Source organism: Streptomyces sp. NPDC002403, assembly GCF_053593015.1.
In genome coordinates, this window is sequence record NZ_JBSFBQ010000017.1 from 113,496 (window position 1) to 165,182 (window position 51,687).

Annotated in this window: 48 protein-coding genes and 7 pseudogenes (1 of these 55 cut by a window edge); 28 read left to right on the plus strand and 27 right to left on the minus strand. The window is 68.5% G+C overall.

All coding sequences use genetic code 11. The features are described from left to right. The 8 genes from ACWCPY_RS20540 to exaC all read left to right on the plus strand — a co-directional run. Nucleotides 1-162 carry the end of a DEAD/DEAH box helicase gene (locus ACWCPY_RS20540; RefSeq protein ID WP_451266886.1) on the plus strand. Its footprint begins 2,733 nt before the window's first position, so only the last 162 of its 2,895 coding nucleotides appear in the window; its start codon lies off the left edge, out of view; its stop codon occupies nucleotides 160-162. Beyond that, a complete protein-coding gene (locus ACWCPY_RS20545) occupies nucleotides 159-1,520 on the plus strand; it encodes an SWIM zinc finger family protein (RefSeq protein WP_451266888.1) in 1,362 nt (453 codons plus the stop codon). Before ACWCPY_RS20540 ends, ACWCPY_RS20545 begins: the two co-directional genes overlap by 4 nt. 177 nt (nucleotides 1,521-1,697) lie before the next feature. Continuing rightward, complete coding sequence (locus ACWCPY_RS20550) at nucleotides 1,698-3,038, plus strand: esterase-like activity of phytase family protein (RefSeq protein ID WP_451266890.1); 1,341 nt, start codon at nucleotides 1,698-1,700, stop codon at nucleotides 3,036-3,038. Nucleotides 3,039-3,256: 218 nt separating this feature from the next. Continuing rightward, nucleotides 3,257-4,744 (plus strand): APC family permease, encoded by a 1,488-nt coding sequence (locus tag ACWCPY_RS20555; protein ID WP_451266892.1) that lies wholly within the window; start codon nucleotides 3,257-3,259, stop codon nucleotides 4,742-4,744. Beyond that, nucleotides 4,741-5,757 carry an acetamidase/formamidase family protein gene (locus ACWCPY_RS20560; protein WP_451266894.1) on the plus strand — a complete coding sequence of 339 codons (1,017 nt, stop codon included), beginning with the start codon at nucleotides 4,741-4,743 and terminating at the stop codon, nucleotides 5,755-5,757. The genes ACWCPY_RS20555 and ACWCPY_RS20560 overlap by 4 nt, the downstream gene beginning before the upstream one ends. A gap of 41 nt (nucleotides 5,758-5,798) precedes the next feature. Continuing rightward, a complete protein-coding gene (locus tag ACWCPY_RS20565) occupies nucleotides 5,799-6,392 on the plus strand; it encodes an N-acetylmuramoyl-L-alanine amidase (RefSeq protein WP_451266896.1) in 594 nt (197 codons plus the stop codon). A 107-nt stretch (nucleotides 6,393-6,499) separates the two neighbouring features. Then, the gene (locus ACWCPY_RS20570) at nucleotides 6,500-7,750 is read left to right on the plus strand and encodes a GAF domain-containing protein (protein ID WP_451266898.1); all 1,251 of its coding nucleotides are present in this window, start codon (nucleotides 6,500-6,502) and stop codon (nucleotides 7,748-7,750) included. Nucleotides 7,751-7,850: 100 nt separating this feature from the next. Next, entirely contained in the window at nucleotides 7,851-9,374 is a 1,524-nt protein-coding gene (gene exaC, locus ACWCPY_RS20575) for an acetaldehyde dehydrogenase ExaC (RefSeq protein WP_451266900.1), read from the plus strand. 161 nt (nucleotides 9,375-9,535) lie between these two features. Here exaC and ACWCPY_RS20580 read toward each other — a convergent pair whose 3' ends face one another. Next, nucleotides 9,536-9,832 carry a hypothetical protein gene (locus ACWCPY_RS20580; RefSeq protein WP_451266902.1) on the minus strand — a complete coding sequence of 99 codons (297 nt, stop codon included), beginning with the start codon at nucleotides 9,830-9,832 and terminating at the stop codon, nucleotides 9,536-9,538. Between the two features lie 137 nt (nucleotides 9,833-9,969). On the opposite strand from ACWCPY_RS20580, the gene ACWCPY_RS20585 reads away from it, so the two are divergent. Further along, nucleotides 9,970-10,119 carry a hypothetical protein gene (locus ACWCPY_RS20585; protein WP_451266904.1) on the plus strand — a complete coding sequence of 50 codons (150 nt, stop codon included), beginning with the start codon at nucleotides 9,970-9,972 and terminating at the stop codon, nucleotides 10,117-10,119. A 58-nt stretch (nucleotides 10,120-10,177) separates the two neighbouring features. Here ACWCPY_RS20585 and ACWCPY_RS20590 read toward each other — a convergent pair whose 3' ends face one another. Further along, nucleotides 10,178-11,188, minus strand: a complete 1,011-nt coding sequence (locus tag ACWCPY_RS20590) for an aldo/keto reductase (RefSeq protein ID WP_384594475.1) — start codon at nucleotides 11,186-11,188, stop codon at nucleotides 10,178-10,180. Between the two features lie 426 nt (nucleotides 11,189-11,614). Between ACWCPY_RS20590 and ACWCPY_RS20595 the strand changes: the two genes are divergently transcribed. Further along, nucleotides 11,615-12,385 carry a transposase gene (locus ACWCPY_RS20595; protein ID WP_451266906.1) on the plus strand — a complete coding sequence of 257 codons (771 nt, stop codon included), beginning with the start codon at nucleotides 11,615-11,617 and terminating at the stop codon, nucleotides 12,383-12,385. Nucleotides 12,386-12,434: 49 nt separating this feature from the next. Here the strand turns inward: ACWCPY_RS20595 and ACWCPY_RS20600 are convergent, their stop codons facing one another. Next, a complete protein-coding gene (locus ACWCPY_RS20600; RefSeq protein ID WP_451266908.1) occupies nucleotides 12,435-13,130 on the minus strand; it encodes an ALF repeat-containing protein in 696 nt (231 codons plus the stop codon). A 934-nt stretch (nucleotides 13,131-14,064) separates the two neighbouring features. Here ACWCPY_RS20600 and ACWCPY_RS20605 point away from each other — a divergent pair. Genes ACWCPY_RS20605 through ACWCPY_RS20615 form a run of 3 tightly spaced genes read left to right on the plus strand, consistent with a single transcriptional unit; the run spans nucleotide 14,065 to nucleotide 16,185 of the window. Beyond that, nucleotides 14,065-14,625 (plus strand): hypothetical protein, encoded by a 561-nt coding sequence (locus tag ACWCPY_RS20605; RefSeq protein ID WP_451266910.1) that lies wholly within the window; start codon nucleotides 14,065-14,067, stop codon nucleotides 14,623-14,625. A gap of 11 nt (nucleotides 14,626-14,636) precedes the next feature. Continuing rightward, nucleotides 14,637-15,251 carry a cell wall protein gene (locus tag ACWCPY_RS20610; RefSeq protein ID WP_451266912.1) on the plus strand — a complete coding sequence of 205 codons (615 nt, stop codon included), beginning with the start codon at nucleotides 14,637-14,639 and terminating at the stop codon, nucleotides 15,249-15,251. A gap of 31 nt (nucleotides 15,252-15,282) precedes the next feature. Beyond that, nucleotides 15,283-16,185, plus strand: a complete 903-nt coding sequence (locus ACWCPY_RS20615; protein WP_451266914.1) for a MauE/DoxX family redox-associated membrane protein — start codon at nucleotides 15,283-15,285, stop codon at nucleotides 16,183-16,185. Nucleotides 16,186-16,643: 458 nt separating this feature from the next. On the opposite strand, the gene ACWCPY_RS20620 is transcribed toward ACWCPY_RS20615, so the two are convergent. Then, a complete protein-coding gene (locus tag ACWCPY_RS20620) occupies nucleotides 16,644-18,551 on the minus strand; it encodes a CASTOR/POLLUX-related putative ion channel (RefSeq protein WP_451266916.1) in 1,908 nt (635 codons plus the stop codon). A 608-nt stretch (nucleotides 18,552-19,159) separates the two neighbouring features. Between ACWCPY_RS20620 and ACWCPY_RS20625 the strand changes: the two genes are divergently transcribed. Then, nucleotides 19,160-19,771: a hypothetical protein gene (locus ACWCPY_RS20625; RefSeq protein WP_451266979.1), complete on the plus strand. Its 612-nt coding sequence runs from the start codon at nucleotides 19,160-19,162 to the stop codon at nucleotides 19,769-19,771. Between the two features lie 944 nt (nucleotides 19,772-20,715). Here ACWCPY_RS20625 and ACWCPY_RS20630 read toward each other — a convergent pair. The 4 genes from ACWCPY_RS20630 to abc-f all read right to left on the minus strand — a co-directional run bounded on the left by ACWCPY_RS20630 (nucleotide 20,716) and on the right by abc-f (nucleotide 26,465). Further along, entirely contained in the window at nucleotides 20,716-21,741 is a 1,026-nt protein-coding gene (locus tag ACWCPY_RS20630) for a cytochrome P450 (RefSeq protein WP_451266918.1), read from the minus strand. An 806-nt stretch (nucleotides 21,742-22,547) separates the two neighbouring features. After that, nucleotides 22,548-22,994 (minus strand): LytR C-terminal domain-containing protein, encoded by a 447-nt coding sequence (locus ACWCPY_RS20635; protein WP_451266920.1) that lies wholly within the window; start codon nucleotides 22,992-22,994, stop codon nucleotides 22,548-22,550. A 241-nt stretch (nucleotides 22,995-23,235) separates the two neighbouring features. After that, complete coding sequence (locus tag ACWCPY_RS20640) at nucleotides 23,236-23,847, minus strand: hypothetical protein (protein WP_451266922.1); 612 nt, start codon at nucleotides 23,845-23,847, stop codon at nucleotides 23,236-23,238. Nucleotides 23,848-24,818: 971 nt separating this feature from the next. After that, nucleotides 24,819-26,465, minus strand: a complete 1,647-nt coding sequence (gene abc-f / locus ACWCPY_RS20645; RefSeq protein WP_451266924.1) for a ribosomal protection-like ABC-F family protein — start codon at nucleotides 26,463-26,465, stop codon at nucleotides 24,819-24,821. 296 nt (nucleotides 26,466-26,761) lie between these two features. Between abc-f and ACWCPY_RS20650 the strand changes: the two genes are divergently transcribed. The 4 genes from ACWCPY_RS20650 (at nucleotide 26,762) to ACWCPY_RS20665 (ending at nucleotide 29,535) form a co-directional block, all read left to right on the plus strand. Further along, on the plus strand, nucleotides 26,762-27,085 hold the full coding sequence (locus tag ACWCPY_RS20650; RefSeq protein ID WP_451266926.1) for a hypothetical protein: 324 nt from the start codon (nucleotides 26,762-26,764) through the stop codon (nucleotides 27,083-27,085). Nucleotides 27,086-27,387: 302 nt separating this feature from the next. After that, nucleotides 27,388-27,846 (plus strand): MarR family winged helix-turn-helix transcriptional regulator, encoded by a 459-nt coding sequence (locus ACWCPY_RS20655; RefSeq protein WP_451266928.1) that lies wholly within the window; start codon nucleotides 27,388-27,390, stop codon nucleotides 27,844-27,846. After that, a complete protein-coding gene (locus ACWCPY_RS20660; protein ID WP_451266930.1) occupies nucleotides 27,843-28,712 on the plus strand; it encodes an ABC transporter ATP-binding protein in 870 nt (289 codons plus the stop codon). Before ACWCPY_RS20655 ends, ACWCPY_RS20660 begins: the two co-directional genes overlap by 4 nt. Continuing rightward, a complete protein-coding gene (locus tag ACWCPY_RS20665) occupies nucleotides 28,672-29,535 on the plus strand; it encodes an ABC transporter permease (RefSeq protein WP_451266932.1) in 864 nt (287 codons plus the stop codon). The genes ACWCPY_RS20660 and ACWCPY_RS20665 overlap by 41 nt, the downstream gene beginning before the upstream one ends. Nucleotides 29,536-29,610: 75 nt before the next feature. On the opposite strand, the pseudogene ACWCPY_RS20670 reads toward ACWCPY_RS20665, so the two are convergent. From ACWCPY_RS20670 to ACWCPY_RS20680, 3 genes and pseudogenes are all read right to left on the minus strand, one after another. Next, nucleotides 29,611-30,093, minus strand: a pseudogene (locus ACWCPY_RS20670) (DinB family protein); the annotation flags it as partial. Next, a pseudogene (locus tag ACWCPY_RS20675) lies at nucleotides 30,094-31,409 on the minus strand (ISL3 family transposase). It abuts the pseudogene before it with no gap. A 292-nt stretch (nucleotides 31,410-31,701) separates the two neighbouring features. Then, a complete protein-coding gene (locus tag ACWCPY_RS20680) occupies nucleotides 31,702-32,574 on the minus strand; it encodes an aldo/keto reductase family oxidoreductase (RefSeq protein WP_451266934.1) in 873 nt (290 codons plus the stop codon). A 142-nt stretch (nucleotides 32,575-32,716) separates the two neighbouring features. Between ACWCPY_RS20680 and ACWCPY_RS20685 the strand changes: the two genes are divergently transcribed. Next, entirely contained in the window at nucleotides 32,717-33,154 is a 438-nt protein-coding gene (locus tag ACWCPY_RS20685; RefSeq protein WP_451266977.1) for a winged helix-turn-helix transcriptional regulator, read from the plus strand. Between the two features lie 62 nt (nucleotides 33,155-33,216). On the opposite strand, the pseudogene ACWCPY_RS20690 reads toward ACWCPY_RS20685, so the two are convergent. Then, nucleotides 33,217-33,333: pseudogene (locus tag ACWCPY_RS20690) on the minus strand (type I restriction endonuclease subunit M); the annotation flags it as partial. A gap of 5 nt (nucleotides 33,334-33,338) precedes the next feature. Here ACWCPY_RS20690 and ACWCPY_RS20695 point away from each other — a divergent pair. Beyond that, the gene (locus tag ACWCPY_RS20695) at nucleotides 33,339-33,467 is read left to right on the plus strand and encodes a hypothetical protein (protein ID WP_257548903.1); all 129 of its coding nucleotides are present in this window, start codon (nucleotides 33,339-33,341) and stop codon (nucleotides 33,465-33,467) included. A gap of 232 nt (nucleotides 33,468-33,699) precedes the next feature. Here the strand turns inward: ACWCPY_RS20695 and ACWCPY_RS20700 are convergent, their stop codons facing one another. After that, entirely contained in the window at nucleotides 33,700-35,037 is a 1,338-nt protein-coding gene (locus tag ACWCPY_RS20700; RefSeq protein ID WP_451266936.1) for an aminotransferase-like domain-containing protein, read from the minus strand. Nucleotides 35,038-35,125: 88 nt separating this feature from the next. Between ACWCPY_RS20700 and ACWCPY_RS20705 the strand changes: the two genes are divergently transcribed. From ACWCPY_RS20705 to ACWCPY_RS20715, 3 genes and pseudogenes are all read left to right on the plus strand, one after another. Next, nucleotides 35,126-35,749, plus strand: a complete 624-nt coding sequence (locus ACWCPY_RS20705) for a DJ-1/PfpI family protein (RefSeq protein ID WP_451266938.1) — start codon at nucleotides 35,126-35,128, stop codon at nucleotides 35,747-35,749. A 105-nt stretch (nucleotides 35,750-35,854) separates the two neighbouring features. Continuing rightward, nucleotides 35,855-36,373 (plus strand): cyanase, encoded by a 519-nt coding sequence (gene cynS / locus ACWCPY_RS20710; RefSeq protein ID WP_451266940.1) that lies wholly within the window; start codon nucleotides 35,855-35,857, stop codon nucleotides 36,371-36,373. Between the two features lie 112 nt (nucleotides 36,374-36,485). Continuing rightward, nucleotides 36,486-36,821: pseudogene (locus tag ACWCPY_RS20715) on the plus strand (helix-turn-helix domain-containing protein); the annotation flags it as partial. Between the two features lie 246 nt (nucleotides 36,822-37,067). Here ACWCPY_RS20715 and ACWCPY_RS20720 read toward each other — a convergent pair. Together ACWCPY_RS20720 and ACWCPY_RS20725 are read right to left on the minus strand one after the other, a co-directional pair. Next, entirely contained in the window at nucleotides 37,068-37,427 is a 360-nt protein-coding gene (locus ACWCPY_RS20720) for an ArsR/SmtB family transcription factor (RefSeq protein ID WP_451266942.1), read from the minus strand. Beyond that, nucleotides 37,424-37,870, minus strand: a complete 447-nt coding sequence (locus tag ACWCPY_RS20725; RefSeq protein WP_451266943.1) for an SRPBCC domain-containing protein — start codon at nucleotides 37,868-37,870, stop codon at nucleotides 37,424-37,426. Before ACWCPY_RS20725 ends, ACWCPY_RS20720 begins: the two co-directional genes overlap by 4 nt. 222 nt (nucleotides 37,871-38,092) lie before the next feature. Here ACWCPY_RS20725 and ACWCPY_RS20730 point away from each other — a divergent pair, with 222 nt between their 5' ends. Then, the gene (locus ACWCPY_RS20730; protein ID WP_451266945.1) at nucleotides 38,093-38,491 is read left to right on the plus strand and encodes a hypothetical protein; all 399 of its coding nucleotides are present in this window, start codon (nucleotides 38,093-38,095) and stop codon (nucleotides 38,489-38,491) included. Between the two features lie 17 nt (nucleotides 38,492-38,508). On the opposite strand, the pseudogene ACWCPY_RS20735 reads toward ACWCPY_RS20730, so the two are convergent. The 3 genes and pseudogenes from ACWCPY_RS20735 to ACWCPY_RS20745 all read right to left on the minus strand — a co-directional run. Beyond that, nucleotides 38,509-39,419 (minus strand): annotated as a pseudogene (locus ACWCPY_RS20735) (IS630 family transposase); the annotation flags it as partial. Between the two features lie 247 nt (nucleotides 39,420-39,666). After that, nucleotides 39,667-39,846 (minus strand): annotated as a pseudogene (locus ACWCPY_RS20740) (IS701 family transposase); the annotation flags it as partial. Between the two features lie 136 nt (nucleotides 39,847-39,982). After that, a complete protein-coding gene (locus ACWCPY_RS20745) occupies nucleotides 39,983-40,540 on the minus strand; it encodes a GNAT family N-acetyltransferase (RefSeq protein WP_451266947.1) in 558 nt (185 codons plus the stop codon). 413 nt (nucleotides 40,541-40,953) lie between these two features. Here ACWCPY_RS20745 and ACWCPY_RS20750 point away from each other — a divergent pair, with 413 nt between their 5' ends. Then, complete coding sequence (locus ACWCPY_RS20750) at nucleotides 40,954-41,469, plus strand: GNAT family N-acetyltransferase (RefSeq protein ID WP_451266949.1); 516 nt, start codon at nucleotides 40,954-40,956, stop codon at nucleotides 41,467-41,469. Nucleotides 41,470-41,534: 65 nt separating this feature from the next. Here the strand turns inward: ACWCPY_RS20750 and ACWCPY_RS20755 are convergent, their stop codons facing one another. The 6 genes from ACWCPY_RS20755 to rpmF all read right to left on the minus strand — a co-directional run bounded on the left by ACWCPY_RS20755 (nucleotide 41,535) and on the right by rpmF (nucleotide 47,189). Then, nucleotides 41,535-41,897, minus strand: a complete 363-nt coding sequence (locus ACWCPY_RS20755; RefSeq protein ID WP_451266951.1) for a hypothetical protein — start codon at nucleotides 41,895-41,897, stop codon at nucleotides 41,535-41,537. 218 nt (nucleotides 41,898-42,115) lie between these two features. Next, nucleotides 42,116-42,568 carry a DUF5707 domain-containing protein gene (locus ACWCPY_RS20760; protein ID WP_451266953.1) on the minus strand — a complete coding sequence of 151 codons (453 nt, stop codon included), beginning with the start codon at nucleotides 42,566-42,568 and terminating at the stop codon, nucleotides 42,116-42,118. 107 nt (nucleotides 42,569-42,675) lie between these two features. Then, nucleotides 42,676-44,079: an alpha/beta hydrolase gene (locus tag ACWCPY_RS20765; protein WP_451266955.1), complete on the minus strand. Its 1,404-nt coding sequence runs from the start codon at nucleotides 44,077-44,079 to the stop codon at nucleotides 42,676-42,678. Between the two features lie 50 nt (nucleotides 44,080-44,129). Further along, a complete protein-coding gene (locus tag ACWCPY_RS20770) occupies nucleotides 44,130-45,737 on the minus strand; it encodes an ABC-F family ATP-binding cassette domain-containing protein (RefSeq protein WP_451266957.1) in 1,608 nt (535 codons plus the stop codon). A 28-nt stretch (nucleotides 45,738-45,765) separates the two neighbouring features. After that, nucleotides 45,766-46,848 carry a radical SAM protein gene (locus ACWCPY_RS20775; RefSeq protein ID WP_451266959.1) on the minus strand — a complete coding sequence of 361 codons (1,083 nt, stop codon included), beginning with the start codon at nucleotides 46,846-46,848 and terminating at the stop codon, nucleotides 45,766-45,768. A 29-nt stretch (nucleotides 46,849-46,877) separates the two neighbouring features. Further along, a complete protein-coding gene (gene rpmF / locus ACWCPY_RS20780; RefSeq protein ID WP_451266961.1) occupies nucleotides 46,878-47,189 on the minus strand; it encodes a 50S ribosomal protein L32 in 312 nt (103 codons plus the stop codon). A gap of 433 nt (nucleotides 47,190-47,622) precedes the next feature. Between rpmF and ACWCPY_RS20785 the strand changes: the two genes are divergently transcribed. Beyond that, nucleotides 47,623-47,874 carry a hypothetical protein gene (locus ACWCPY_RS20785; RefSeq protein ID WP_451266981.1) on the plus strand — a complete coding sequence of 84 codons (252 nt, stop codon included), beginning with the start codon at nucleotides 47,623-47,625 and terminating at the stop codon, nucleotides 47,872-47,874. Nucleotides 47,875-47,913: 39 nt separating this feature from the next. Then, complete coding sequence (locus tag ACWCPY_RS20790; protein ID WP_451266963.1) at nucleotides 47,914-48,744, plus strand: DUF2785 domain-containing protein; 831 nt, start codon at nucleotides 47,914-47,916, stop codon at nucleotides 48,742-48,744. 95 nt (nucleotides 48,745-48,839) lie between these two features. On the opposite strand, the gene ACWCPY_RS20795 is transcribed toward ACWCPY_RS20790, so the two are convergent. The 3 genes from ACWCPY_RS20795 to ACWCPY_RS20805 all read right to left on the minus strand — a co-directional run bounded on the left by ACWCPY_RS20795 (nucleotide 48,840) and on the right by ACWCPY_RS20805 (nucleotide 51,269). After that, nucleotides 48,840-49,415 carry a hypothetical protein gene (locus ACWCPY_RS20795; RefSeq protein ID WP_451266965.1) on the minus strand — a complete coding sequence of 192 codons (576 nt, stop codon included), beginning with the start codon at nucleotides 49,413-49,415 and terminating at the stop codon, nucleotides 48,840-48,842. 63 nt (nucleotides 49,416-49,478) lie between these two features. After that, the gene (locus ACWCPY_RS20800; RefSeq protein ID WP_451266967.1) at nucleotides 49,479-50,372 is read right to left on the minus strand and encodes an oxygenase MpaB family protein; all 894 of its coding nucleotides are present in this window, start codon (nucleotides 50,370-50,372) and stop codon (nucleotides 49,479-49,481) included. A gap of 24 nt (nucleotides 50,373-50,396) precedes the next feature. Beyond that, entirely contained in the window at nucleotides 50,397-51,269 is an 873-nt protein-coding gene (locus ACWCPY_RS20805) for a 4-hydroxybenzoate octaprenyltransferase (RefSeq protein ID WP_451266969.1), read from the minus strand. A 170-nt stretch (nucleotides 51,270-51,439) separates the two neighbouring features. On the opposite strand from ACWCPY_RS20805, the pseudogene ACWCPY_RS20810 reads away from it, so the two are divergent. After that, a pseudogene (locus tag ACWCPY_RS20810) lies at nucleotides 51,440-51,687 on the plus strand (ISAzo13 family transposase); the annotation flags it as partial.

Genomic DNA, 51,687 nt, shown 5'->3' on the forward strand with positions numbered 1-51,687 from the left:
CGGCTGATCGCCGAGGGCACCATCGAGGACCGGATCGCCGGCATGCTGGCCCGCAAGCAGGGCCTGGCGGACGCGGTGCTCGGCTCCGGCGAGACGGCGCTGACCGAACTGACCGATGCGGAACTGGCCGATCTGGTGGAGCTGCGAGGGGGCGCACGATGAGCGACGGACACGACGGGGACCGCTACGACGGCGGCGACTACGAGAGCGACGACAGGGACACCCCTGTTCCGGGGCAGGAACGTACCTTCGCCGCGCTGCCGCCCGCACACGGCCGCGGCTTCGCCGAGTCCTGGTGGGGCCGGGCCTGGCTCAAGGCCCTGGAGGACACCGCGCTGGACGGCCAACAGCTCAAGAAGGGACGCAGGTTCGCCCGCGAGGGCCGGGTCGGAGCGGTCTCCGTCCGGCCGGGCCGGATCACCGCGGTGGTCCGGGACGGGGACTCGTCCACGTACCGCAGCGATGTGCTGCTCCAGGAGCTGAGCGAGGCGGACTGGGAGCGGCTTCTCGGCATGGCCGTGGAACGGGCCGGGCACATCGCGGCGCTGCTGGACCGGGAGATGCCCCCGCACCTGGTGGAGGACGCGGCGGCGGCAGGGGTGGAACTGCTGCCCGGGATCGGTGACCTGGACCCGGAGTGCACCTGCGACGCGTGGGACCACTGCCCGCACACCGCCGCGCTGTGCTACCAGGTGGCGCGGCTGCTGGACCAGGATCCGTTCGTGCTGCTGCTGATGCGGGGGCGCGGTGAGCGGCGGCTCCTGGACGAACTCCAGGTCCGCATCGCGGCCCGCGCCGAGGGACACGGTGCCTGCGGCCCGGCCGGACCCGCCGGTGGGTCCGCCGCCGCGGCGGCGAGCGCCGGCGACGGGGGTGTCCGGGCGGACGAGGCGTTCGCGGCCTGGGACATCCTGCCTCCGTTGCCCGCTCCTCCGCCGCTGCCGGCGGAGCCCGGCGCGGCGCCGTCGCTGGACACGGAGACCGAGCCGCAGGACGGCGTCGATCCGGCGGCGCTGGAGATGCTGGCGACGGACGGTGCGGCGCGCGCCCACCGGATGCTGGCCGAGGCGCTCTCCCCCGGCCATGAACAGCAGCCGCTGCCGACCGTGCTGACGCCGCAGCAGGATGCCGTGCGGCTGGTCGCGGAGGCCCGGCCCGAACCCTGGATCGCGAAGCGGCTGATCACCGCTTCGGGACGGCGGCGGGCCGAGCTCGATGTGGCGGTGCGGGCATGGCGGTACGGCGGGGTGGCCGCGCTCGCGGTGCTCGACGAGGAGTGGACACCCGGTCCGGAGGCGCTGGCCAGGGCGCGGGCCCGGCTCGCCGAGGCGTGGGAGGAGGGCGAGCGGCCCCGGCTGCGGTCGTCGGCCAACCGCTGGACCGATGTGGACGGTGGCGTACAGCTCCGGTACGGGCGGGACGGGCGCTGGTGGCCGTACCGCAGGGAGGGCGGGCGCTGGGTCCCGGCAGGTCCGGCGGACGACGATCCGGCGGCCGCCCTGGGCGGGCCGGAGGGCTGAGGGCTTGTCCGTACGGCCTGCGGGCGATCGACGACCGGCGGGGCGGGGGGCGGCTCGCGCCTCCGCCCCCCGCCCGTCGTCGCGTTCTGTCCGTGCGTTCAACTGGATGTCACCCTGCGTTGAGGGCGGGGACGGAGCCTGACGGCCGTCCGAAGTGTTCGTGCCCCAGGAGGTCCCATGTCCGCGCGTGTCGTCCGTCGTTCCCTTGCCGTCGGGCTGCCGCTCGCCCTGCTCGGCACGGTGTGTGTGGCCGGTACGGCGACCGGCGCACCGGACCGGCACGAGCGCACGGCCCGGGTCACCGGGACGGCCGTGCTGGGTGACATCCCGCTGGCGGGCTTCAGCAACGGGCTGCTGCCGGGTTCGGTCGCGGACGACCGCGGGGTGCGGCTCGGCGGCATCGGCAGCGACATCTACCCCGCGGGCCGCCGAGGCGAGTTCTGGACCGTCACCGACCGCGGCCCCAACGGACAGATCAAGATCGACGGGAAGAAGCGGCGCACCTTCCCCGTCCCCGGCTTCGACCCGGCGATCGTCAAGGTGCGGGTCAGCGGGAAACACATCCGGGTGCTGAAGGCCATTGCGATCACCACCCGGTCCGGCGCCGCGGTCACCGGTCTGCCGAACCAGCGGGACCGCGACGAGGCCCCGTACACCTATGACGCGAGGACACCGCTGGGGTACGACCCGAACGGTCTGGACACCGAGGGCATCGTCCGCGCCGCCGACGGCAGCTTCTGGCTGGTCGACGAGTACGGCCCCTCCCTGGTGCATGTCTCCGCCCGCGGCCGGGTGCTGACCCGGTACGTGCCGCAGGGCCTCGGGCTGACGGGCGCCGACTATCCGGTGGTGGAGGCGCTGCCCGGAGTGCTGCTGCACCGCAAGATCAACCGCGGCTTCGAGGGCCTGGCCCTGCTTCCGGGCGGCGATCTGGTGCTTGCCGTGCAGAGCCCGCTCTCGCTGCCCGACCAGGACGCGGGAGAGTCCTCGCGCAATGTGCGGCTGCTGCGCTTCTCGACGAACAAGCGCGCGGTGACCGCGGAGTACGCCTACCGGTTCGACTCGGTGGACGTCGTGGACCCGGGCGAGGACGACACCTCCGAACTGAAGATCTCCTCGGTCGTCGCGATCGGCCGGAACGATCTGCTGGTCGAGGAGCGCACCGACCGGGCGGCCAGGCTGCACCGGGTGACGCTCCCGCACGGCTCCGGCATCCTGGGCTCCGCCTGGGACAGCCCGGCGACGTCTCCCTCGTACGAGGAACTCACCGATCCCTCGGCCTCGGGCGTGCCGGTGCTCCGCAAGAGTCTGGTCGTCGACCTGGGCAAGGTCGCGGGAGTGCCAGGGAAGATCGAAGGAGTGGCGGTGACGGGCCGGGACACGCTTGCGCTGATCAACGACAACGACTTCGGGATGACCGACGGTGCCGAGGCGTTCGACGCGGACGGCCGCCTGGTCGACAGCGGCATCGAGACCTCGGTGACCCAGCTGAAGCTGCCGCGCCCGCTGCGCGGCTGATCCACGGGCGCCGTCCCGCGGCCCGGTCCTCGGCGGCGAGTATCCGCCGAGGACCGGGCCCGGCCGTACGTACCGGCGTACTCCCGTCTCCATGCGGTCGAATTCGGTCCCCGCCGTCTTCCGCCACCCGCGCGGCGCCCGTACGGTAGGGCGCGCGAGACGCTCGGCCGCACACCGGACAACACCTTCCGGTCATCGGACACACAGGGAGCCGCGGGATGTCGGGGGATTCCAGCAGCGGACTGTTACGCGATGCCATCGGGCTGCGCGAGGTCCTCTTCCAGAGCATCACTGCGATGGCTCCCGCCGCGGCCATCGCCGCCTCGATTCCGGCCGGAGCGGCGTTCGCAGGCGGCAGTCTGCCGCTGTCCGTGGTGGTGGCCCTGGTCGCCTGTCTGTTCACCGCGTCGTGCGTCGCCGAGCTGGCCCGCCGGCTGCCGGCCGCCGGTTCCGTCGCCACCTACTCCGCACAGGGGCTGCATCCGGCCATCGGGTTCCTCGTCGGCTGGGGCTATGTCTTCGTCGAAGCGCTGGTACCCGCGCTGCTGCTGCTCCAGCTCGGTTTCACGACGGCGGGCACACTGCACCAGGAGTGGTCGTCCTACCCGGCGGACCTGTGGTGGCCGTGGTCGCTGCTGGGTGCGGCGGTCATCGCACTCGCCGGGTATTTCGGCGTACGGGCCTCCGCCCGGTTCGGCACCGTGCTCGGCATCTTCGAGGTCCTCGTCTTCGTCGTCTTCGCCGTGCTCCTCATCGGGCAGGCCGGCGGGGACAACACCCTTTCGGTGTTCGCCACTTCGCACACCGCCGACGGATACGACGGCATCAGCGGGATCTTCGCCGGCTCGGTCTACACCGTGCTCGCCTTCGCGGGCTTCGAGGCCGCGGCACCGCTCGCGGAGGAGACGAAGAACCCGCGGCGCACCATGCGGCGTGCGGTGCTCGGCGCGGCGCTCTCCATCGGCCTGGTGTACGTCCTGACCACCTATGCGATGTCGGTGTACTTCGGGCCCGACAGGTTCGCCGGATTCGGCGGCTCGGGGGCCGCTTCGTGGGAGGGCGTGGCCCGCGCCTCGTTCGGACTGTTCTGGGTGCTGCTCTTCCTCGCCGTGGTCAACTCGGCCGTGGCCAACGCCAACGCGTGTGCCAATGTGTCGACCCGTACGGCGTTCGCCCTCGGCCGCATCGGGGTCTTCCCCCGGGCGTTCGCGAGGCTGCACCCGAGGCGCCGCTCCCCCGTCACGGGTGTCGCCGCGCAGTTCGTGATCGCGGTCGGCGCGTCGCTCGGGCTGGGGTTCGCCTATGACCCGGTGACCGCGTTCGTGCTGCTGGCCACCGTGATCGTCACGGTGATCATCGGTGTGTACATCATCGTGAACCTGTCCTGCGCCGGCTACTTCCTGCGCAGGCGCCGCGACGCCTTCAACCCCGTGCTCCATCTCCTGTTCCCGGTGCTGGGCATCGTGGCGTTCGTCCCCGCGCTGCTGACGGCCGCCGGAATCCCGGCCTTCGACTTCGTCTCCGAGCTCAGTGCTCCCGTCTCGTACGCCGGTCCGGTCGTCGGTGTCTGGATGCTGATCGGGATCGTTGTGCTGGTGATGCTGGTGCGCAGACACCCGGAGCGGGTGGCGCAGACCGGACGGATCCATCTTGACGACAGCCCGGCGCCGGCCGGGAAGACAGAGACAGGAGCAGTGCAGCCATGAACGACCCCCGCATCCTGACCGTCCGTCCCAAGGAGGGCGAGTACGCCTGGACCTTCGGCGGGGCGGCCCCGATCGCCCGGATCGAGCCGGGGACGTTCCTCGACGTGTACACGGAGGACTGCTTCGCCGGGCGGGTCCGCTCCGAGAAGGACCTGGTATCGGAGGTCTGCGAGTTCCCCTTTCTCAACCCGCAGACCGGTCCCTTCCATGTGGTGGGTGCGGAGCCCGGCGACACCGTCGCGGTGCACTTCGTGTCCATCGAGCCGGCCAGGGACTGGGCCGCCTCGACGACCGTGCCGCTCTTCGGGGCGCTCACCTCCACCCACGCCACAGCATCGCTGCAGGCTCCGCTGCCCGAGGTGGTGTGGATGTGGCAGCTCGACCGGGCCCGCCGCACCTGTCTGTTCAGCGCCCGGGACAGCGACATCCAGGTGGAGCTGCCGATGGATCCGATGCACGGCACGGTCGGGGTGGCGCCGGCGAATCTGGAGGTACGGTCCGCGCTGGTGCCCGACGCGCACGGCGGGAACATGGACACGCCCGAGATGCGGGTGGGTGTCACCTGCTACCTGGGCGTCAATGTCGAGGGTGCGCTGCTGAGCCTGGGGGACGGCCATGCCCGCCAGGGCGAGGGCGAGACCTGCGGGGTCGCCGTGGAGTGCGCGATGAACACGGTGGTGCTCGTGGAGCTGCTGAAGGGTGTCCGCACTCCGTGGCCGCGCATCGAGTCCGACACCCATCTGATGTCGACCGGCTCGGCACGTCCGCTCGAAGACGCCTTCCGGATCTCCCAGTTGGACCTGGTGCAGTGGCTGGCGCGCGACTACGGCCTGTCCGAACTGGACGCCTATCAGCTGGTCAGCCAGGCCGGTGAGGCTCCGCTGGCCAATGTGTGCGACACCAACTACACCTGCGTGGCGAAGATCCGCAAGGGGTGGCTGCCCTCGGGCGACCCCCATCGCGGGCTCCACCGCCATCTGCGGGAGACTGCCACACTGCTGTCCAGCACCTGACCCGTACAGACCTCAACCCCTCTCCCCCCACAGGAGTGTTCATGCACCGCAGAAGGATTCTCCAGGGTGCCGCCGCGACGGCGGCCGCCGCACTGATCCCGGCCTCCGCCCGTGCCGTGGCCGCCACGACCGCGGGCGACACGGACTATCCGCTCGCCCACTGGACGCCCGCCTCCACCTCCAACTACACGGCTTCGAGCCGCCCTTCGGCCTATCCGGTCCAGTACGTGATCATCCATGTCACCCAGGAGACGTATCCGAACACGATCGGGATCTTCCAGAATCCGGCGAAGCAGGTCTCGGCGCACTATGTGGTGCGCTCGGCGGACGGCTATGTCGCCCAGTGCGTCCGGGAGCAGAACATCGCCTGGCACGCGGGCAACTGGGACTACAACACGCGCAGCATCGGCATCGAGCACGAGGGGTGGGTGGACCAGCCCTCGTACTTCACCAATGCCATGTACGAGAAGTCGGCGCTGCTGACCGCTTCGGTCTGCGACCGCTACAACATCCCGAAGGACCGCTCGCACATCCTGGCCCATGCCCAGGTGCCCGGGACCGACCACACCGATCCCGGCCCGCAGTGGGACTGGGTGCGATACATCCGCCTCGTCAATCTGTACTCGGCGGCCTGACACGCCTTCGCCGCCCCGGGGCGATCTGCCCTGTGCGCCGCGGTTGTCGCAGCGGCCGGCTGCGACGACCATGGGGTGTTCACGACACCCCTGGACGGGAGGGTGAGTTGAAGGACCCCTGGGTGGCGCTGGCAGCCGATACGGACCCCGGTGAGCGGATCGGCCAACTGCGTCACGCACACGAGGTGTTCACCACGGCGGGACGGCTGGAGCGGCCGGTCCGGCCGGTCGTCGGCGAGTCGTGGCGGCGCTCGGCGCGGGCCAGGGTCAGCCCGGACGGTGCGGCTCTGGTCGAGCTGGGCCCTGACGATCTCGGACCGTACCGGGAGGGGCACCCCCTGGCCCCCGCCATGCCGGTGATCCGTGAGCTGATGGGCGCCTACGCGACGGACGGGGAGCATCTGCTCGCGGTGTGCGACGCGCACGGCAGACTGCTGTGGGTCGAGGGCCCCGCGGTGACGCTGCGGGCCGCCGGCCGGATGAACTTCGTGGAGGGCGCCCGCTGGGCCGAGTCGGCGGCCGGGACGAACGCGCCGGGGACGGCCATCGCCGTGGACCGCCCCGTGCAGGTCTTCGCGGCCGAGCACTTCCTGCGGCCGGTCCAGCAGTGGACCTGCGCGGCCGCGCCGCTGCACGACCCGCACACGGGACGGGTTCTGGGCGCCGTGGACATCACCGGTGGGGACAGGCTCGCGCACCCTCACAGCCTGGCGTTCGTGCAGGCGGTGGCCCGCGCCGCCGAGACGCAGCTCGCGCTGCTCGCCCCCGCGCCGGCCGTCGGGACCGTACGGCTCAGCGCGCTCGGCCGGGACGAGGCGCTGCTGGTGGCAAGGGACCGCAGGATCCGGCTCAGCAGGCGGCACAGCGAGATCCTGGCGACGCTGGCCCGCCATCCCGAGGGACTCGGCGGCGAGGAACTCCTCGTCGAACTGTACGAGGACGAGTCGGTGACCCCGGTGACCCTGCGGGCGGAACTCTCCAGGCTGCGGCGGCTGCTCGGCCCGGAGCTCCTGCTCTCCCGCCCCTACCGCCTCGCCGCCCCGGTCGACGCGGACTTCGACACGGTGGCGCGCAGACTGGCGTCGGGCGCCGTCGCAGCAGCACTGGGGGCCTACTCGGGGCCGCTGCTGCCGGCCTCGCAGGCGCCGTCCGTCATCCGTCTGCGGCGCCGGCTGGAGGAGCAGTTGCGCGCGGCACTCATCGCGCGCGGTGACCCGGGGCTGCTGGCCGACTGGGCGTACAGCCCCTGGGGCGAGGAAGACCTCCGGGTCTGGCGGGCACTCGCCGCGGCCGTTCCCGCCGGGCAGCGCCCGGCCCTCCTCGCCAGGGCCCGGGCCCTCGACGCCGAGCAGGGATAGCCCCTCTTTTCCTTGCAACGGGGTTGCAACGTATCGCTGCCTACACTCGCGCCGAGGGCCGTCCAACGGCGGGCGGCACCGGATCCGGGAGGCCACAGAGATGACCCGTTACGCCGCGCCGGGTGCCGAGGGCGCCATCGTTTCGTACGAGTCCCGTTACGACCACTGGATCGGCGGCGCGTACGTGCCACCCGTCCGTGGTCAGTACTTCGAGAACCCCAGCCCCGTCAATGGCCGCCCCTTCACCGAGATCGCCCGCGGTACGTCCGAGGACGTCGAACTCGCCCTGGACGCGGCGCATGCCGCGGCGCCCGGCTGGGGAGCCACGTCGGCAGGTGACCGTGCGGGTCTCCTCAACAGGATCGCCGACCGGATGGAGGCCCATCTGGAGGAGCTCGCGGTCGCCGAGAGCTGGGACAACGGCAAGCCGGTGCGGGAGACCCTGGCTGCTGATATTCCGCTGGCCATCGACCATTTCCGTTACTTCGCCGGTGCGTTGCGCGCCCAGGAGGGCTCGCTCAGCGAGATCGACGACGACACGGTCGCGTACCACTTCCATGAGCCGCTCGGCGTCGTCGCGCAGATCATCCCGTGGAACTTCCCGATCCTGATGGCGACGTGGAAGCTGGCCCCGGCGCTCGCGGCCGGCAACGCGGTGGTCCTCAAGCCGGCCGAGCAGACCCCGGCCTCCATCCATGTATGGCTGAAACTGGTGGCCGACCTGCTGCCGCCGGGCGTCGTCAACATCGTGAACGGATTCGGAGCGGAGGCCGGCAAGCCTCTCGCCTCCAGTCCGCGCGTCGCGAAGATCGCCTTCACCGGCGAGACGACGACGGGGCGGCTGATCATGCAGTACGCATCCGAGAACATCAAGCCGGTGACGCTGGAACTCGGCGGCAAGTCGCCCAACATCTTCTTCGACGACGTGTGGAACGCGGACGACGACTTCCGCGACAAGGCGCTCGAAGGTTTCACCATGTTCGCCCTCAACCAGGGCGAGGTCTGCACCTGCCCGTCGCGCGCGCTGATCCAGCGCGGGCTGTACGGCGAGTTCCTGGAAGCGGGCATCGCCCGCACCGAACTGATCGTGCCCGGACACCCGCTGGACACGGACACGATGGTCGGCGCACAGGCCTCCAACGACCAGCTTCAGAAGATCCTCTCGTACCTGGACATCGGCCAGCAGGAAGGCGCGAAGATTCTCACGGGCGGTCAGCGGATCGAGTGCGACGGAGAACTGGCCGGCGGCTACTACGTCCAGCCCACCGTCTTCGAGGGCGACAACCGGATGCGGGTCTTCCAGGAGGAGATCTTCGGCCCGGTCGTGGCGGTCACGTCCTTCTCCGACTTCGACGACGCGATCAGGACCGCCAACGACACCCTGTACGGCCTCGGGGCCGGGGTGTGGACGCGCGACATCAACACCGCCTACCGGGCCGGCCGCGCCATCCAGGCGGGCCGGGTCTGGACGAACTGCTACCACGCGTACCCGGCACACGCGGCCTTCGGCGGGTACAAACAGTCCGGGATCGGCCGCGAGAACCACAAGATGATGCTGGAGCACTACCAGCAGACGAAGAACCTCCTGGTGTCGTACTCGCCGAAGAAGCTGGGCTTCTTCTAGGCGCACGAGGAAAGGCGCCTGACCTGCGCTTTCACCCGTCAGGCGCCTTTCACTCAGCCCGCTCTCGACGAGCCCTACTTGCGTGCTGACCCCCATTTTCTCCCACTGCTGTACCCCTCCCGACCAGTGCTTCCGGACCAGTCACGGACCAAACCCCCGGTTCAACCCTCGGGTGCGTCACCTTGGCTGACGCGCTGCCACTCGTTCATGGACTGCTCGATGAGGCGGTTCGCCTGCTCTCGAAGGCCGTCGAGGAACTTGGCGTAGTGGCGAAAGAGATCCTCGATGCTCTGGCCGGCGCGGCGGGCACATTCGGCCGGGTCCACTCCGGAGTAGAGCCAGAACGAGATCCCGGCGTGCCGGAGGATTGCCCGAATCAGCGAAGCCGAACAGGAGGGATGGCTCGGTGAGATCGAGGGGCTGCAAGTCAGCCTGGCCAGCGCAGAGGAGAAGATCACCCAGCTTGACGCAGAGCAGGTCCGTCAACACCAAGTGATCGATCTCGGCATGCCCAGCTTCAGCCAGATCGCGACACGGATCGGTACGGCAGGAGGGCCATCAAGTTTAACCAACTGGCCAAACTCAGGAGCAATCGGTGGACGTCAGCTACTTCGATGCCCACGGGCACGCTCCGCTGCGCGTGGCCCTGCTGCCGGCCGCGGTGGAGCATCCTGCTTACCGCACTGGCGGGCAGCGCGCGGATCACGCAGTTGCGCGCGACCGCCCGCAAGCACTGCCGGGCTGACCACAGGGCGGTGAAGGCCGGAGCCACGGACTCGTCGAAGGCCCGGCGGTAGCCCGGACTACCGGGAGCCCGCCACAGGCTGCCGCTTGTAGAAGGACTCCTCCAGGTAGGCGGCCTCGTGCGGCTGGTAGGGCTCCTCCAAGTAGGCGGCCTCGTCTTCGTCGAGTTCGACGTCCACCGCGGCGACCGCGTCGGCCAGCTGGGCCGGCTTGGTGACCCCGACGATGGGCGAGGTCACCGCCGGGTTGCGCATGACCCAGGCCAGGGCGACCTGGGCCGGGGACAGACCCCGCTTGCCCGCGATCTCGTGGACACGCTCGGCCACCGACTGGTCCTCGTCGCGGTAGAGGATCTTGCCGCCCGGGTCGGTCTCGGCACGCGCCGTGGCGGTGTCCCGGGCCCGCGTCAACCTGCCCCGCGCCAGCGGGCTCCACGGGATCACGCCGATGCCCTGGTCGGCGCAGAGCGGGATCATCTCCCGCTCTGCTTCCCGGTGGATGAGGTTGTAGTGGTCCTGCATCGACACGAACCGGGTCCAGCCGTTCAGGTCAGCCAGGTACAGGGCCTTGGCGAACTGCCAGGCGTACATGGAAGAGGCTCCGATGTAGCGGACCTTCCCGGACTTGACCGCGTCGTGCAGCGCTTCGAGGGTTTCCTCGATCGGAGTGTCGTAGTCCCAGCGGTGGATCTGGTACAGGTCGATGTAGTCGGTCCCCAGTCGCTTCAGGGAGGCATCGAGCTCGGCGAAGATCGCCTTGCGGGACAGCCCGGCGCCGTTCGGGCCGGGGCGCATCCGCATCCAGACCTTGGTAGAGAGAACAACCTCCTCGCGCCGGGTGAAGTCCTTGACCGCCTGGCCGACAATCTCCTCGCTGCTTCCGGCGCTGTACCCATTGGCCGTGTCGAGGAAGTTGACGCCGCCCTCGAGGGCCTGCTTGATGATGTCCCGGCTGGCGTCCGCACCCAGCGACCAGGGCTCGCCGCCCCGGTCCGGCTCTCCGAAGCTCATACAGCCGAGGGTGATGGCGGAGACTTCCAGTCCGGTCGTTCCGAGTTTGATGTATCGCATGCTTCCGAACCTAGGAGTTGGAGTGCGCTCTAACGCAAATACGTCTTGGTCCAGAATTCGGAGGCGTGTGGCATGTGCGCCTTGTTTGATTTCGACCTTTTCAACCAGACTTACCAGAGAACCCAGTGGTAGCGAGTAACAAACCGGGCGGCGGTATCGCGGCGCTCGCAACGGCGCCCCTACCCGCGGCATCTCTTAATACTCCAGCAGGATTTCGCTGTCTGAGCTGGTCTTTGGCCGGGTGGCGGGAGTGTAGCGGGACTTCGGTCGTGCGGGGGCGGTCTCACGGCGACCGCCCCTCGATCGTGCGACAACGCCGCAGGTAGTGACAGCGGCGGGCGACGGCTTGGCGTCGGCGGCGCCAGTTCGACCAGCTCAGCGCGTGGTGTAGCTCGGCATAGGGTCGGCCTGAGTGATGATCATGATGTGGCGAGTGTGATCACGGCATCGGAGCCGTCCTGGATAACCCCGTTCGCGGGGCTGAGCCCGCGCTGCTTCGGCAAACTTCTGACCACGCTGCGGCGCGATGGAGCTGATGTGGTCCACCGAGGCCGGCCGTGGAGTCTGCCGTTGGAGGACCGGGTGTTGCTGGTCACAGCCTATTGGCGTACCAACCTGACGTTGCGGCAGCTCGCTCCGCTGTTCGGCGTCTCGAAGTCCACGGCTCACCGAGTCATCAACAACCTCGGCCCCCTTCTTGCGCTCCAGCCCCGCAAGCGGTTCGCCAAGGACACCGTGCTCATCGTGGACGGCACCCTGGTCCCCACCCGAGACCACACCATCGCCGAGCGTTCGAAGAACTACCGGTACTCCACCAACCACCAGGTTGCAATCGATGCCGACACCCGCCTGGTCGTCGTGGTCGGCCGGCCGCTCGCCGGGAACCGCAACGACTGCAAGGCATGGGAGGAATCCGGTGCCAAGGCCGCCGTCGGCAGGACCACCACGATTGCCGACGGCGGCTACCCGGGCACCGGTCTTGTCATCCTGCACCGCCGACAGCGCGGCCAGAGCGACCTCCCGGACTGGAAGGAAGACCACAACAAGTCCCACAAGCAGGTCCGAGCCCGTGTCGAGCACGTCTTCGCACGCATGAAGACCTGGAAGATCCTCCGCGACTGCCGCCTCAGAGGTGAAGGCGTCCACCACGCCATGCTCGGCATTGCCCGCATGCACAACCTCGCCGTCGCGGGATAGGTCGCAGGTAGCATGGTGGCCCGCTATGCCCTAGGCGATTCCAAGATCTTTACGGGACACCCCTTACGAGCTCGTGCACGGTTAGCGGTGGGACGTCGAGCTCTGGATCGTTGATCATGGATGTGTGGTGGGGAACGTGACGCGCACAGCGATCATCAGCGACCGGAGGATCACGGGCTTGTCGGCCGCCGTGATCGCGGAACTCGTCACTGAGGTGGGGCCGTTGTGGTGCTTTGTCCGCCTTCTTCGCTGATTCGCGGGCGTATGCGGCGGAGAAGGCAGCGTTGGCTGCGGAGTCTTCGGCAGCTTCGGCGTCCGCGTCGGCCCGGTTGGCGGCGGCCCGTGCGGCGGAAGCGGCGGCGGCGCTACTTTCGGCGCCGTCGGCGGAAGCATCGGCGTCGCCCGCGTGCCCTTCGGCCTGCCGGGCCGATTCATCTGCTTGATCGGAAGCTTCTGCCGCCTCCTTCGTGGTGATTATGGCCTTGGCGGCGGCCTCGGCTGCGCGCCAGGCGTCCTCGTACGCCTTGGCGGCGATCATCGACCCTTCGGCCAGGAGACCTTGGAGGTGTCGCTGATGGGTGGTGGCGAGGTCGTCCTTGCGCTGGGCCATGTACCGGCCGACCGTGACGAACTCGTGGATGAGCTCGGCGGGGCCGGCCAGCGCGATGGTGGCGGCTGCCTTGAGTTCGGGTCCCCCTTCGGTTGCCAGCCGCGCGGCGAGGACCCGTTCGTCCTGGAGCCGCATGCCATACTGGTCGGCTTGCCCGAACGCGGCGAGCGCCTTGGGGGTTCCCGTTTGAGGGCGGCCTCTGCGGCCTCACTGACGTAGGTGCCACCCACGGTGGCCAGATGGGCCTCCACCAGCCACTTCGCGTGCTCGCGCTGGGTGTGTAGGGCGTCGGCGGTCACCACGGTGTTGGCCAGGTCGAACGGGGCCAGCAGGGCGGTGAGCGCTGAGATTTCGTTGGTTTTGTCCGGCACCCGCAGCTGGCTGACGACGCGGCCGGCAGTCGTGACGGCGGACAGCAGGTGGGCGGCGGGCGCGGTATCGGTGCGCGAGCCGCGGGCGCTCTTGCCGTCCACCACGACCGCCTGCGTGCCGACCGGGTCGTGGCCGAGCGTCGGCGAGCCCGCCGGGGCAGACCTGGACCAGCACCCGGCGCAGCGTGGAGGGCGAGGCCGGCCGGCGCACGCCGAGCGGCCCGCGTGCAGGAAACCCCAGGCGGGTGAGGGTGTCCTGGGGTGCGTTGCGGGCCCATTGCCCGATGGCCAGGTAAGAACGGGCGGCGGTCAGCAGGACCGAGACCAGGGGGTGCCGCCGGCCGCGCCGGTGACGCGGATCGGATATCGCACTCAACCGGGCCGCCGTGGCCGACAGTTCACGCTGCTGACGCGAGGGCGACCTGGTCAAACAGGCGGTGGCAGACTGGCGGCACATCAGAGCTCCGGTGGTCGGGTGACTTGATAGGCCCCTTGATCACCGGAGCTTCGTTGCATGCGCCGCCGCCATGGCGAAGGTTCGTCACATCCCTGTGACCTGCTGGTTCTCGGAGCCGCCAGGACTATGAATCAGCCCTGGGAGCTGAGCGTCGGCGCGCCGTCGGGAGGGCTTGGCGCCATCGATCGACGCGGAGCCAGGCGCTCGACTCATACGGAACGCGGCCGTCTATACAACCTGCGTGTCTACGCGCATCATTGAGTTGCTTCGCTCGGACAACCATCCTCGGCCGGAACGCGGTCGTCTCCCTTTGACGTGTTGTGGCGGCGACCAAGCCAAAGATTGTCATGTGCTCGTCAAATCAGAGAAAGGCAACACGATGGCTTGCGGATCAACCAGCCTGTGGGCCGGTGAAACCAGCTGGTTCTGCTGCGGCAATGCCTGGGGCCCGTGCTCCAGCGCCGGCGGCGGCGCCTGCGGTAACTGCCAGTCCGGCGCGTACCACGGCGCGTGGCCCAACGCCTCACAGGCATGTTGGAACATCACCCGGCCCGACCTCTGTGGCGAGAACATACCCAGACGGGGCTGCGGTGCGGTCATGAACGTCAAGCACCAGTGCTCAGGCGCGACGGTGTGCATCACCATCACCGACTGCGGCCCGCGCACCAAGGACTGGTGCGGCGAAGCGACTTGCTGCAACGGCACCTGCCGCACTAACCGTGTCCTCGACCTCACCCCGGCAGCATTCTCGGCGATCGGCAACCTGAGTTCGGGCAAGCTGCCGGTCTACATCTACGAGTGAGGAGCGCCGACATGACCGTACGACACGACCGGGCCGACGGGATGCGCAGGCGGCGCTTCCTCACCGACGCCGCGCTGGGTGGGGCGACCATCATCGGCGCGACCGCGCTCGGCGGACTTGACGCCGAGGCCGCCTTCGCCGCGGAACCCTCGCTCGACCCCGCGATAGCAAGGTCCACTTTCGTGGAGGGCCGGATCACGGGCATCACCGGCAGCATTCTGGAGGTGGCCGGGTCCAACGGCGGCCATTCCCGGGTTCAGATGACCAACGTCACCAGCGTGTGGAAAGTCCGCGCCACCACGGCCGAAGCGATCGAGGTCGGCGACGGGCTCTACGCGCGCGGCGTCACGATGCCCGACGGCACCGTGGCCGCCGACGCGGTGTGGGTGAACATCGTCAATCTGGACACGCAGATCCGCGGCATCGCGAAGAACCGGCTGCACCTCGCCCACGGCCGGCACGAACTGGTCGGTCACGTCGCCCCGGACGCCAGCGCCTCCTACGCCGGCCGCGCACTGACGTCCGACCTGTCCCGGCTGCGCATCGGACAGAGCGCCCAAGTGCTCGGCGCCTGGCGGCCGTCCGACAACTCCGTGGATGTCGTCCGCATCTCCGTCGGGCACTGATGCGGGCCCGAGGACACAGGGAGAGGAAGAGATGCTGTCACTGACAACGGGCCTGGCCCCGCTGGTCCTCGCGGGCCTGCTCGGGTGGACCGGAGCGGTCAAGATGTTCAGCCGAGGCACCGCACAGCAGGCGCCGAAGACGGCACTGGCTCGCATTCTGCGCAGCAGCGAGCGGGCTACGACAGTGTTGCGCGCGACCGGCGCGGGTGAACTCCTCATCGCCGCGGGTCTGCTGATGACGCCGGCGAACCCGGTGCCGGGGGCCGCCGCAGCGGTCCTCGGGGCGGGCTTCCTCGCCTACCTCGGCTATGGCCGGACCATGGCGCCGGAGTCCTCCTGCGGCTGTTCGGCAAGTGACGACACCCCCATCACCTGGCGGGCGTTCGCACGGGCGGCGGTCGTGGTCATCGGCGGGGTCACGGTGGCGGTGACACAGGGCACCTGGTGGTCGGCGATCTCCGAGCGGCCTGCCGGCGCCCTGGTCTTCCTGGCCGGGGCGGCGGCGGTTCTGGTCGCCCTCTCGGCCGACCTCGACCGGTGGTGGCTGCTGCCGCTGCGCCGGACGAGGCTGCGTGTCTTCGGCCACCCGCTCCTGGGAACCGTCGGCAGGGACCGGGTGCCGGTCGCGGCGAGTGTCGAACTCCTGGAGAACTCCCTCGCCTGGCAGGCCGCCGCACCAGTGGTCCGGTCCGCCTTGCTCGACCACTGGGAGGAGGACGGCTGGCGCATTCTCCAGTACTCGGGTGTGTACGCGGACCGGGAGAACGCGCGCCCGGTCGCCGTGGTGTTCGCACTCGACGCCACGGCCGGGCGGGACACCGGTGACGACCCGATCGTCCGTGTCAGTTATGTCGACATGGACAGCGGGGAGGCGGTGGCCATGGACGAACTTCACGCGGTGCCATCGCGGAGGGCCCTGCCGATGGCGGGCTGACGCCACGTACGGTTGCCCCGGCCCGGTTCGGTCGTCCGGTCACCTCACGGCGGCACGGAGGTGCCCTGACCTGCTGATCCCGATCGCCGAGCACCACAGTGCCCGCGAGATCGCGGTCGGCGGCAGGTCCGGGCACGAGCAGGCAGGCACCTGGACCGGACCTGTGCCGGCGGCGGAGGAGGGGAAGCGACCGCCCCTCCCGTCCCGTCCTCCGCACGTGTGCGGTGGGTGGCGTCCTTCGACCACGTGCGGGGAACCGGCGAAGGCGGTGTGGTCGCGGTTCGGGGTTTCGCATGCCGAAACGCACACCCCGCTCGACCGGCATGGCTAGGTCGCCCTGCGGGGTTCGGACCTCCTCGGCCGTGACCCGGCCGAGGAGGTCGACGCGCTCCCGCGGTGACGCACAGAATGCTGTCACCGCGGCGCCCTGAGGAACCACCACCACTGGGCCACCACGACTACCGGCCGCGCCCGTCGTCGCCCACGGGAGCAGCCTCCCCTTCGGCGAAGACGACGACCGCGTCCTTCGAGCCGAACACGAGCGGGGCCGATTTGGACGGGTTGAGGAAGATGCCGTAGTTGGGGGGCTCCTCACCGCGCCTGGCGAGCCGATAGCCGATGGCGGTCTCCCCCCGTCGCCGTGCGGCCTCGATCACCGTGGCGAAATTGGCCTCGGCACCAGGGACCACATAGTCGGATGCCGGCTTGATGTAGATCTCCGAGCCTTCCGGGTTGAACAGATCGGTGAACACGGCGTGCAGGTGGCGGTTCTCGGTGAGCTGGGTGAGCAGCAGGCTGATCACCTTGGTGCTCACGATGAAGTCGTCGGCCTTGGTGACCTGGGCGACCTCACGGTTGCCGTCGTCGTTCATCTCCGTGACGATCGAATACGGGTCACCGAGCGACTCCTCGATGTCCCGCAGGTGGAGCAGGGTCACCAGGGTCCGGTCGTCTGCGGGGCCGGAGGCGATGGTGTCGTCCGAGAGCACGACGATGTGCTGGTAGCCGCCCAAGTCCAGGGCCTCCAGCGAGGACCTCCGCGTCGGCTCGCAGGCCTTGAACCCCACCGTGAGATTGGCGAGCGTGTCGCTCAGGGCGGCCTCCGGCCGTCGTGGCGCGGCGATGTCCAGCGTCGAACCGGGTTGAACGAAGCTGTCCAGCAGCCTGACCAGCTTCGCCGTACGGGAGTTCTCGCCGATCAGGATGGTCCGGTCGAGCGTCGGTGATTGCGCCGGAGCCGATGTGATGGCCGACTCGACGATCGCAGGGCGGGCCTCGCACAGCCGGATGAGCAGATCGTCTTCGGCTACGACGAGTATCTGGTCTCCGGGGCCGATGACGGTGTCCATCGGCGGATTGACCAGTACGTCTCCCATGTCGGCGCCCAGCCCGACCGGGACGCCGAGGTCGAAGGCGTTCAAGGCGTGCCCGTACGTCGAACCCACCAGGGCGGGCTCCTCGTGGAAGTAGAACTCGTTGCCGACGAAACTCAGCAGTTCGTTGAAGACGGTCGAAAGGCCCGTCTGCCGGTGCGCCTGCGCGATGAGGCGGACCGCGATGTCCTCGGCGTCAATCACCAGGGCGCTCCTGCCGGCGGCCAGTCGGGCCGCCGCCAGGTTCTCCGAGTCGTGGACGGCGGCGACGATTTGTGGGCGGCTCCCGGCCCACTGGCGGCTGTGCAGCAGGAGGAGGGCCTTGATGACGTCGACGTCACGGTCATCGCCCACAGGTGGCAGCACCATGATCGACTTCGCCGTGTCCGGGCTGACCAGTTCCAGGTCCGCCCGCACGAGAGGGTTTCCGGAGCGGCAGATGACGCGTGTGCTGCCGGTGTCGGGGATGCGGGCCCGGATCGCGTCCTCCATGGAAACCTTGTCCCGGTCCGCGAGGATCACCACGCACGAGCGGCGCTCGCTCTGATTCGCTTCGACGAGCTCGGAGATCACGGTGAAGACCTGGTCCGACCAGCCCAGAACGATGGTGTGCCCGCGCTCTATGAGCTGCGACTGGCCCTTGCGCAGCTCCTGGAGCTTCTGGTTCAGACCAGTGGTCAGGACACCGATGAGCGCGCTGACGATGAAGATGCCGCCGAGCGTCACCGCCAGCATCAGGCCGAGAAACACCGGACCGCCGGTGTCCCCGCCCATGGTTCCGGCGTCGAGGGTCCGCAGGAGGCTCATCCACGCGACACCCAGCCAGCCGCCGTTGGCCTCCGCGTCCGTATCCGTGAACAGGACGACCAAGGTCGAGGCCAGCGCGATGAGCGCGACCGAGGAGAGCGCCAACCAACTGATCAGGGCCGGCGTTCCCCGGTCCATGGTGCCGTCGAACCAATACCGGAACCGGGTCCGCAACCTGTCTCTCATCCCCTGCCCTCCCCTTCTCCCACGGCCTCCGGGCAGGCCGTGAAATCCGTCGTCACGGCCATGACGAAGCACAGTTGATCATTCTCCCAGTCCGATCGGGGATCCCACTCAAGGGGCCGCGCACAAGGGCCGGTTCAGGCCATGCAACCTGACCAACGGCGAGGGACGCCCGAGGCGTAGCGGTCTACCCCGACAAGCGCGCCGCTACCGGTTCCGGCGGGAAGTTCATGCACGCCACCGGGATGAGAACGCCGACACCACGCCCGGAGTCTCAGCTCATCAGTCTTGCTGCGGAACCGTGGAGTCCCGTGAGGTCGTAGGCGACGAGCAGGGGCACGGCCCGCTCCACTGCCCCGGCGGTTGCAGCAGTCCCCCTCAGCCGTGGCTCTGGGAGGGGCGCGATGCGAGGACGCTCCTCGGCCACCACCCCGATCACTCCGATGCGGCCGGTCCCGCCTCTGGTTGCAGTCCCCACGGCGAGCGCCACGGTCTGCGGCATGCCGGGGTGCGGGTGCATCTGTCGGGCCGGCCGTGTCGAAGTCGCCGTCGCCGTCGGCGCCGGTGATGACGGGGGCAGAGGTGGAATCTCGGGCATCATCAGCGCGATCGTGATCGGCATCGTCGTCGGCACGCTGGATCGGCTCGCGCCGCCCGGTCGTCAGCGCATCCCGCACAAGGATCGGCTCAGCGACGACGCGCGCCGCTACGCCCACGCCCTGGACGAGCTCTACGGCCGCGGGCGCGGCGAAGGCGCCCAGGACCTGGACGGCGACGCAGCAGGTCAAGGCGGCGGTCAGGACCCGTCCTTCCCCACCGCGCGGGAGTGGGCGCAGGAGCTGGAGGCCCTCTTCGGCACCGACGTACCCGAGGAGGTCCTCGCGGAGGCCGCCGACGCGGGTTGCACCGATGTGCTCGCACAACTCGATCCGGCGTCGGCACGCCCGTCCGTGGAGGTGCTCGGCTCGGTGCTGTCCCTGGCCGGAGGCATGCCCGAGGCTCAACTCGCCCGGCTGCATCCGCTGGTGAAGCGGCTCGTCGACGAGCTGAAGACCCGCGGCTGGCCCGAGACCCGCGCCTCGCAGGAGAACCTGGTCAGCGCGGCCCGCACGGTCCGGGGTGAACTGCCCGCCTCCTCACTTGCCGATCCCGGTGGGGTCGGGGCGTCACAAGCGTCCCGGCCCCACCAGCCGCCACGTCATGGCATGACCGGTTGCCGGTGAACGTGTCCTGGTCCGCGGTCTCGTCCCCGTGCGCCAGGGCATGACCGGACGCCGCATCTGCCGCGTGGCCGTGCGCATGTCCTCTCCCTGCGCTAGAGGATGACCGGCACCAGCGGGCGCACGAGGCCGGTTTCGACATGTCCCACCCCTGCGCCAGGGGATGACCGCCGGAGCAGGGCAAACCGATCGCGAAACTGATGTTCCACCCTCCGCCGAGGGAGGACCGGACGTCGAGCAGCTGCTGGTCGTACGGCTCGACGTCTCGCCCCTGCGCCAAGGGATGGCCGGGTACGTACGACGGCAAGGACAAGAACCACGAGACGGCTCAGCAGGGCGAACGCCCCTCTCAGCTGCCAGACAGTTGACCACGGCCTCCCCGGCAGCCCCCACGAGGTGCATGATCGGCCGCCTCCTAGCCGTAGAGACAGCATCGGTCACGCCGGGCGGCGCTCTGCCGATGCATGGCGAAGAGCAGCGGAAGCGCACTCACAGCCGTAGTGCGCCGACGCCGCCTCCTCGACTGTGCTTCTTTGCCAGTCCCCGTACCGGGGCGTCAGAAGCGGGTCCGCCAAAACAATCGGGTCATCCGGGACCCCTGTGCGGGACCTGCCTCCTGGCTGGCACGCCCACCGCCTCATCAGTACCAAGACCCGGACCATACGCGGACCAAAACTCCGCCCGTCGCAGATCCAGCCTCCGTTTTCCCTGGTCACCGCGCCATGCAAGATGTACCACCAGCAGACGAAGAACCTCCTGGTGTCGTACTCGCCGAAGAAGCTGGGCTTCTTCCAGACACAGAGAAAGGGGCACCTGACCAGGCAAGATGCCCGTCAGGCGCCCTCCTCGGCGCATGACTGAGTGGTAAGTCTGGTATCCCAGCTCTGACCAGCAGTTCCGGGGCATTTCCGGGCCAAGGTCCGGCTGAGACCGTGTCCTACATGGCCTTAGCCGCGCAAGGTGGCACGCAGGCGCAGGCCGGCAGTTGCGAGACCTTCGAAGGTGGTGACCTGATAGCTGGGTTCCGGTCCGGGCGGCTCACTCAACTGGTAGCGGCGGGCGGTCTGTGCAGTCAGGAGCGTCAGCATCGTCATGGCCAGAGCGGCTCCCTCGCAGCCATGCGGCCCGGTGCCGAAGGAGAGGAAGGCCCCGGGTTTCGCCGGCGACCCCGGATCATCGAGCCAGCGCTCGGGCCGGAACTGGTCCGGCTCTGAGTGTTCCCGAGCGTCCCGGTGGGCAGTGTAGGGGCAGACGAGAACGGTGGACCCGGCATCGATGGTGTACTCGGCGAGCTGAGTCCGTCGCGTGGCGCGCCGGGTCAGTAGCCAGCTCGGGGGGTACAGGCGGAGCACCTCGCGCACCAGTGCCTGGGTGTACTGCAGGCTGTCGAGGTGGGTGCTGGTCGTCGCGGCCGGGTCCACGGGCAGCAAGGCGGCTTCGGCCGCGACGCGGCCCGCTGCCTGGGGGTGCCGGGCCAGGTGGAGCAGAATCCATCCGGCTGCCCGGGAAGGTGTCTCGAAGGTGGCGACGGTGATTCCGGGGAGGGGGTCGAGGATGGCCTCTTCCGGCAGCAGGCCGTAGCGGGAGGACGGCCGGAGCATCTGTCCCAGTACGTCGTCGCCGAGCCGGCCCGATGAACGGCGTCGGCGGACGATGGGCCGCAAAGCGTCAACGAAGGCGACTTGCTGCCGTGTGCGGAACCGCCGTGCCGGTGTGGGGACCCAGCGTGGCCATACCCAGCGCGAGGGACATACGAGCACCTCCCGGGCCAGGAAGAGCTGTGCGGCAAAGGGCAGCAGGGTGGGAGCGTCCTCGGAGAAGAGGTAGCGGACGCCGATCTCTGCCAGGGCGTGCCGGACCGGGGGAAGAATCTCGATGTCCTGGCCCGTGGGCCACTGGTCAGCAAATTGAGCGGTCCTGGGCGCTATCTCACCGATCCGGGCTGCAACCGCCTGCGGGCGCAGTCCGCGCATGCGGGCGGCGTGAGCGTGCGCACGCTCCTCAGGCAACGGTGCTCGCCGCTTCAGCGGCGGGAAGAGCGGCGAGGGCGGCTTGGGGAAGTCCTGCGCGCGGTGCAGAACCGTTTCACACGGCCCGGCCGTAGCGGCTACGTAGACACCCGGCTCCAGTTGCCATACGTCCCCGCACTCGGCAACGCCACGGCGCGCCAGTACCAGCCGGTCGCGGTTCCAGGCCGCGAAGCTCCCTCCATGCAACCGCGGCGGCTCATTCATTCGGCCCATGGGATCGCCCCTGACTCTCGTACCCGTCCAGCCGAAATCGTCGGCAGCATAGCCAGGAGCCGGCGGGCTCCTCGGGGGCTCCCGCCGGCAATGCGGTCAGACGCGGTCGTCGCCGCCTTACGCACCCCAGTCGTGCACCCCGTACGCACCGTAGTGGCGGGTGAAGGACAGCTTGCCGAGCAGCTTGGCGATCATGATGCGCTCCTCTCGCCTGTCCGAGCCCTCCCAGCCGAGGGTTCAGCAAAGAAGTTCTCGCCAGCACCAACGACCACGCATCCCATATTTCCACTCATGCCATATATGTCATATCCAGAGCTTCAGTCGCACGCGTGGATATGAGGCGCGTGCTTACGGGCTGGGCCCGCAGCCGGCCATCGTCGCCCCGGTGCTGGAGGTCAGTGCCGTCCCCGGCCGCGAGGTACGGCGGCGCCGGTCACCTCCGGACCGGGGGCACCAACGCCCCGAAGAAGTGGAACGCAGCTTGCGGTACGTGTGATTCACCGGTGCCGAACGTGGTGAGGCGGCGCTCGGAGTTGTCAGCCGTATGAGAGGTCGGAGCAGATGCTGCGGTTGGCTGGGCGTGCCTGTGCGGTGACGGTTGAGGGCAATTCGTCTGGGGCGACGGGGTCCGGGGCGGTGGTGGGGGTGTCGGCGTAGTCCTGGCCGGTGATGAGGTTGATCTGGTTGCCGGGGATGAGGTTGAGCTGGGCGTGGGGGGAGAGTGCGGCGAGGGAGTGTGCCCGTGCTTTGAGTCCGGTGCCGTACTCGATGATGATGGTGGTGGTGTGGTTCTGGGCGCCGACTGTTGCGGTGCCGGAGACTGTGAATTGCCGGGTGCGCAGGAGGTCGGCGGCTCGGGCGGCGAGTTTGCGGGTGGCGGTGCCGTTGCAGACGGCACGGTGATGCCGGCGCCGCTGACCGTGCTGGCGGTGGGGGCCGGACCGGCCTTCTTCTTGGTGTGCTGTCCGGTGGGTTTGCCGCATGAGGTGTCTCTGTCACGCCATAACCGTGGTCATGAGGTGCTCTTCCTACGCCATGGAGTGTGCTGCCCTCGACGCGCAGCCCGCTTGCCAGCGCTTCCACGCACCTCCGCGGTCCCGAGCAGGATGCCCCGAGCTGGATGCCCCGAGAAGGGATATCCTGAGCCGGGGGCCGGACGGGAATCCCGGCCCGATTACGGCGGGCCGGGATTCTCCAGCGTGCACATCAGGCGGTCACCGGATTTCAGTAATCGCCGAATCCGCCGCCCTCGCCCTTCTCGCCGTGGTGGCGCTTGATGACGCGGAAGCTGGCGACGACTCCGTTCTTGACCTTCACGCCGCCATTCATCTCCTCGTGGTGCTTCTTCTCGCGGTGCTCGCCGTTCACGCAGTTCTCTTCCTCGCTCTTGCCCTTGCCCGGGCAGACGCCGTCGGCAGAGCTGTGCGGGCCGACGGTGGCGATGGGCGCGCCGTTGTCGCACACGGCTCCGCGGAAGACCTGGACCTCGTTGCGGCTGTCGTTGCGGATGTTGAAGCTCTTGGCACCCAGGCCGCTGACGACGGTGATGCAGCCGTCGGGGCGACCGGAGTATTCGCGCTCGTTGATGTGGATCCGGCCCTCCTCGTGATGGCGCTTGCCCCCGCGCTCGTTGCCCCGGCGCTCGTTGCCTTCGTTGCCCTTGCCCGTATTGCCACCCTCCCCGCCCATGAGGGCCTGGGCGGGGACGGCGGCCGGGGCCACCTGGGCCTGGGCCTGGGGGGCGGGGACGGCGGTGGCATAGGTGATGCCGGTCGCGGTCAGTACCGCAGCGGCCACGACGGCCGTTGCGATCGCGTGGGAACGGTTCATGATCATGTCGCTTGTTCTCCTTCTCGGACTCAGAGACAGTCCCGCTGTGACAGCCGGTGCGTGACTGAACGTACTAACACCCCCTATTGCTGTCATATCGAGCGACTCGGGGCCCCCGACTTCGTAGGGCCGATCGGGTATACAGAGCCCTTCACGCCGTCCCAAAAAAGAGCTGAATAACCGTCAATATTCGGTAAAACGCGGGATGTTAATTGACCATTAGCCCTTGCAGGTGATCTTCTGACGTCTACTCACCCGCTGTGGCGGTGGGGCGCCGGGAAGTGTCGGCAAGTCGCTGCTTGACATGTGGCCTGTCGCATGTTCCAAGGGGGCCATGTGAACGTTGGCTGTCCGACGAACGTGACCGCGCATAGCAGGGTTCGCCCAGGCCACGAGACACGGAGACCCGATCTCTACAGGAATTCACTTCATTCGTGAGCAGCCTCGCGTGCGAGTCCATTGACTCTCGCGTGTCCGAAGACAGACTCAACTCGGCTTTGAGGGCAGCCGGAGGGCCCCTGTTGGCGGCGCACTCCTCTGAGTGCTCCGCCAAGGTGGTGCGACCTGGGCGCCATGGTCGAGGGCTACGCCGTCCTGTGGCCGGGAATGGCCCGGACTCCCAGCCGGTGGTCCCGTGTGCCGCTGTGTTCAGCTGCCTGGTTCACACCCGCGAGGCCGGCGAGAGTGCGCCTCGAAAGGTACTGCGGGTCGGCTTGGTCAGGAGGTGCCAGAAGGTCAGACATGAGCGCACCGTGGGTGCCGGACGACGGGCGGCGGCACAGGCGGCTGCGTCCGAGCAGCGGCATTGGTCGATGTGTGTGTGCGGCGCGGGCCACGGCGCCCATGTCGCCGGCGTCGCTACGGCGGAGTGCGGAGTAGCGGTCTCCAGGCACCTGACCATCCAGATATGGAGACTGCCACCTCGCGTGGCGCCGGGCCACCTTCTTACGCAGGCGGCGACGGAGGACCCGACGTGGTCAACATCTGCGGCCGGCGTGCAGTTCCAGCTGTTCCCCTTCGAAACGTGTGCGGAAGCAGCGGTCGTGCGACACCATGACCACCGCTCCTGGATACGTCGTGAGCGCTGCCTGAATGTCATCGATCAGGTCGAGCGCGATGTGGTTGGTTGGCTCGTCGAGGACGAGGAGGTCTGCGGGTCGGGTTGCCAAGCGGGCAATCTGTAGCCGCCGCTGCTGTCCCGCGGAGAGGGCGGTGACCGGGACGTGCAGGTCCTCCTCGCGGAACAGGCCGAGGGCCAGGAGCTGTTCGGCATGCTCGTCCGGCAGCCCGGGGCGCCCGGCAGCGAACGCAGCGAGCAGCGGGAGCCGCGTGGAGTGTGCGGGCAGTTCCTGCGCAAGGTAGCCGATCCGGGCGGGGCGGCGTGCCGTACCCCTGTCCGGCTCCAGGTCGCCCGCCAGGACGCGCAGGAGCGTCGTCTTGCCCGCGCCGTTCTCGCCCGTGACCAGCAGCCGCTGTCCCGGCGTGATCGTCAGGGGCCCGTCCAGATGCAGCCGGTCGCCGACCCGGATGCCGTCGAACTCGGCGAGCGGGCGGCCGGCAGGATCCGCGCCGCCCGCTGTTGGCAGCCCCGTCGTGAAGCGCAGTGGTGCCGGCGGCTCTGCCACCGGGCTGCGCCGCAGCTGGGTCAGGCGCTCCCGAACGGAGCGCACTTGCCCGCCCAGCTTCGCCTCGCTGGACCGGCGGTGCTTGCCGAAACCCTGACGCGGGTCGCGGCCGGTGGTGGCAAGGCGCCTCCCTGCGGCTTCGAGGAGCTCTTCCATACGGGTCACCTCGTCGGCCCAGTCCGCGTACCGCTGCTCTGCGCGGCGCCGCGCGGCGGCCTTCGCCGCGCGATAGCCGGTCCATCCGTCGCCGTACCGGCTCACCGTGCGCGTATCCCGGTCGACCTCCAGGATCGTGGTGGCGGTGCGTTCCAGGAAGCCACGGTCGTGGGTGACCGCGACGACGGTTCCGCGGTGCGCACGCAGGTGCTCCTCGAGCCAGCGGACCGCCGCCGCGTCGAGGTGGTTCGTCGGCTCGTCGAGGAGCAGCAACTCGGGGGCGGCGGCAAGTACGCAGGCGAGCGCGAGCCGCGACTGCTCGCCGCCGGAGAGCGAGCCCAGCACGCGGTCGCGGGTGATCTGGGCGAGCCCAAGCCCGTACAGGGCGGCGTCGACGCGGGCGTCCGCCTCGTATCCGCCGCGTTCCTCGTAGGCGATCAGCAGCTCACCGTACGCGGCGAGCTCGTCCTCGGACGCCTCACCCAGGCGTTCCTCCGCCGAGCGCAGCCGCCGTTCCATGGCGCGCAGTTCGGCGAGGGCGCAATCGACCGCGTCCTTTACGGTGCAGTTCAGGTCGAGGTCGAGCGTTTGGGCGAGGTGGCCGCGACCGCCGGGGAAGCTGACGGTGATTTCCCCGGTGTCCGGTACCTCGGCCGCGGCCAGCAGCCGCAGCAGCGTGGACTTGCCGGATCCGTTCTCGCCGATGACGGCGGCCCTCTCACCCGGGCGAACGGTGAAGGAGACCTGGTCGAGGACGGTCCGAGTGCCATAGGACTTGGTGACATCCTTGACGGACAGCTGCGCCATGGCAGCGGATGCGGTGGTATGAGCGCGGTCGCGCATATGACTTTCCCTGGCATGCGAAGGGTCTACGGGTAGAAGAAGCGGCGGCATCGGCCGTACCCGGACTCAGACGAAGAAGAAAGCCATGTGGCCATCGTAGCAAGACGGATCGTCTCGGTTGAATTCATGCGTGCCGCGAAGTCCGTGAGCCGCAGCATCCTCATGGGCGTGCGGGGAAAGCACGCCAACTCGGTGGCGTGCCGGGTGCGGGAGAACGAGGAGCTGCGGGCAGTCGGCCGTCCATCGGGTCGGCAGCCGGGGCGATACCCCGGGCACGGCGCGACGAGACGAGTTCGATGCGATTGATCCTGGGTGGTGCCCGGTATGGGGACGCCGGGTGGCAGCGCTGCTTCCGGCTCGCCCAGCAGCGCGTCCAGGCCGGCGGCCCGGTACCGGCGGCCGCGGGCGTCGTCGCCCAGGGCGAAGACCTCGAACGGGGTGAGCGCGCAGCGGCACGGACGGGAATAGTTCCTGTCCAGGTCGGCGACCACGGCAAGGGCTATCTTGCCCGGCCACCTTGCTCCAAGCCCACCGAGATGGCGCACCGCTGGATGGACTACCTCTTGGGAGGCAGCGCCGGCGACGGAGCGCCTCCGCAGTTCGACGTCCGTTCGGAGTAAATGCACAACATCCTGTCCGGCCTCTGCCAACCCGACTGGGAGAGCTACGTCCTGCCCGGGCATCCTGACAGGTGGGACCGCTGCCGTTCACCGCCGGCCCGTCGGGGCTCTCCAGCTGCGGGACGCCGCCGGCAACCACACCGTCCAGACCATCGGCCGGCGTGCGCGCTGAAGCAGAGCGCACGCCGAGGTTTCCCGGAACCGGGGCCGTCGCCTCCCGCTCACCGCAGGGGACGGCGGCCCCGCTGTCCTGCACAGGAGATAACTGCACATTAGCTCGTATACAGAGCTAAAATGGGCACATGGCGGCGGGTGATCTACCTGATGAGCTCGCCGGACTTCTGCCCCGTATCCAGAGGCTTGCCCGGCGAAGGCTGTGGAGCGGCCAGTCGGCGCCCCGGCTGCGCGGGGCGCACGCCGAACTCCTGCGGCTGGTGGCCGCCGAACGCGGCATCCGCGTCTCCACAGCCGCGCACAGCCTCTGTCTCGCGCCCAACTCGGTCAGCACGCTGGTGAACCACCTCGTCGCCGAAGGACTGCTGCGACGGGAGAGGGACCCCGGAGACAGGAGGGCCGCGCTGCTGTATCCGACCCCAGCGGGGGTCGGGAAGCTGAGCGACTGGCACGCCCGTCGCGAGGCGCTGTTCCGGGAACACCTGACCGGACTCGACGCGGCCGACCGGGCGGCACTCGCCGCCGCACTCCCGGCCCTGCACAGACTCGCCGCCTCACTGCGAAGCCAAGGGGATGAGACCGCGTGACCACGGAAACCGCCCCCGCCCTCAACTGCACCGGACTGAGCTACAGCTTCGGTGACGCGAAGGCCGTCGACGGCCTGGACCTGCTGGTCGACGAAGGGGAGGTGTTCGGCCTCCTGGGGCCCAACGGCGCGGGCAAGACCACCACGATGCGCGCGATCACCACGCTCCTGCCCGTGCCGCCCGGCGTCATCGAGGTGTTCGGCCATGACGCGGCCCGGCACAAGATGGCGGTGCGGCGCCTGCTCGGCTACGTACCGCAACAGTTGTCGGCCGACGCGAGCCTCACCGGCCAGGAGAACGTCCAGCTCTTCGCCCGCGTGTTCGACGTACCCCGCCGCGAGCGCGCCGCGCGGGTCTCCCAGGCGCTGGACGCGGTCGGACTCGGCGATGTCGCGCACCGGCTCACCGCCACGTACTCCGGCGGCATGGTCCGCCGCCTCGAACTCGCGCAGGCACTGGTCAGCGCGCCCCGGCTGATGATCCTGGACGAACCGACCATCGGCCTGGACCCGATCGCGCGCGACAGCGTCTGGGACCGCATCACCGAGATACGGGTCGGCACCGGCATGACCGTGCTGGTCACCACCCACTCCATGGACGAAGCCGACCAGCGCTGCGACCGGCTCGCGCTGATGCACCTCGGCCGACTCCGCGCGCTCGGCACCCCCGCCCAGCTCAAGAGCGAACTCGTCGCCCACCAAAGGGAATCGGGCGAGACGGGCCGTCCGCCACCGTCCCTGGAGGACGTCTTCCGATACCACTCCGGAAGCGGACTCAACGACCCCGGTTCTACCACGGAGAACGAGGAGAGAGGAGCGTTCCAAGATGTCCGCCGTACCCGTCGCACCGCATCCCGCCTCGGCTGAGTCCGGCCCGCCGGATCAGCGCTTCGCGCTGCTGCTGACCCCACCACCGCCCCGCACGGGCTGGCGCGTCGTACCCGCACGTGTCACCGCGATGTGCGTGGTCGAAATGCAGAAGCTGCGCCACGACCGCACCGAGATCTACACCCGCGCCGTACAGCCCGCGCTCTGGCTGCTGATCTTCGGCGTGACGTTCTCCCGTATCCACGCCATCCCCACCGGCGGCGTTCCCTACCTCGACTTCCTCGCGCCCGGCATCATCGCCCAGTCCGCCATGTTCATCGCGATCTTCTACGGAATCATGATCATCTGGGAGCGGGACTCCGGCGTCCTCACCAAACTCATGGTCACACCGACGCCCCGGACCGCTCTGGTGACCGGCAAGGCCTTCGCCGCCGGGGTGAAAGCAGTGATCCAGGCCGCGGTCGTCATCGTGATCGCCGCGCTGATCGGTGTCGGCATGACATGGAACCCGTTGCGGCTGCTCGGCGTCGTCGTGGTCGTCGTGCTGGCCTCGGCGTTCTTCTCCTGCCTGTCGATGTCGATCGCCGGGATCGTCCTCACCCGCGACCGGTTGATGGGCATCGGCCAGGCCATCACGATGCCGCTCTTCTTCGCCTCCAACGCCCTCTACCCGGTCGCCCTCATGCCCGGCTGGCTCCAGGCCGTCAGCAGGGTGAACCCGCTGAGCTACGAGGTCGACGCCCTGCGCGGGCTGCTCATCGGCACCCAGGTCCACCTCGGCCTCGACCTCGCGGTCCTCGCTTTCGCGGCACTGGTCGGCATTGTCGCCGCCGGTTCGCTGCTGGGCCGCCTGGCCCGCTGAGCACTACAGGGGTGCCCGGGTTCACCAGTCGTTCGCGTGATGAGCCCGCCTGACCAAGGCCGTGTCCTACATGGTCTAGCGAGCTGGTGCGGCCGACCTGGCAGCTTGCTCGATCTTCGCGCAGTAGGCTGCACGGGCTTCCTCGTCGATCTGCTTCTCGTGTTCGGGGCGCACCCCGGTCCGGCCGTCGAGGCCCTCGCGCAGGATATCGGCGTGCCCGGCATGCCGGTTGAGCTCGCCGAGGACATGGACCATGACGGCGAACAGGTTCGTGTTGGGATAAGGCTCCGGCCACCACGGCACGCGGCCGGGGGCGTCGAGGGGAAGCTCGTTGATCGTCGCGTCCGAGTGTTCCCACGTGCGCCGGTAGAACCCGATGATCTGATCGCGGGTCTCGTCCTCGGTCGCCCACAGATCGCTGCCGTTGTAGTCCTGCCACCGGTACAGCGGTTCCGGGGAAGGGCGGTCGAAGACCTCGCCGAAGTACCTGGCCTCGACGGTGGCCACGTGTTTGACCAGGCCGAGGAGGTTGGTCCCGGTCGCTGTCAAAGGGGCTCTTCACAATCCTGGGTGTAGTCGTGGCCTGAAGCCGCCGGTTTCCAGCAGAGATCTGGCGATGTAGTTGGTGAGGTTGCGGAATCCGAGGGCGGAGCCGCGGAGGTGTTCGAGCCGACCGTTGATGGCCTCGGTCGGTCCGTTGGACGTGCCCGGGCGTTCGAAGTAGGCCAGCACGTCGGTGGCTCGCTTCTTCAGTGTCCGGCCGAGTGTGATGATCTCGCTCAACGCGCTCGGGACGCCCTGGCTGACCGACTCGATCAGCTTCACCATTAGCTCTCGGCCCTTCCTCCGATCGGATTCGCGGTAGGCGGCGATCATCCTCTGGTAGACCCCCACGTGGCTCGACCTCAATGTGAGCGGCGCTCGCAAACAGCGCAGCCAGTCGGTCTTTCTGCCTGTCGGTGAGCAGGTCAGCGCCGGTGTGGAGGGTTCGCCGTGCGGTATAAAGCGGGTCGCTCCTGCGTCCGCGGTGCCCGTGGATGGCCAGTTGGACACGTCGGCGGCATCGGTCGAGTGCGTCGCTGGCCAGACGCACAACGTGGAATGGGTCCATGACCGCGACTGCGTCGGGCAGTTCCTCGCTGGCGGCGGTCTTGAACCCGGTGAAACCGTCCATCGCGACGACCTCGACGCGGTTGCGCCAGGACTCTTCGCGTTCGGCGAGCCAGGCCTTGAAGGCGTGCTGGGAGCGGCCTTCGACCATGCCGAGCAGCCGGGCAGGGCCGGTGCCGTCGCGGTTGCCGGTCAGGTCAGGTCAGGTCAGGTCAGGTCAGGTCAGGTCAGGTCAGGTCAATGATCACGGTGACGTACTTGTCGTCACGCCTGGTGTGGCGCCACACGTGCTCGTCGACGCCGATCGCGGTGACGTCGTCGAACCGGACGGTGTCGTCAATGAGGACGCGCTTGCCCTCGGCCAGGACAGCGTCGTTGGCGGTGTTCCAGGAGACCCCGAGCCCTTCGGTGATACGGACGACAGTGAGGTGCTGGCAGACGATGGCTTCAAGCGCCCATCGCAGCCCGCGGCGCGAGAGTTTCGCCCGCGGCTCAGCCGCCTTGGTGGTGTCTTGCCGCCACACGTGCCCACAGCCGATGCAGCGGTAGCGTCGGATCGTGACGTGAAGGATCGTGGGCCGCCAGCCGAGTGGCTCGTGCGCCAGTAGCCGTGTCACGGTGTCTCGCGGTGTGCCTTCGCAACCGCAGCGGCGGCACCACTGATCGGACTCGACGACCCGGCATGCGAGAACCGCACGATCCGGGGCGAGTCGCTGACCGGTGACTTCGAGACCGAGCTCGTCAAGGCGGCAGAACGTATTCATGTCAGCGCGGGCGAAGCCCGCCTCAGGGGTAGCGTCGTGCAACGTCGAGGTCTTCCGGATGGGCTTGGTGTAGGAACCCCCGTCCTCGGGAGACCTCGACGCCTACCCGGCCACCGACGCGGGATGAGCTTCCACCGTCGGTGTGACACAAGTTTTTGACGGTTGATGATCTGAAGTCATCCAGGTGAGGGCGAATCATCCCGCTCCGGCCCCGATCGCGCGAGGGTGCCCGGGGCCGGAACTTGAACGGTGGCTTCGGTCTCGGCTGGTGAGCCGTTCAGCTCTGGGGCATTCAGCGGCCGATGTCGTTCAGCTCGGCCAAGTCCCCATGAGAGAGGGAGAGTCCCGCGCCGGCGATGTTCTCGCGCAGGTGTGCCGTCGATGACGTGCCGGGGATGAGCAGGATGTTCGGTGATCGCTGCAGCAGCCAGGCCAGTGCGACGGACATCGGTGTCGCCTCCGATCGAGCGGCGACCGCCGAGAGCACCGAGGACTGAAGCGGGGTAAAGCCCCCGAGGGGGAAGAAGGGCACGTAGGCGACGCCGTCGGGGGCGAGCCGGTCGATGAGCTTGTCGTCGTGGCGGTGGGCGAGGTTGTACATGTTCTGCACGCACACGATCGGCGCGATGCTCTGTGCCTCGGTGACCTGCTCCTCGGTGGCGTTGCTGACCCCGAGGTGGCGGATCAGGCCCTGCTGCTGGAGTTCGACGAGCGTCTCGAACGCCTCGGCGAGCGAGCCGGGCTGGGGACCTTCGGCGTTGCCGAGTCGGAGGTTGACCAGGTCGAGTACGTCGAGCCCGAGGGACTTGAGGTTGTCGTGGACCTGGCGGCGCAGATCTTCGGGCCGCCGGGCCGTAGGCCAGCCACCCTGTTCGTCGCGGGTCGCGCCCACCTTGGTCACGATGTGCAGCGACTCGGGATAGGGACGCAGTGCCTCGCGGATCAACTCGTTGGTGACGCGCGGCCCGTAAGCGTCGCTGGTGTCGATGTGGGTGATACCGACATCGACCGCTTCACGCAGAACGGCCAGGGCACCCTCGCGATCGGCGGGCGGCCCCATAACCCACGGGCCAGCCAGTTGCATGGCGCCGTAACCGAACCGGGTGACGGTCAGGTCACCCAGAGCCCAGGTGTCGCCGGGAAGAGAGAGGGAGGACGTGCTCATCTTGTTACCTTTCGTCGTGCACTTGGGGGGGTGGCGCTTGCTGCCTCCCTGCATCAGCATTGGAGAGAAACTTCCTGTCGGGAAGTAGGCACTTTAGAGTGCGTAACCCACCCATTGGTGAGAGGTGCGATCAGTGACGACGATGAAGGCGGCCCAGAAGAGGGCTCAGGCCAAGGTGGAGCACAACGCGTTCCTGGCAGAGTGCCCCAGCCGGCAGTTGCTCGACCGAATTTCGGACAAGTGGGTCGTCCTGATCTTGTGTGCGCTGGGCGGCGACAACAGCCCTCGCCAGCCCGGTGCAGCACACGCAGACGCTCCGAAGGCGATGCGCTACTCCGAGATCTCTCGTCTTCTGGCCGGGGTCAGCCAGAAGATGCTGACCCAGACGCTACGCTCGCTGGAGCACGATGGTCTGCTCACCCGTACCGTGACGCCAACCGTCCCTGTCACCGTCTCCTACGAGCTGACCGACCTCGGCCTCTCGCTCCACCACATGACGCGCGGGCTCAGAGACTGGGCGCAGACGCACATGGCCGAGGTCCTCGCAAACCGCGAGAACTACGACTCTCGCACGTCCTGACGCCTCACATCCAACCGTCCAACAGCACTACATTCATCGGCGCTACACCCTCAAATGCGAAGAGCCGTCAAAGGTCGGCGGGCGTCGTGTTCGGACAAGCCGTCGAGTTTCCAGAGCAGCGCCTTGCGGTGCCGCCGCAGTCTCCCGTGCAGGTTGTCTTTCGCGAATTCATCGATCATGCGGCATGAGCCTGCCATGGGCTGCTCGTGGTCTCAAGATCCCGTACGTGGTCCGCAACGACTGGCAGAGCCGCGGCCTGGCCATGGCCGCCGCCCTGACCTGCTACAAGAAGCTCGCGAAACTTGCCACGTGAGATGACCTCTAATAAGGCGGAGGGCAGCCGTAACAACTGGGATGATCCAGCATTGAGCCTTTTCAGTGTTGCCGCTCCAGGATGAGGGCGGCTGCGTCAATTGATGACTTTCGATTCGGGCTGCACCGGGCCCTGCGGAAGATCGGCCACGAGGATTCCGCAGGCCCCCGGCGCCGACGACCTTTCGTGGGCAGACGCCGGTGCGGGCAGGAATCGGCTGATCGAGGGGCGCTCAAGCGTCCGCGTCCTCGACAGCGACTCGTCGCACCGTACGCAGCGTCGACCGGAGGCTGTCCAGATCGGTTGAGCCCAGGGCGAGGCGGATCGCCTGCGGTGTGTGCATGGTGGTGGTGAACGGCTCGGCCGTGGTGACCGAGATGTGCTGACGGGCGAGGGTGGCGGTCAGACGATCGGCCCGTGCCTCGTCGGGCAGCGGCAGCCAGGTGAAGTAGGACGAGGGGTGGCTGATGAGTGGGAGCCCTGCCAGCTCTTGTCCCGCGAGTGCTTGGCGTGCCTTGGCGTCGTCTCGTTTCTGCGCCTCCAAGTGGTCCACCGTGCCGTCGTCGAGCCAGCGGCAGGCGATCGCGGTGGTGAGGGCCGGGGTGTTCCAGATGGTCGCCCGAATCGCGCGTTCGAGCGACGGCACCACAGACAGCGGGGCGACGACGAAGCCGACCCGCAGGCCGGTGGCGACACTCTTGGACAGTCCCGAAACGTGAACGGTGATGTCCGGCGCGGTTGCGGCCAGCGGTGGTGGTGGGTTCTCGACCAGGTAGGCGTAGGAGGCGTCTTCGATGATGAGCGGCCCGTACTGTCGAGCGATCTTGATCAGGCGGGTTCGATCCGTTGCCGGCATGACCCAGCCCAGAGGGTTGTGCAAGGTGGGCATGGTGTAGATCGCGCGCACAGGGCGGGTCGCGCACAGCTTCTCGAGGGCATCGAGATCCGGTCCGTCGGCGGTTGCGGGTATGGGCTCCAGGTCGAGATGGAAGGCGTGCGCGAGCACCTTGAAACCCGGGTAGGTGAGTGCGTCGACCGCGACGACGTCGCCGGCGTCGAGCGCGGCCACAACGGTGATGGCCAGGCCGTGCTGCGCACCGTTGGCGATGAGGATCCGGTCCGCGTCGGTGGTGATTCCGCGACGTCTCAGGTGTCGTGCGATCGAGGCTCTGTCCTGGGGGCGCCCTCGATGGGGTTGGTAGCGCAGCAGCGAGTCGAGATCGCCGGAGGTGGCCACCTCGCGCAGGGCCTGCCGGAGGAGATCGGCCTGTCCCGGCAGCGACGGATAGTTGAAGTTGAGGTCGACCGCGTCGGTGGCGACGGTCTGTTGGTCGATGCCGTGGCCGGCGGGAACCGCGATGTCACGCACGAACGTGCCGCGGCCTTGTTCCCGGCTCACCAGACCCATCGTTTCCAGCTCGGCGTACACCCGGGTCGCGGTCACCACGGCGATGCCCTCGCGGGCGGCGAGCCCGCGGTGTGTCGGCAGCCGTACGCCCGCGGCGAGCCGCCCGGTCCGGATGTCGGTGGCAAACGCGTCGACCAGTGTTTTGTACCGCAAGGCTGCCATGCACCGGATTGTATGCATGACAATTCTTTGACTGTCCTGTTCGCGGCTCCTTACCGTCAAGACCCACCCACCCGGAAGGACAGCCGCTGTGCACATCGCCATCCTCACCTTCGAGGGCTACAACGAGCTCGACTCCCTGATCGCGCTCGGTGTGCTCAACCGCATCAAGACCGACGACTGGCGAGTCACCGTCGCCACCCCCAGCCCGAAGGTGACGTCGATGAACGGGGTGGTCATCGAGCAGATGTCCACTCTTGAGGAGGCGTGCACCGCTGACGCCGTGATCGTCGGCAGTGGCATCGCCACCCGCGAGGTCGTCGAAGACCCGGCGATCATGCACATCCTGCGCAATCTGGACCCCTCGCGCCAGCTCATCGCGGCGCAGTGCTCCGGCGCGCTCGTGCTGGCCAGGCTCGGCCTGCTCGACGACATCCCCGCCTGCACCGACCTGATCACCAAGCCCTGGGTCATCGCCGCCGGCGTCGAGGTACTCAACCAGCCCTTCTACGCCAAGGACAACATCGCCACCGCCGGCGGCTGCCTGGCCTCGCACTACCTCGCCGCCTGGATCATCGCCCGCCTAGAAGGCAAGGAGGCCGCCGACGGTGCACTGCACTATGTCGCCCCGGTCGGCGAGAAGGAGGAGTACATGGAGCGCGCCTGGCGCAACATCACCCCCTACCTGCCCGCTCCCGCACTGGCGCTCGTCTGAACACCAGTCGCAAGCGGCGACCGGCCGGAAAGCTCCCTCGGCAGCCTGGCCGGTCATTCGCGGCCCGACACCTACCGGACCCTTGGGCAGGGAAGTCCCGAAGCGATGAACGACGCGGGAAAAGACGCGGCGTACGGCGGCGCACAACCGGCGCCGAGCAACCACCGACCGGGCATGAATCGCGACGAGGTATCGGCTGCGGTTGTCTCCAGCAGACTGGCCAGGGGCTTCACGCGGCAGCGGCTGGCTTACGCGATCAACCGGCCGCTGATGTGGACCACCGCGGCATTGCTCGGGCAACATCCACTCCCAGCCCACAGTGCACGTCGGGTCGCCGAGCTGCTCAACCTGCCTGCGGAAGCTGTGCCGGTGCTCGCCGCCGTTCCGTATCGCAGCGGGCTTCCCACCGCGGTACCGGCCCATCCGACGATCTACCGGTTCCATGAGGCGCCGCAGCTCTATGGCCCGGCCTTGAAAGAGCTGATCCACGAACAGTTCGACGATGGGATCATGAGCGCGATCAACTCCAAGCCGGACATCGGGCGCGCGACCCACGACGGGGCCGGGCAAGTCGTCATCACCCTCAACGGGAAGTTTCTGCCCTGCAACTGGCCCAGGGGCTGAGGTCTTCCAGCGCGGCCACTTCGGATGGCAGGGGCATGACCACAACGTGTAAGGCTCCCGCGCTCGTTCAGGGAGGCGTTCGAAGTCTCAACCCACCAGTATTGGAGCCTTGTTGGTCCCACATCATGCTGCACTCGACCTTCCGCACGCCTTGGTCGAGCGGGTCACGATGCTCATCGTCACCCACGGGGGTGACCGGCGGTGCAAGCTCCCGCCGCACCAGCGCGCCCTGGTCACTCTGGTGTACCTGCCCAAGCACGAGCCCTTCGCGCAGATCGCTGCCGGGTTGCGGATCCCGGTCGGAACCGCACACCTATACGACCACGGTCATCGAGCTGCTGGCCACCCGCGCGCCCGGTCTGCTGCGCGCTCCACGCAAGGCAAGCCCCGGGTTCGTACTGCTCGACCTCGCCCTGGCGAATGCGGCCGTCTCGGCGACGGCCGCGCCGCCTGCACGAGGTCGAACACCTGGGGCATCCGCATGGACATGGGCGTAGCCAAGGCGTATGCGATGTGCGCGAAGTAAGTAGCCGAAGACCAAGCGGTCCGACACAGGCACCCCTTCCCGGCACCATTCGAACGCGGGGAAGGGGCGCTGCCGTCCTGCTACCCCGCCGTCTGACCCTCGCGGGATACGGGGGTCAGACGGCGACGGCGTCCGGGGCGTGCAGGGCCTCAACTACTCGCACTCGACCTAATCGGCTTGCGAGTCCCGCTCCGCCGCCTCGGCGACCTGCTTGATGTGTGCCAGCCGCCGGTCCCAGTCGGCGGCGAGCGAGGCCATCCACTGCGCCGTCGCATCGAGCGCCGCGGGCCGCACCGTATAGCGCACCTCGCGCCCGATGCGGCCGCCGCTCACCAGCCCGGCGGCGCCCAGGACCGCAAGATGTTTGACCACGGCCTGACGCGAGACGGGAAGGTGTTCGGCTAGCGTCGTCGCGGTGGCCTCGCCCTTGGCGGCAAGCAGTTCGAGCAGCCGGCGCCGCGTCGGGTCGACCAGAGCCGCGAGGACGGAATCGACCGCTTCGACGGCGCTGCGGGGTTCGTCACTCACGCGGAGGGCTGTTCGGCGCGCGTCTTGAGCGCGTCGAGTTCCTGGTGCCAGCCGCCGCTGTTGTCCCTGACCGCCTGGCCGCGCAGTTCCTCGGTCCCGGCCAGTGTCGCGAACCCGCTCTCGACCACGCGCAGCCGCGTCTTGTCGTCCTCCGGTGTCAGCGTGAACTCCACGAGGGTGCTGTTGTCCTCCCGCAGTTCTTCTCCGGGGAACGCGCTGGCCCAGCGGTAGGCCAGGTAGGTCGGCGGCTCGACCTTCTCCACGCGCACCGGGAAGTCGCCGTACTCCGGGTTCTTCGCCAGCAACTCCTCGCCTTCCCTGGCCACGGTGCCGGGCAGGCTCGCCTTGTCGGCCACCCAGAAACCGGGCTCGGCCACCAGCGACCAGACCTGCTCCAGGGACGCCTCGATCAGGGTTTCGCGTTCGATCCGGTCCTGGCTCATGAGGGGCTCCTTTTATGGTCGGCATTTGATGCAACTACAGAGTTGCACATTGCCCTACCGGGTGCAACCTGAGAGTTGCGCCTCGATCGGGTCCGCCGACAAGTGCTCTGACCATGAAGGTTCGCCGGGTTGCTTGGAGGGTGGATGAGCTGCGACGACTCCCGATGATGGAGATCCGCCCCATAGGATCTTGAGCTCAGGCACGGATGTCGGAGGGCGACGATGGAACAGCCGCGGATACGTCTCGGCAGCGATGATGTGTGGCTGGAACTGACTCGGACCGATGGGGACAGCTGGCGGATCACCGCAGATTGGTCCTCCTGGCTGACAGCTGACTTCACTGCGGATCTCAGCGCTGCGGAGGTCGTGGACTTCGCGGCGCGGATGCTCTCTCGCCTGCGCGCGCCGTCGGGTGTGCGCTTTTCGGCGGCGATGACTCCCGGCCGGAACAATCCGCTGACGTTGAAGGCGGAGCCGGTCGGGAACGGTCTTGCCTTCTTCGTGCGCCTGACTCCCAACGGCGACGACGACGTGTGTCACTTGCAGATGGAGATCGATCCGATCGCCACGTGGGAACTTCATGAGATGTTCAGTGCGCTGCACGCGGCACTGATGGTCTGACCGCCCGGAACGTCTGGTCAGGCCGCCGTCGTAAGCGGGCGTCCGTCCCGGCGAATGCCCTTCTCACTTCGGATGCGGGCCCGTTCCCTGCGTTCGGCGGCCAGGACGTCGCGGTGGCGGGCGTTGGCGTTCGCCACCGCAGGTAGGCCTGCGGGGCGCGGGTCTGGACGGTGTGGTTGGGGTGGTTGGAGTTGGCGATGGTGAACTGTCTCAGCGGGCCGAAGTGCGCCTCGATCGGGTTGGCCCACGAGGCGTAGGTCGGGGTGAAGCACAATTCGGCCTTGTGTTTCTTCGCCCAGCGACGGATGTCGGTGCCCTTGTGGGCGGACAGGTTGTCCAGGATCACTGATCGGTGCACCGTCCGGCCGGGCGGCGGGGATCGATTTCAGCGCGGCCAGCGCGTTCCCGGCGCCCTTCTTGCGGCGGTTGACTCCCCACAACGTGTCGTCGCCGTCCGAGTAGCAGCCGTGGAAGCACAGGACTTCGTGGGTGCGGTGGTAGGTGGCGGGCAGCCGGTCGGGCTTATGCACTCGGCCCAGCCCGCGCCTGCGGTGGGGCGGATGCCGAGCGGGCCGAACTCGTCGATGGCGAAGACCCGGTCCGGGAAGCGGTCCAGCACGTGCTCGATGTGGTTGAGCTCGGCTTCGCGTTCCGGGTCCGGGGACTCCTTCCAGGTCTTGGTGCGCTGAAAGGTGATGCCGCGACGGGCGAGCAGGCAGCGTAATGCTTCGCGGCCGATGCGGATCATCCGGCCGTGGGCTTGGCACAGGCAGGAGACAAGTCAGCGCAGCGACCATCGGGGGAAGGGCTGGCCGAGCTTGGCCGGTCGGGTGATGACCGTCTGGATGACGAACCACTCGTCGTCAGAGCCGAGCAGGCGGGGACGGCCTCCCGCCCGCTGAGGGTCCAGGCAAGCCAGGCCGATCTCCAGGGTGGGGTCGGCCTCGATCGCCTGGATCAGGGGCTGTTCACGGAAGAAAGCCACGGCCGCCTCCCCGGCGTGTTCGGGCACCAGGGTCCTGGCCCGCTCGGCGAAGTGGTGGAAGCACCGCGTGGACGGGTAGCGGTCAGCGAAGGCATGCTACGCCGTCCATGTGTCAGCAGCCCGGGGGCCTCGGCGGCGCGGGGTGTGCCGAGCCGAGGTCGAGGATGACGCGCGGGCCGCCGTGCCGTGGCAGCCGCCGCAGCCCGTACGGAGTGTTGTGGCCCACGTGCTCGGCCATCTGCCGGCTGTTCTTGCGGCCCACCGGACCGAGCAAGCCACGCACGTGGATCCGCACCCGCCCCCGCGGCTCGACCCGGCCGGGCCGCTCCCCCGCCCGCAGCAGCCACGAGGCCGACTCGGTATCCCGCAGACCAACTTCGATATCGCTCTCCGCTTCCTTCGGGGTCAGCGAATGTGCCTCGATCCGCTATGCCAACACCGCAGAGCCTCTCTCGAGTCACCGCTGGAGCAATGGCCCAAGTGGATCCGCGCTGTCGAACACGAGCTCAAGCGGGCGGCGAGACCGAAGTCCACACGCCGAACCACTGCTCGGCGCCGTACGCCTCAAATCGCTCAAGCTCGGTGAACCCGAGCTTCGCCGCGAGGCGCATCGAGCGGGCGTTGGCGGTCTGGGTGTAGAGCACCACCGGCTCACCGGGAAGCGCGCCGGCAAACCAGTCGAGTGCCGCTGCGCATGCCTCGGTGGCGTACCCGCGCCCCCACGTCTCCGGCAGGAACAAGTAGCCGAGCTCGGTCTCCCCGGCCTCCCGGCGGTTACCCGGACGCTCGGGGTCTTGCGGGTCGAGCTGGATCGTGCCGATCGTCGCTCCGTCGACCTCGACCACGAAGAAGCCAGGGCGCCGCCCGGGTACCTCGGGCACCGTGCGTTCGAGCTCGGCACGCGGTCGAGGTCCACCCAGGTAGGTGCCCACCTCTGGCGAGGCGTTCAGCTCGATGACCGCTTCGCGGTCCCGGGCCTCGGACTCGCGGAGTACGAGCCGCTCGGTCCTGATCGGGGCAGGTGGCCAGGCGAGGGCTCTGTGGTCGGCTCTGCGGTCGGTCATGCCGACCAACCTAACCAGCAGGCTCAGCAGCGATCAATACTCGCCGACCGACCAACGCACCGGCCCGGGGCCTCACCCTCACCAACGGGGCAAGGCCTCACAAGCCAGACGTCCCTCCTCACCGATTGGTATTCGCTAGCACCACCCGCGCTCACGCGCACGGCAATCGCTACGAGGTCGACGCGCTGCTGAGGGCCCACGAGTCGAGCCCTTCTTCGACCCCTTCGACGCCTTCGGCCTGTCGTTCCTGCGGGTCCGCGCGAACGGCCAGGACGCCGGGACCGCTCTGCCCTACCGGCTTTGCCTGCCGGGCCGGCGAAGGGCCGCTTCAGGCCGCGCAAAGAAGACACGAGACCTGCCGATCGCCGTCATGTCGGATCATTTGAGGAGTCCGGCGAACCAAGGAGAAGCCAATGCTGTTGCGCAACGTCCAACTTGACGACGTCGATGCATACGTCAGAATGCGGTGCGATCCCGCCATGATGGCCGACCTCGGCGGGCCACTGCCACGCGAAGGCATGAAGGACAAAGTCCGACGAGACGTCCACAGGGCAGCGGCAGATCGCGACTGGATCAAGATGATCATCCCTGACCCCGCCGCCCCTGAAATCGTGGCAGGAACAGTGACCATATGGTCCCACGACGCCGAGGACGGGCCCATGTCGGAGATCGGATGGATGGTCCTGCCGGAGTTCCAGGGACGCGGACTGGCCAAACTCGCAGTCCGCGCCTTGCTCGACCAGGCACGAGACGAGGACCGCTGGGGGCTCGTGCATGCATTTCCGGCAACGAGCAACAGCCCTTCGAACGGCATATGCCGATCCCTCGGCTTCCGGTTCATCGACAAACGAAATGTGGCATTCGCGGACCGAGTTCTACAAGCCAACCACTGGGCCATCAACGCCAACACTGCCCTCACACGAAGGTGACGTCCGGACACCTGGCTGCCAGGTGACGCTCAAAGCCCACACGAGCCGCCCCGACACCTTGCCGATCAAGACGCCACACTCACCGGCAACAGCCCCGTTGGGATCGCTCCCAGCGCTGTGTTTCGACCTCGTTCGTCGGCATCCTCAGTGCCGTACCCGTCGGCATTCTCAGTGTCGCTCAGCAATCGGTACCCGGCACCCTCCACCACGTCGAGATCTGGCTGCACGACCGCGCCGTCGAGGACTGGCGGTGGCTCCTCGAAGACCTCGGCTGCACCCTCCACCGAAGCTGGAACAACGACCGCAGCTGGAAATTCAGTCCCACCTACCCCGTCCTCGAGCAGTCCCCCGGCCTCACCAGCGACAGCCACGATCGGCGCCCCCGGCCTCAACCACCTCGCGTTCCACATCGACACTGCCGACCGCATCGACCTGATCGCCGACAAGCCCCGCGAGAGCGACTGGACACTCCTATTCCCCGAGCTCCCCCCTCACGCAGGCGGAGACCACCAGCACACCGCCTACCTCGAATCGCGCGACGGCTTCGAGATCGAGCTCGTCGCCCCCTCCTGTTCACCTCTGCCGGAGCAGTGCGGACTGGCACGCGTCGTCGGCCGCACGGCTCTCGACCATCTGCGCGTCCGGGTCACCGCACGATGAATCCGGCCGCTTCGGTGTCCAGGATCGTGGTGCCGTCCTGCGCGGTGGCCAGGACGGCGACGTGCCAGGAGCCGCGCGGGAACGACTCGGCGTCGGCGCCGGTGACCTCCGCGGTATAGGTGCAACGCATGGTGTCCTGCCCGGAAGACGTGCAATCCGCCTGCTCCACTGCGGCCATGTCCTTGGCGGTCAGCCCCTTCTTGGCGAAGGACGAGTTCTGCGGCCAGGCCAGCACCTTCACGCTCTTGACATCGGAGGGCGCCGTGACATCGGTGACGAAAGCCAGCGATCCGGCTCGGTCCCCGTCGGGAGCGGTGTAGCGGGCGGTGCTGTGCGTCAGCGCCAAAGGCTGCTCCGCGGCCTGGGCGAAAGCGAAGACGCCGGCACCACCGAGAAGAATGACACCGGTGACAATGGACAGGGCAGCGCGTCGGGACACGAGATTCTCCGTAACAGTCTCAGGACTGAATCGGCTCGGCGCCACTGCGGTGTGACGCTCCACCGATCCTCCCCGCGCGAGGATTCGCCGGACATGAGTGCGCATACTCAACCCGACCTGAGCGATCCGACCGGATCACATTCTTCTTTCGCCACACCACCGTGCAGTCCACACGGTACAGGGCTGTACTGAACGTCTCGGCTCAGCAGACGGCATAGCCAACGGAAGCGGGTCCGACGGGCGTCTCGGGAGACTTCAGCGTGTGGCGCCAGTTGATCGAAGCCGTGAAAGCCGCCTGACCATATGTGCAGCTCAGCATCTCCGCCGGCTTGCCAGATGCGCGTCGCGTACTGGATGCATTCGTCACGAAAGGTCTCTGCAGCGCCGGCGTCGACATAGGCGGGCGGCAACTGGGACAGGTCCGCTGCGCGGGCGGCCGCGGCATAGTACGAGACCTGCGAGCGCTCCCCTTCCTTGCCGAGAAGAGCGCTCCAGCTGAGGCTGTTGGCGCGGCGGTCCCACACGCCCAGTCCGGTCATCTGGTGTGCCGAGGGAGTGTCGTTGCGGTCGTCGAGCATGGGGCACATCAGCAACTGGCCAAGGATGGCGGGACCCTTTCGGTCGCGGGCCATCAGGGCCAGAGCAGCCGTGAGGCCTCCGCCGGCGCTTCCGCCGACGGCGATGACTCGTTGGCGGTCCACTCCGAGTGTGCCGGCATGGTGGGCGAGCCACGACAACCCGGCGTAGCAGTCCTCGATCGCCGCTGGGTACGGGTGCTCAGGTGCCAGCCGATAGCCGACGGACACGACCGCCAGCTCGAGGGGCTCAGCCCACTCATGGAGGATCGCCTGCATTCCGGTGCGGTTGGACCCACCGATCATGCCTCCGCCGTGCATGTGGTAGACGACCGGCGCTTGTTGGCACAGGCCGGTGGGGCGAGCGAAGAGGAGTGGGACGTCCGGTGCTCCGTCCGGACCGGGGGCGAGGAACTCTTGGATCTCGAACCTGCCGTGGTCGCGCAACTCCTTGAGTGAAGGGTCTGTCGTGGCGAGCTGCGCACGCCACCGGGGGATGTCGTCAGCCGACGCCGGCGCGTTCTCCTGGGGCGCACCCAGGTTCTCCAACTCTGCGTAGAGTTCGCGGGCGAACGGCACGGGTGGGGCCGTGAACTGCGTCTGATTTCGATTGATGTTCATCTTCTGTCCTCTCGATGTGTTCGCCGAAGATCTCGGAATTGAGTCGACAATGCCGTGGTCCAGGTACGACCTCGTGATGGAAGAGCGGTCGATCGGTTGGCTGCCGCGGAGGGTATTGATGCCGAGCACCACCAGGTCACCCGGCCGTACCTGACGCTCACCGAACTCGCTGTGGAGGATGGTGGAGCCCCCGCAGGTGAAAACGAGGCGCACCCAGCCATACGCCATGGGCGCCAAGGCACCGGTGAGCGTGTGATCGCACGCATGGATCGACGCGTGAACAACGGCGTGTGAAGGAGGAGGTGGGTCAATCATGTGAGGACCCGCCTCCTGGTTCGCTTGTCGTATTGCCTGACCCGAGACGGTCAAATGCCCAGATCTTGGCGCTGATGCATCCGCCCGTCTCTGCCGAGCTCGATGATGGTGTCGACGCCGATCCGTTCGAGGAACGCGAAGTCGTGGCTGACGATGAGGAGCGCGCCGCGGTACGCGTCGAGGGCTTCGGCGAGTTGCTCGACGCTGGCGATGTCGAGATTGTTCGTCGGCTCGTCCAGGATCAGCATCTGGGCAGGCGGTGCGGCTAGAAGGAGCCGGGCGAGCGAGACCCGGAATCGCTCCCCGCCGGAGAGTGTGCGGACGGGGCGGTCCACGCTGTCGCCGCGAAGGAGCAGCCGGGCGAGCTGATTGCGGATGGTGCCGGCCGGCGTGTCTGGGGCGACAGCCTGCACGTTCTCCATCGCGCTGGCATCGTCATCGAGCCCATCGAGGCGTTGCGGAAGGAAACCGATGAGTTCGGTGACAAGGCGGCCGTGCGGTCGGCCCGGATTCGGCTCGGCACGCTGAACGAGCTGCTCGACCAGGGTCGACTTCCCGGCACCGTTCGCGCCGACGAGCGCCACCCGTTCCGGGCCCTGAATCACGACGGTTCGGCCCTCATCCTCCAGTTCCGCCAGCCGTCGTCCGCGTGGGACGTCCGGATCAGGCAGGACGAGATGGATGTGCTCCTCGTCGCGGACGCGTGCGTCCGCGACATCGACGGCGGCCTGCGCGGCTTGGACCTTGTTGTCGAGAGTGGAGCGCAGTGATCCCGCGGATGCCTGAGCCTTGCTGGCGCGGTTGCCGGCGAGGATCTTCGGGATGCCACCGTCCTTCTGGGTCTTCTTCCCTGTCCGCTCACGGCGCGCCAGCTTCGTCTCCGCCTCGATGCGTTGCCGTTTCTCGACCTTGAGCGCCTGCTGAGCCGAGCGTGCGGCCTGCGCCGCGGCCGTCTGCTCCTGCTCCTGGTGCGCCTTCCATGCGCTGTACGGGCCGCCGAACGTGTCCAGGGTGCCGCCGTGGAGCTCGGTGGTGTTGTCCATGCGCTCCAGCAGTTCGAGATCGTGGCTCACGACGACGAGCGTCCCGGGCCACTGGTCGACGAACTCGGCAAGCTTGGCGCGCGTGGCGCGGTCGAGGTTGTTGGTGGGCTCGTCGAGCAGCGTGATCGGGGTGCGACGGATGCGCAGCCCGGTGATCGCGATGAGCATTCCCTCTCCGCCGGAGACCTCGGCCACGCGGCGGCCGAGGTCTGCGGCGGAGAACCCGATCTGATGCAGCGCTTCGTCGGCACGGGACTCGATGTCCCAGTCGTCACCGATGGCATCGAAGTGGCGTTGGTCGACATCTCCGGACTCGATCGCCTTCATCGCGTCGAGGATCCCGTGGATGCCGAGCAACTCGGCGATGGTGGTTTCCTGTTGCAGTGTGAGCGCCTGCGGCAGGTAGCCGACCTCGCCCAGGGTGGCGATGTGCCCGGCAGTCGGCTGCAGGTCACCGGCGATGAGCCGGAACAGGGTTGACTTGCCGGCGCCGTTGCGGCCGACAAGCCCGGTTCTACCGACAGTGAAGGTGCCGTTGACACCGGCGAGCGCGGCGGTGCCGTCCGGCCACTCGAAGCTCAGATCGCGCAGCGTGACAGCGGACTTCGTAGACATAGGCAGTGCTTCTCTCTTCTCTCGCCCGTCAATCAACGGGCGTGACGGGGATCAGTTCTGTGTCGACCGGGGCAGCCCCCAGGGAGGGCGTGGCGAAATACCTCGCGTGCAATTGCCCGCAGGCGGCGTCGATGCCCGCGCCGAACTGACGCCGTCTGGTCGCGTGCACGCCGCACGCGGTGAGCCCGCGCACGAACTGGTCCACGCGGGTCGAGGACGGTGCACGATGCTCCGGCAGCGCGCCGGCCGCCTCGTTGTAGCGGATGACGCTGACGTGGAACAGCTCGGGCCTGGAACGTCGATGGACCAGCTCAGCGAGGGCAGCGCGGTGGTCGTCACTGTCGTTGACGCCGGCAATGAGCAGATAGGCCAGGTAGACCTTGCGACGACTTGCGGCAACGTGCCGGTCGAGGATGTCGAGGCTCTGCGCGAGCGGGAACGTCTCCTCGAGCGGAATGATCCGCGCCCGCTCCTGCGGAAACGGCGAGTGCACCGAGAGCGTGATCGTCACCTGCGGGTGCTCATCCACCAGGCGTGCGAGATTCGGTGCGAACCCGACCGTAGAGACCGTGACCCGTCGCGCGGACATGCCGGCGTAGGCGGTGTCGGTCAGCAGCGTCAGCGCGTCGAACACATACGGGTTGGCCAGCGTCTCCCCCATGCCCATGAACGCGACGCTGGCCGGCCTCGGCAGGCCCGCGCGCGTCCAACACGGATGCATCACCTGCGCGACGATCTCGTCTGCCGTGAGGTTGCGGATCAGGCCGACCGCCCCAGTGGCGCAGAAGGTGCAGCCCAGACCGCATCCGGCCTGCGACGAGATGCACATGGAGTCCCATCCGGCCCGATAGTGCGAGACGACGGTCTCGATCCGCGCTCCGCTGTCCGATGCGAACAGCACCTTCTCGACCTGCTCGTCACGTTGCACCTCCAGCGCAGTCAGTGGGTGCAGGCGCGGCCCGAACCGCTCCGCGAGATCTCCGCGAAGGCGCGCAGGGAGGACGTGGACGTCGGCGAAGGTCTCGGCCGTCGAGCTCTGCCACGCGGTGATGAGCTGGTGAAACCGGAACGCGGGCATGCCCGTCTGCGCGAGGTGATCGCGAATGCGCATCCAACGGCTTCTCGCGGTCGGAGCGGTGCTCATGCGTCACCATCCGTAGCAGGCAAGACCTCACGCCCCCGGTAGAAGCCGCAGTGCCGGCAGGCGCGATGCGCAGGCGCGGCCTTGCCGCAGGCGGGATTCGTGCAGGCGGTGAGAGCCGGAGCACCGGTTTTCCAGCGCGCTCGGCGATGACGAGTGCGCGAACGCGAGGTGCGATGTTGCATGGCAATGCCCTTCGTGAACGGGTTGTGGGAGCCAGCGGAACTGGCAGAACAACCGACCACGGGGCCGTGTGTCGATGCGGCGAGAGGTGCGAGCGGAACCGGCAAAGAGCCACGCTCCTGCGGCATGGGAGCCGCTACCCGAATGCCGGGCAGCAGGGGGTCGCATACCTGGCAGGTCGTAGTCGCGCGTTCGCAGTCATGCACCCGGGACCGAGGTCGGTGCGATGCGAACGTGCCGGCGGAATTCACGCGGCAGTGTCAACGCCCAGGAAGGGCGGACTCACTCGCGTACGTTGAGAAAAGATCGTTCACTGATGTGGACGAACGCCCACACGAGTGAAAGCCACCGGCAGTTCGGTGGCTAGATCCTGTCTACCTCAATCAGTCCCATGCTCTCCAGCCTATCAGCTGTGCGTTGCCAGTCAGTACGCACATGCCATGCTGACGGCGACCAGGGACGGCAGGGTGAGGGAGAGGCGACCGTGGGAGCTCAGCACTACGGCGCCGACAACGAGAACGGCGACTGCATCGACGCCCCTCCCCCGAGGACGCGCTGTTCATGGCGATCAGCGACCTCAACGACTCCGACGACACCTTCGTGGTCGTCCAGTCCGACGAGGACGACCGCGTCTGGTTCGCCTCGGTGACCGTCGAGGCGTGCAAGGCGTGCAAGGCGCGAACTCCCGCAGCCGACGGTCAGACGCGGTCAACGTGGTTCCATGTGTGGTCATGGGGCGAGCGTGGCGAGGCGTACTGGCAGGCGGTCCCCATTGGGTCCGGGCCACCTGCTCGCCCCGCATCCATCCGATAATCGGTTGCCTTGCCGGGGACCCTCCCGGATGGTGAGGCAGTGACCAAGACCGACGACAGGCCGCCGATCGACTCGGCCCGCTGGCTGTACCTCTACGAGAACGACTGCCCCGCTCCGGCAGTGGCCGAACTGCCGGCCCTCGCCACCGAACTGGCCGAGGCCCTCCGCCATCCCGACCCGGATATCCGCGACGGCGCTCCCTACGTGGTGCTGCGGACGTGGATCCAGCGGGACGTCATCGACAAACCGCTGCGCGCCCAGCTGGGTACCGTGATGGCCGACCGGTTCGACGACCCCGAGATCCAGGCGCGCACCTTCGCCCCGCTCGTGCTCGACATGATCGTCGGTCGCGGCGACTTCGACCCAGCATGGCTCACCGCCTTCAGGAGCTGGTTCCCGGCCGAGACGGACCTGCGCGGGTACGACCCCAAGCTCGGCTGGCTCCACGCCGTCGCGCACGGCGCTGACCTGCTGGGCGCCTTCGGGCTCCATCCGGAGGTCGACCCGAAGGAGATGCTCGCGCTGGCGGCGGAGCGGCTCGTGGTTCCGACCGACGAGCTCTTCGCCCAACAGGAGGACGACCGGCTCGCCCAGGGCATCGCCCGCACACTCACCCGGCCGGAACTGTCCGAGGCCGAGGCCGTCGGCTGGCTGGACGCGATCGAGACGGACTTCGCCGCCGGCCGGCGCGGCGCCCCCACCGTGGCCGCGCACACTTCCAACGCCATACGCACGCTGCGGATGCTGTACCTCCTCGCCGACACCGGGGTCCGGATCGACGGTGCCCCCACCCCCGGGCGCCCGCCGCACGCGGAGACGCTGAAGCGGCGTCTGACGGAGGTGCTGGCCCTGACCTTCCAGGGGGCGTGACGGGCGGGTGCCACCGCGTGGTGAGGCACGTGGCGCGTCCCACCGGCAGGCGCCCGACAGCCAACCAGACGGGTCATCGAGTTGCCGAACACGCCCTAGTCGTTGAGAAGGGGGCTGTGGCGTTCGGTGAGTGGGCCGACGCCGAGATCTTCACGCATGAGCTTGCGCATCTTGGCGGCTGCTTTACCGCGTGCCTCCCAGCGGGCGCGATCCTCCGGACTGCTGACAGCAGTGCCGTCGATGTAGCCGTCGCAGATGCGTCGCAGGCAGTGGAACACGCTGTTGGAGGCCTGGACGACGGGTTGGGGCGCGATGAGCCACATCCGTTCTGACGCGGTACCCATGCCTGAATCCCGAAAGGCATCGCGCAGCGCGAGCGCCCGCTCGCCGTCGGAAGGGTGCTCTCGCTCGGCCAGGGCCCGCAGGGTCTCGCCCAGGGCCTTCACGGTGGTGGTGTACTGCGTGTAGATGTCGAGCCGCAGCCGAAGGGCTTCTTTCGCGTCCTCGCGCTTCCAACGATTGCGGTCGGCGACGAGAGTGGCGACGATGCCGATCGCGGCCCCGGCCAGGGTGGAGAGCAGTGGCAACCAGTCCATGCGGGCCAGTTTGGGCCATCCCGTGACGACGTCACCAGGGGTGGCTTCGTTCGCGTTCCAGCGGTTCTGGCTCATTTTCCGTGAAGCGGACATGTTGCACGAAGCGCGCTGCTGCCGGGCACCTCGAAGATCTCGATGTCATCCCTGTCGCGCCCCCGCCAGTCGCCCCCGTGCGGCGGCCTGGATCAGGGAGGGCCCGAGCCCCCACTGGAGGGTGCGTCCGACGGCCGTCGCCAGGGGCCGGTCCCAGCCGGTGCGGACGAGGGCCGGGCGGTGGATGCCGAGTTCGGTGCGGGCCCAGTCGGGGAGGAGGCCGACCGAGGCGTTCGTGAGCAGGCTCACGACCAGCCGCTCCCGTCGTGTACGCCCGAAGCGGCGGAGGAACAGCACCGAGTCCAACGCGGCCGGAGTGGCGTGGAGTTGTGGGCGAAGGCGAGCCAGGTACCGCTCGGCTTCGAGGGACGTGCGCGGTACGTTCCGTGCGCCCAACGCCTCCGCCACGGGGGCGACTTGGCGGTAGTAGGCGTCGCACTCGGCGGGGGTCAGTCGGAGCGGCCGGGGTGCGTAGGCCTGGTGGCCGGCGAGGAAGCTGCGTACCTCAGCGGTGTGCACCCAGGTGAGCAGGTCGGGGTCGTCCGCGCGGTACGGCCGGCCGTCAGGGGCGGTGCCGTGCACCCGGGTGTGGATCCGCCGGACGACGTCGATCACCTCGCGGGCGGCGACCGAGGAGCCGAATGTGGTCGTGGTGATGAACCGTACGGTTCCGTTCAGCCGCCCGACCGGATCGGCGCGGAAGTCGGAGTGCTGGTCGACCCCCGCCATGGCCAGCGGATGCAGCGACTGGAGCATGAGCGCGGCGAACCCACCGGTGAGCATCCCGGTGGCCTGCCCGTGCACCCGCCACACCGGATCCCCCGGCGCGATCCCGAACAGCCCGGGATCGCCGGGCGGCCCCGCGTACCGCTCCAGCTTGAGATCCCCGCCGTGCATGGTCGCCGTGAGTTCCGCCGCGATCCGTTCCCGCAGTCCCACCAGCACCTCCAGGATCCGTATCCCTCAGCCAAGGGTACCGACCCTCCCGGCGAGCACGGCCACGAGGATGAGCAGTCCGCACAGAGGGTTGGTGGCGAACGCCCGCCCGCAGGCTCCGGCATCCGCAGGGTCGGCCCGCCATACCTGCCATCCCAACTGCCCCGCGACCACGCACAGTCCGGGCCAGTACAGCGGCCCGAGCCCGGCCACGATCCCGAACCAGGCGAGCAGCACCACACACCCCGCGTACACGCCGCCCACCACCATCCGGCTACGCCGCCCGAGCAGCACGGCGGCCGACCGTACCCCGGCCCGCACATCGGCCTCCCGGTCCTGGCAGGCGTAGATCACGTCCGTCCCCACGGCCCAGCAGATCAGCGCCCCGTACAGCACCCCTCCCCTGAGTCCGAGCCCTCCGGTGAGCAGGCCGTACACCAGTGGCACCGTCCAGTTGATGGTGATCCCCAGCCACACATGCGGCCAGTGGGTGACCCGCTTCATATACGGATACACCGCCGCGAGGGGCGCCCCGGCCGCCGCCCACACCACGGCCTTCACACTCCAGAACCCCATCACCAGAGGTGCGACGGCCCCCGCCACGACACACAGCACCAGTGCCCGCCCGGCCGCCAGCCGCCCGGAGGCGACGGGCCGCCCCGCCGTACGCGGCACCTGCGCGTCGAACCGCGCGTCCAGCACATCGTTGAGCCCGCAGGCGGCCCCCCTCGACAGCACCCCGTACACCAGGAGCAGCAGCCCGAGCAGGCCCCCGTCCCGGGGCCCGGCGATCGCTGCCAGGGCGATCCATCCGGGCACCACCAGCAGCCACGCCCCCACCGGCCGGTCCAGCCGCAGCAACTCCAGATACGGCCGCACCCCGGCCGGGGTCCGCCCCACCAACCGGGCGGCACGGCCTAGAGTCGGGACTCGGGCCGGAGCTCGTGAGGCGACGGTCATACCGATTCATGTCCATTTCCGGGGGAGGGTATTGAATGCCGATCAGACCAACCTAAGGGCTTGCAGGGAATCAAGGTGTTGCTTCCCGTTCTGTGGCTCGTTGGTGTGGTATGCGCATGCCGGACGAGACTCGTAGCCAACTCTTCGTGAAGTTTGCGGTGTTGTTCCCGCATCTCGACGAGCGGCAGCGTCGGTTGCTGCTGGCTGCCGAGGCCCGTGCCCTGGGGCACGGCGGCGTCCGGGCCGTCGCACGGGCGGCCGCGGTGAGTGAAACGACGGTCCGCAAGGGCGTGCTCGAGCTGGAGGCCGGCGAGGAACCCCTGGGCCGGGTGCGGCGTCCGGGCGGGGGACGCAAGCG

Bases quoted from the DNA above. Each gene is read 5' to 3' on its own strand.
- ACWCPY_RS20545 (WP_451266888.1), top strand. From the start codon at position 159: ATGAGCGACGGACACGACGGGGACCGCTACGACGGCGGCGACTACGAG.
- ACWCPY_RS20550 (WP_451266890.1), top strand. From the start codon at position 1,698: ATGTCCGCGCGTGTCGTCCGTCGTTCCCTTGCCGTCGGGCTGCCGCTC.
- ACWCPY_RS20555 (WP_451266892.1), top strand. From the start codon at position 3,257: ATGTCGGGGGATTCCAGCAGCGGACTGTTACGCGATGCCATCGGGCTG.
- ACWCPY_RS20560 (WP_451266894.1), top strand. From the start codon at position 4,741: ATGAACGACCCCCGCATCCTGACCGTCCGTCCCAAGGAGGGCGAGTAC.
- ACWCPY_RS20565 (WP_451266896.1), top strand. From the start codon at position 5,799: ATGCACCGCAGAAGGATTCTCCAGGGTGCCGCCGCGACGGCGGCCGCC.
- exaC (WP_451266900.1), top strand. From the start codon at position 7,851: ATGACCCGTTACGCCGCGCCGGGTGCCGAGGGCGCCATCGTTTCGTAC.
- ACWCPY_RS20590 (WP_384594475.1), bottom strand. From the start codon at position 11,188: ATGCGATACATCAAACTCGGAACGACCGGACTGGAAGTCTCCGCCATC.
- ACWCPY_RS20600 (WP_451266908.1), bottom strand. From the start codon at position 13,130: ATGCGGCTCCAGGACGAACGGGTCCTCGCCGCGCGGCTGGCAACCGAA.
- ACWCPY_RS20610 (WP_451266912.1), top strand. From the start codon at position 14,637: ATGACCGTACGACACGACCGGGCCGACGGGATGCGCAGGCGGCGCTTC.
- ACWCPY_RS20615 (WP_451266914.1), top strand. From the start codon at position 15,283: ATGCTGTCACTGACAACGGGCCTGGCCCCGCTGGTCCTCGCGGGCCTG.
- ACWCPY_RS20620 (WP_451266916.1), bottom strand. From the start codon at position 18,551: ATGAGAGACAGGTTGCGGACCCGGTTCCGGTATTGGTTCGACGGCACC.
- ACWCPY_RS20630 (WP_451266918.1), bottom strand. From the start codon at position 21,741: ATGCGCGGACTGCGCCCGCAGGCGGTTGCAGCCCGGATCGGTGAGATA.
- ACWCPY_RS20635 (WP_451266920.1), bottom strand. From the start codon at position 22,994: ATGCGGCAAACCCACCGGACAGCACACCAAGAAGAAGGCCGGTCCGGC.
- ACWCPY_RS20640 (WP_451266922.1), bottom strand. From the start codon at position 23,847: ATGATCATGAACCGTTCCCACGCGATCGCAACGGCCGTCGTGGCCGCT.
- abc-f (WP_451266924.1), bottom strand. From the start codon at position 26,465: ATGCGCGACCGCGCTCATACCACCGCATCCGCTGCCATGGCGCAGCTG.
- ACWCPY_RS20650 (WP_451266926.1), top strand. From the start codon at position 26,762: ATGCGATTGATCCTGGGTGGTGCCCGGTATGGGGACGCCGGGTGGCAG.
- ACWCPY_RS20655 (WP_451266928.1), top strand. From the start codon at position 27,388: ATGGCGGCGGGTGATCTACCTGATGAGCTCGCCGGACTTCTGCCCCGT.
- ACWCPY_RS20665 (WP_451266932.1), top strand. From the start codon at position 28,672: ATGTCCGCCGTACCCGTCGCACCGCATCCCGCCTCGGCTGAGTCCGGC.
- ACWCPY_RS20680 (WP_451266934.1), bottom strand. From the start codon at position 32,574: ATGAGCACGTCCTCCCTCTCTCTTCCCGGCGACACCTGGGCTCTGGGT.
- ACWCPY_RS20685 (WP_451266977.1), top strand. From the start codon at position 32,717: ATGAAGGCGGCCCAGAAGAGGGCTCAGGCCAAGGTGGAGCACAACGCG.
- ACWCPY_RS20695 (WP_257548903.1), top strand. From the start codon at position 33,339: ATGAGCCTGCCATGGGCTGCTCGTGGTCTCAAGATCCCGTACGTGGTC.
- ACWCPY_RS20700 (WP_451266936.1), bottom strand. From the start codon at position 35,037: ATGGCAGCCTTGCGGTACAAAACACTGGTCGACGCGTTTGCCACCGAC.
- cynS (WP_451266940.1), top strand. From the start codon at position 35,855: ATGAACGACGCGGGAAAAGACGCGGCGTACGGCGGCGCACAACCGGCG.
- ACWCPY_RS20725 (WP_451266943.1), bottom strand. From the start codon at position 37,870: ATGAGCCAGGACCGGATCGAACGCGAAACCCTGATCGAGGCGTCCCTG.
- ACWCPY_RS20730 (WP_451266945.1), top strand. From the start codon at position 38,093: ATGGAACAGCCGCGGATACGTCTCGGCAGCGATGATGTGTGGCTGGAA.
- ACWCPY_RS20745 (WP_451266947.1), bottom strand. From the start codon at position 40,540: ATGACCGACCGCAGAGCCGACCACAGAGCCCTCGCCTGGCCACCTGCC.
- ACWCPY_RS20750 (WP_451266949.1), top strand. From the start codon at position 40,954: ATGCTGTTGCGCAACGTCCAACTTGACGACGTCGATGCATACGTCAGA.
- ACWCPY_RS20755 (WP_451266951.1), bottom strand. From the start codon at position 41,897: ATGCGGTCGGCAGTGTCGATGTGGAACGCGAGGTGGTTGAGGCCGGGG.
- ACWCPY_RS20765 (WP_451266955.1), bottom strand. From the start codon at position 44,079: ATGATTGACCCACCTCCTCCTTCACACGCCGTTGTTCACGCGTCGATC.
- ACWCPY_RS20770 (WP_451266957.1), bottom strand. From the start codon at position 45,737: ATGTCTACGAAGTCCGCTGTCACGCTGCGCGATCTGAGCTTCGAGTGG.
- ACWCPY_RS20775 (WP_451266959.1), bottom strand. From the start codon at position 46,848: ATGCGCATTCGCGATCACCTCGCGCAGACGGGCATGCCCGCGTTCCGG.
- rpmF (WP_451266961.1), bottom strand. From the start codon at position 47,189: ATGCCGCAGGAGCGTGGCTCTTTGCCGGTTCCGCTCGCACCTCTCGCC.
- ACWCPY_RS20785 (WP_451266981.1), top strand. From the start codon at position 47,623: ATGGCGATCAGCGACCTCAACGACTCCGACGACACCTTCGTGGTCGTC.
- ACWCPY_RS20795 (WP_451266965.1), bottom strand. From the start codon at position 49,415: ATGAGCCAGAACCGCTGGAACGCGAACGAAGCCACCCCTGGTGACGTC.